Below are 57,671 nucleotides of genomic sequence, written 5' to 3' on the forward strand. Positions count from 1 at the left end.
AAGTCACGACATTGCAAAACAACCTGGACAGCTTAATTCCGGGCCTTGCCGCATTGCTTTTGACGCTGTTCTGCATGTGGCTCTTGAAAAAGAAAGTGTCTCCGATCGTTATGATTCTTGGATTGTTTGTTGTTGGTATCGTATTCCATTTAATTCACTTAATGTAAGAGAAAAGGCACATGCCCGGGCTTTCTGGCCTGGGCTTTTTTCAAAGAAACCGAAAGCCCCCGGGTTGTATACGGGTTCTGGGTATGTTTTGCTTCAGGCGGTAAAACTTCGTATAATAAGGGAGAGGCCTTCCCTATTATAAAAGCCGCTTTCGGCATTTTGCCTTGGGAGCCGGCCCCGGTTTAGACGGGACGTACAGCCGTTTCACCGGCCAACCAGGCCCCTTTTTGGAAGCGAAGATCCGGAAATCAAGATCAGCTGTATAGATATCAATTTTTGGAACACAAAAAGAAAAGAACGGGGTGGATCAAATGGTCCAATCAATCAATACAAAAGTGGATTTGGTGATAAAGGCAGCCGCACATATGGGATTGACAGATTACGGCAAGATCATGATCGGCGATAAAGGATTTGAATTTTTCAATGAGCGCGATGTGCGCAAATTCATTCAAATTCCTTGGGAAGAAGTCGATTACGTGATCGCTTCCGTCATGTTCAAGGGAAAATGGATCCCGCGTTATGCAATTAAAACGAAGCGAAACGGGACATACACCTTTTCTTCCAAAGATCCGAAAAGAGTGTTGCGAGCGGTCCGCCAATATGTCGACCCGAACCGGATGGTCCAGTCGCTGAGCTTCTTCGATGTTGTGAAGCGCAGTTTTAAAAGAAAACCGAAAAAGCAATAGTTTAAAAGACAAGGCAGGTTAAACTTGTCTTTTTTTGTTGGCCGTTCCGGGAAATGGCAGGAAGCGTACGGAAAATTCCCCTGAAGCCGGCCTTTTTGCACAGGGCCGTCCGCAGCGCCATCCGGAGCCTGTGGGCGTTGTCATTTTGTAAATATTATGATATGTTTTTTTATGAAAGCATCAGGGATGTTGGCAGCTTTGTTTTTTTACATAAAACTGTAAGTGCTTACAGTTTTGGCAAAATACAGAAATGGAGGATGGATGGAGATGGGAAACACGACACAATTTGTGCCGGGGCTTGAAGGGGTTGTCGCTGTTGAAACGGAGCTTTCTTTTCTTGATACGGCCCAGGGCGAAATCGTTTTAAAGGGGTATGACTTGATTGAGTTGTCGAAAAAGAAAAGCTATCTGGACATCGTGCATTTGCTTCTCGAAGGAACGCTCCCGAACGGTGCCGAGAAAAAAGCGTTGGAAGAAACTTTAAAGAAAAACTACCGGATTCCGGAAGCTGTGCTGGACATTTTGAGGCTGCTGCCGGCATCCACCCACCCGATGGATGCGCTCCGTACGGGGGTTTCGACGCTTTCGGGGTATGATGAAAACCTGCTGGACCGTTCCCGCAAAGCCAATTTAAACCGTGCATACCATTTGCTCGGGAATGTGCCGAACATTGTCGCGAACAGCTACCATCTTTTAAACGGCGAAGACCCGGTTGAACCGCGGCAGGATTTGCCGTACAGCGCCAATTTCCTGTACATGATCACCGGCAAAGTCCCTTCGGAAAGGGAGGAACGCATTTTCGACCGTTCTCTCGTCCTGTACAGCGAACATGAACTGCCGAATTCGACTTTTACGGCAAGGGTCATTGCTTCCACGCTGTCCGACTTATACGGGGCGTTAACGGGCGCGGTGGCATCGCTCAAGGGCCATCTGCACGGGGGCGCCAATGAAGCGGTGATGGAAATGCTGAAAGAAGCCGGCACGGTGGAAAAATTCGAAGAAATGCTTTATACGAAACTGAAAAATAAAGAAAAAGTAATGGGGTTCGGCCACCGCGTCTACATGAAAAAGATGGATCCGCGCGCCCTGATGATGAAAGAAGCGCTGAAGGAACTTTGTGAGGAAAAAGGGGATCATTCGCTGCTTGAAATGTGCGAAGCCGGGGAAAAAATTATGGCGCAGGAAAAAGGGCTCTATCCGAACCTCGATTATTATGCAGCCCCAGTTTACTGGATGCTCGGCATTCCGATTCCGCTTTATACGCCGATCTTTTTCAGCTCAAGAACGGTCGGGCTGTGCGCACACGTTATGGAGCAGCATGAAAACAACCGCCTGTTCCGTCCGCGCGTCCAATACAAAGGCCCGCGCGGTTTGCATCCGCAAGATTAAGTTTTAAAAAGGCTGGACCATTAAGAGATAAAGTGAACAAAAAGCCGGGATTGAAACGCTGTCTCAAATGATCCGGGCTTTGACCTGCAGATAAAGTTTGGAAAGGGGAATGTTTAAATTGGCCGGTACAACCGCTGTAAATGAAAAAACAGGGGAGCGGGACGCCCTGATAGAAGAAATTGCCCGTTATGTGGCAGACAAAGAGATTACGAGTTCCGAAGCTTTTGAGACTGCACGTTACGGGCTTTTGGATACGCTCGGATGCGGCATTCTCGCCCTCCGTTTTCCGGAGTGTGTAAAAATGCTCGGGCCGGTCGTCCCGGGTACGGCCGTGCCGAACGGGACGCATGTGCCAGGCACTTCCTATGTGCTCGATCCGGTTGCGGGGGCGTTTAATATTGGCTGCATGATCCGCTGGCTCGATTACAACGATACGTGGCTCGCGGCGGAGTGGGGGCACCCTTCTGACAATCTCGGCGGCATCCTTGCTGTTGCGGATTTTTTGAGCCGGACGCGCGTTGCCAATGGGAAAGCGCCGCTCAAAGTGCGCGATGTGCTTGAGGCCATGATCAAAGCCCATGAAATCCAAGGTGTGCTTGCTTTGGAAAACAGCTTGAACCGCGTCGGGCTTGACCATGTTTTATTTGTCAAAGTGGCGACGGCTGCTGTTGCGACAAAAATGCTTGGTGGAGGGAAAAACGAAATCATGAACGCCGTTTCCCACGCCTGGATTGATAACGGCCCGTTGCGCACATACCGGCACGCGCCGAATACCGGTTCGCGCAAATCATGGGCGGCCGGCGATGCAACCAGCAGGGGCGTGGCGCTTGCGCTTGTTGCGATGAAAGGGGAAATGGGCTATCAAACGCCGCTTTCCGCACCCGGTTGGGGATTCCAGGACGTGATGTTCAAAGGGAAAGAACTGAAACTGGCCCGCCCGCTCGGCTCCTATGTGATGGAAAATGTTTTATTTAAAGTATCGTATCCGGCAGAATTCCATGCACAGACGGCAGCGGAAGCCGCAGTCAAACTCCATCCGGTTGTAGCTGGGAAACTGGATCAAATCAGCCGGATTACAATTACGACGCATGAGTCCGCCATCCGCATCATTGACAAAAAAGGGCCGCTTCATAACCCTGCTGACCGCGACCATTGCATCCAGTATGTGACGGCAACCGGCCTGATCAAAGGCAATATTACAGCGGACGATTATGAAGATGCAGCCGCCGCTGACCCGCGCATTGATGCATTGAGGGAAAAAATGACGGTTGTTGAAAACAAACAATACAGCATCGATTACCTTGATCCGGAAAAACGTTCCATCGCGAATGCCGTGCAAGTCTTTTTTGAAGACGGCACATCAACTGAAAATGTGGAAGTCGAGTATCCGCTCGGCCACCGCTTCAGAAGGGAAGAAGCGATCCCGAAAATCATTACCAAGTTTTCGGATAATATCGCCGCCCATTATTCCGCGAAGCAGCAGGAAAGGATCAAAGAAGCCTGCCTTACGGGAGAAGCGCTTGAAAAAATGGCCGTTCATGAATTCGTCAATTTATTCACCTTGTAGAAAGGATGTTGCACCATGGTTTGGATTGTCAATCAGCCGTCCTCACAGGAGGCGCTTGCCAAACGGTTTAAGGAACGCATGCAGGCACCAGGCATTTTGCAAATCCCCGGCGCGCATGATGCAATGGCGGCACTCATTGCAAAAAACACAGGGTTTGAGGCGCTTTATTTATCAGGCGCTGCCTATACCGCGAGCAAAGGGATTCCGGATCTTGGCATGATCACATCGACGGAAATGGCGGAGCGTGCACGTGATCTCGTGCGTGCCACCGATTTACCGGTTCTTGTTGACATTGACACCGGCTTTGGCGGCGTGCTGAACGTTGCCCGCACCGCCCGCGAAATGGTCGAAGCAGGTGTTGCGGCTGTTCAGATTGAAGACCAGCAGCTTCCGAAAAAATGCGGGCATTTAAACGGGAAGCAGCTCGTTACTGCATCTGAAATGTGCGAGAAAATCAGGGCGTTGAAAAGTGTGACGCCGTCGCTTGTCGTTGTAGCCCGTACGGATGCGAGAGGCGTGGAAGGCGTGGAAGCGGCGCTGAAGCGGGCCAACGTCTATGTGGAGGCAGGTGCGGACGCCATTTTTCCGGAAGCGCTCGAGTCCCGTGAGGAGTTCCGTTTATTTGCGGAAAAAATAAAAGCGCCGCTCCTTGCCAACATGACCGAATTCGGCAAAACCCCTTATTATACGGCGGAAGAATTCGAAGAAATGGGTTATGCCATGGTTATTTATCCTGTCACTTCGCTGCGCGTTGCCGCAAAGGCTTATGAACGGGTATTTGAAAAGATTAAGAACGAAGGGACGCAAAAAAATGCCCTCTCCGACATGCAGACGAGGAAAGAGCTGTACAGCACGATTTCTTTAGAGGAATTTGAAGCGCTCGACCAGTCGATCGCTAAAACGATTCTTCCTGTTACGCCTGATCCTTCATCATCAACGTAAAGAAAAAGGGCAAACCCGCTTTTTGCGCGCGGGGTTGCCCTATTCAACTTAGCGGCCGGCCTGTTTAGATTTCTCCTGCGTCGTGGAGTAGTTTTCGCCAAATTCGTTTTTCAATCCGGATCCTGTTGTTTGGCCGGAAACTTCTGCGGCAGGATCGGCTGTTCCGGGAGCGGCCGTTTCATTGAGGGCAGAAGCATCATTATCTACGAGCACAAGATAGTGTCCGGCATCAATTTCGGCCGAATAGCGGTCCAGTTCGTCCTGCGGGAGATCGAGATTGGTCAGTTTTCTTGTCGTTTCGTCATAATAGCCCGGCTTGAAGAACCCTTTGATTTTCTCCCAGAGAGAGCTGTTTTGTTCATCCGGGGCAGAAGAGGTGTGGTCCACATTTGCGCCGGTCTGGTTTTTCAATAAAGTCCCATCATTCCCGTTTGAAATAATGGAAATATCGGAAGTGCTGTAGCCTTCTGCGGTCAACCGGTCTACTGCGTTAATCGTTTCCTGCAATGTTGTGTAAATGCCAACTACTTCTTTTGCCATCTCTATCTGCCTCCTAACGGTGATAGTGCACTTTTACCCGGTAGAAAAAGGGTTAAACGGTTTTCGCAGGTTTTGACATATCCATAAAATTCAGTCAATATAAGATTGAATGGAGGGATTGAGATAGAACAATCTGCATATCTATCGTATGATGCAACAGAACTGGCCAGGCTCATAAAGCGAAAAGAAGTGAGTGTGGAAGAAGTGTTGGAGGCGGCAATGGCCCGGATTGAAAAAACAAACAGGCGTTTAAATGCCGTCATCCGGACACGGTTTGAGAAAGCAAAGAAGGAAGCGGCCGCGCTCCGTACAGATGAGCAGCCATTTGCCGGCGTGCCGGTTTTGCTCAAAGACATTTCCCAGGCGGTAAAGGGCGAGCTGCTCACATCCGGATCAAAACTGCTGCAGCAAAACCGTGCCAGAGAAGATGCTTTTTTTACGGCAAAATTGAAGGAAGCGGGGTTTATCATTCTCGGACATACAAACGTACCGGAATTTGGATTAAAAAATATTACGGAACCTGAACTTTACGGTCCGGCGCGCAATCCGTGGAATCCCCATTTTTCACCCGGCGGATCAAGCGGCGGTTCCGCGGCTGCGGTGGCTTCCGGGATGGTACCGGTTGCCGGTGCAAGCGACGGCGGCGGATCGATCCGCATTCCTGCTTCTTTTACAAGTTTAATAGGATTAAAGCCGACAAGGGGAAGGACACCAGTCGGGCCGGGACGTGGACGGCAATGGCAAGGGGCGGCCATTGACTTCGTGCTGGCAAAAACAATCAGAGACAGCGCAGCGCTCCTCGATGTGCTGCAAACTGTGGAACCCGCCGCTGCTTTTCAAACGCCGCTTTTTCCGGGATATGTACAGGAACTAAAGCGGAGCGGAACGAAAAAATATCGGATCGCGTTTTCGGTTGAATCGCCGGTTGGGACGCCTGTCAGCCGCGACGCAAAACAGGCTGTCTATAAAACGGCAAAATGGCTGGAACAGGAGGGCTATGTCGTGGAAGAAGCCAAGAACGGTGTTGACGGCAGGCGGCTGATGGAAAACTATTATTTAATGAACTGCGGGGAAATGGCGGCGGAACTTTCGGATTTGGAAAGCGCACTTGGACGCCCGCTTACGGAAAAAGATATGGAGCCGGTTTCGTGGGTCTTGTATGCTGCCGGGAAAAATGTCACGGCGGCGGAATACGCAAAGAGTCTTGCGGAGTGGGATAAAGCTGCAGCACAAATGGCTGCTTTCCATGAGACTTATGACCTGTATCTCACGCCTTCAACCGCGTTTCCGGCACCGAAAATCGGGGAACTTACCCAGACAGGGAAAGAGCGGGATCGTTTGTTTGGTGTTACCGGGCTCCCGAAAGAAAAGCAGCAGGCACTTGTCTATGATATGTTTGAACCGAGCTTAACGTTTTCCCCGTTTACGCAGCTCGCTAATTTAACCGGGCAGCCGGCGATCAGCCTGCCGGTTCATGTAACAGCGGCCGGGCTTCCTTTAGGGGTACAGCTGGTTGCGCCGAAAGGAAATGAACACTGGCTGCTGGATGTCGCATATGCGCTTGAACAGTCGGAACTTTGGGTTGGCATGCAGGGAAACCCTTGCCTTTAAAGCATGAATAAGAGGCGTTACTTACGCACGGGTCGGAACGTCTACGTTAAGGAAGGCAGTAGTTTTTACGTGCCTATCTTAGCAGTGTCATCTTACGTTAAGGAAGCCCGCCAAAAAGTCATGCTTTCTTAATGTAGAGGCGTCCTACGTTAAGGAAGGCTGCCCAAAAGCCCCGCTATCTTAACGTAGGGGCGTTCTATGTTAAAGAATGCCACTAAAAAAGCCCGCTTTCTTAATGTATAGGTGTTCTATGTTAAGGAAGGCCGTCAAAAAGTTCCGCTATCTTAACGTAGAGCCGCTCTATGTTAAGGAAGTCCGAAAAAAAGACATGCTATCTTAACGTAGAAGCGTTCTATGTTAAGGAAGCCCGCCAAAAAGTCATGCTTTCTTAATGTAGAGGCGTCCTACGTTAAGGAAGGCCGTCAAAAGGTTCCGCTATCTTAACGTAGAGCCGCTCTATGTTAAGGAAGTCCGAAAAAAAGACATGCTATCTTAACGTAGGGGCGTTCTATGTTGAGGAAGTTCGCGCAAAAGTCAGCTTCCTTCACGTAGAGCCATTCTATGTTAAGGAAGGTCGTCCAAAAGTCCCACTTTCTTAACGTAGAACCGTTCTACGTTAAGAAAGTCCGCCAAAAAACCCGTCTACCTTAACATAGAAGCCTTGCCGTCCCAGGGTGATTCTTTACCCAGGCAGACAATGGCTGGCTTGCGCACCGCACCATCGTATTGAAAATTTTTTGCCAAAAAGGATGGTTTTCATGTTACAATAAAATTACAAGAAAAAAAGCAGGGGAGCCGGTTTTGGCTGAGAGGATGCCGTTTTGCATCGACCCTTCACCTGATCTGGATAATGCCAGCGTAGGGAGTCTCATATTGAAGCATGTTTCGGCATGTTTTGGATGGACAGGCTTTCTTGCGCATGCAATGAAAGCTTTTTTATTTGAAAAAAAGGAGGAAAATTTGATGGAAAAATCGAATCAAGTAACGGTTTCTTTTTCAGTTGTTCCGCATATTAAAAGTGATGACTTATACGGTGTCGTCGACCGTGCGATCGAAGTTGTTCAAAACGCCGGCGTACGTTATGAAGTCGGGGCAATGGAAACGACGATGGAAGGCGATCTTGACGAACTGCTTGGGATCATCAAAAAAGCGCAGGATGCTTGCGTCCAAGCCGGTGCGATTGATGTCATCACATCGATCAAAATCCATTACCGGCCAAGCACCGGGGTGACAATGGATGAAAAAATTGCAAAATATCGCGAACAAGCGCCGCAGCCGGTTCGTTAACACGGCGCTCACGGCTGCCTGGCTCATTTTTTTGCTCTTCGTCTGGCAAGGGGTAACGGCCGGCTTTCATATCAGTGAATGGATGCTGCCAAAACCGACGGAAGTATGGCAGGAATTGAAAAATCTGCAATGGATGGTTTGGCCCAATATTTGGCAAACTGCAAAAGAAGTATTGATCGGGCTTGCCTTTTCCATTATGATTGGCGCAGCGATTGCCGTTTTTATGGATATGGTTCCCGTTTTCCGGATGCTGGTCCGGCCGCTACTAGTCGTTTCGCAAACAATTCCGATTGTGGCGATTGCGCCGCTTTTCATCGTCTGGTTCGGATTCGGGCTCCAGTCAAAAGTTATTGTGGTCATTTTAATCTGCTTTTTCCCGCTGGCATTGAGCATTCTGGAAGGGTTTCAAACGGTGGATGATGACTTGGTGAAACTGTTAAAGACCATGCATGCTTCAAAAGGGCAAATTTACATGAAAGTCAAATTTCCGGCTGTGCTCCCTTACTTTTTTTCAGGTTTAAAAATTGCCGTTACATATAGTGTGATGGGTGCCATTATCGGTGAGTGGCTCGGCGCAAGCGAAGGGCTCGGCGTCATGCTGACAAGGGCGACAAAATCTTTTATGACTGCCCGCTTGTTTGCCATCTCCGCTGTCATCATTGGGCTCACATTTCTTTTATACGGCGCTGTTGAATGTTTGCAAAGGCTATCCGCACCATGGGTATATCGAAAGGAAGATCATCAATGAAGAAAATTTTAATCATGTTGCAGGCGGCCATGTTGCTGCTTGCTGCCGGATGTGCCGGCAGCGGGCAGAAGGACAGCAGCAAAAAAGCGTTGCAAAAGGTGACGGTTGTGCTGGACTGGTTTCCGAACACCAATCATACCGGCCTGTATGTGGCTAAAACAAAACATTATTTTCAAAAGCAGGGCCTAGATGTGAAAATTATCCAGCCGGGAGACAATATCACGGCTGAACAGATGGTGGCCTCCGGGAAAGCGGATTTCGGGATCAGCTATCAGGAAAATGTCACCACGGCAAGGACGGAAGGAATCCCGATTGTATCCATTGCCGCGATCATCCAGCACAATACTTCCGGCTTTGCTTCTTTGAAAAAAGACAACATCACTTCTCCGAAAGATTTTGAAGGTAAACGCTACGGCGGCTGGGGTTCGCCGTCTGAAGAAGCTGTCATCAAAACGGTCATGGAAAAATACGGCGCCGACTACAGCAAAGTAAAAAATATCGTGCTCGGCCAGACGGATTTTTTCAAATCAATCGGACGTGAAGCGGATTTTGAATGGATTTATTACGGCTGGGACGGCATCCAGGCAGAGCGGAACGGGAAAAAACTGAATCTTATCATGGTCAAAGATCTCGACCCTGCGCTTGATTATTACAGCCCGGTCATCATTACAAGCGAAAAACTGGCCAAAGGGGATAAAACCCTTGTCAAATCTTTTATGAAGGCTGCGGCGCAAGGTTATACATTTGCGATCAAGCACCCGGAACAGGCTGCCGATATCCTGATTCAGGACGTGCCGGATACAAATAAAGGGCTTGTCCGCGCCAGCCAGAAGTGGCTGAGCACGAAGTACCAGGACGATGCCGCGGAATGGGGGGTACAGAAGGAAGAAGTGTGGCGCCGTTATATGGACTTCCTTTATGACCATAAAGTCATTAAGAAAAAAATTAACATCAAGGCTGCCTACACAAACGAATTTCTTCCAAACCGGCCATGACGTATTTGCAATTGGAAGACATTACGAAAACATTTGGAGGGAAAAAAGTGCTCGACGGCATTTCCGCAACGATCCAAAAAGGTGAGTTCTGCGCTTTTATCGGGCCGAGCGGGTGCGGAAAAAGCACGCTGTTAAATATCATTGCCGGGATTGAAAAGGCGGATGGCGGCAAAGTGATGCTTGGCGGCAAACCGGACGGGGTTCAGGATGCCGCCGGTTTCATGCCGCAGCAGGATTTGCTTCTGCCCTGGCGGACGGCACTGCAAAACATTGTCCTACCGCTTGAAATAAAAGGGGTGCGGAAACGGGAACGAATTTTGCGGGGGATGGAGGTACTCCGGCAGTTTGGCCTTGAAGATTACGCCGGCCACTATCCCGCCTCGCTCTCGGGCGGCATGCGGCAGCGGATCAGCTTTTTGCGCACGTATTTATGTGAAAAGCCGGTTATGCTGCTGGATGAACCGTTCGGAAAACTCGATGCTTTTACAAAAATGGATGTCCACCGCTGGCTGCTTGAATCATGGGAGAAAGGAAATCAGACGATTCTTATGGTTACCCATGATCTTGATGAAGCCGTGCTGCTATCGGACCGTGTTTTTGTCATGTCGCAGCAGCCGTCCGTCATCATCCACGAATTGAAGGTGCATTTGCCGCGCCCGCGGAAATGGGAGATGCTCTCTTCGGATGTGTTGAAAAAAGACAAAGATGAACTGTTAAGAGAGCTTGCCTCATTTTTGGGGAAATAAAAAAGGTTTGGAGAGGCTCCAAACCTTTTTTACAAGTTCAGCATATTGGATGCTGCATATTTTTCGACGGAAAGGCCGGTGCGGTCAACTTTGGCCGGTTCAACCAGCACATGCGGGAAATGGGCGCGGATCGTTTCTGCCATGGCCTCTGCCTCTTCGAACGGTACGAGCGAAATAACCGTCGGGCCGGCGCCGCTAATGACCGTCCCGTATGCGCCGAGTGATTTGGCCAGCCTGCGGATCTCCAAAAATTCGGGGATCAATTTTGTCCGGTATGGCTCGTGAAAACGGTCTTGTTCCATCATCTTTCCAGCCAGTTCGTACTGGCCACTTATGAGCGCCGCAATAAAAAGGTTGCTGGCCGCGCTCCCTTTTACCGCTTCTTTCCGCGCATAAAAATCAGGAAGCACTCTGCGCGCATCTTCCGTTTTCAGCTCATAATCGGGAATAAAAAGGAGCAAATCCGCCATGATGTCAAAAAACGGCATGACTTCAAACCGTCCGTCCCCGCGCTCGGCTGAAACAACGAGCCCGCCGAACAGGGATGCCGCGACATTATCCGGATGCCCCTCGATCCGCGAGGCAATGTCCAGCTTTTCCGCAAGCGAAAGCCCGAGATTTCCGGCAAAGTTGGCAAGTTCAATGCCGGCTACAACGGCTGAGGCGCTGCTGCCAAGCCCGCGGGCAAGCGGAATTTCACTGTCAACAATGACTTTGCACGGGGCCAGCCGGCTGCCATATAAATCCGCAACCTGCCGCGCAATTTTTAAGATAAAAGGGTCGCTGTCTTCCGGAAGCGGCGGCAAAAGGGGCGATACTTGTTCAAAAACCCATTCCTTGCTGCCGCACACTTCAAGCGTTAAGAAACGGTTGAGCGCCATGCCGACTGAATCAAATCCGGGCCCGAGATTTGCCGTGCTTGCGGGTACACGGATAACCAGCCTGTTCATACATGGATCACATTCGAAAGATAATCTGTCACGGCTTCTTCCGTTGCCGGCAGCACGGCAGGCCGGACTTCGACTTGGGACATGGCGGTTTGCGGGTCTTTAAGCCCGTTTCCGGTCAGGACAGCAACCACTTTGCTCCCTTTTTTGATCTGTCCCGTTTTGACCTGCTTGATGACACCGGCGATGGACGCACATGAACCCGGCTCGGCGAACGTCCCTTCATTGCGGGCGAGCAGCCGGAACGCATCAAGAATTTCTGGGTCTGACACCAAGTCGATCACGCCGCCTGATTCATCGCGGGCATTGACGGCCAGTTTCCAGCTTGCCGGGTTGCCGATCCGGATCGCGGTGGCGACCGTTTCAGGGTTTTCGATCACCCGGTCCCGGACGATGGCAGCCGCGCCTTCCGCTTCAAAGCCGTGCATTTCCGGCAGGCCGGTTTCAAATTTCTCATTGAACTCTTTGAATCCTTTCCAATACGCGCTGATGTTTCCGGCATTGCCGACCGGGATGGCAAGGACATCAGGTGCTGAACCCAGCTGCTCACAAATCTCGAAAGCTGCCGTTTTTTGGCCTTCCAGCCGGTAAGGGTTAACTGAGTTTACAAGTGTGACAGGCGAAGTTTTGCTTACTTTCCTGACGATTTTAAGCGCCTGGTCAAAATTGCCGTCAATTTCCACGATTTCAGCACCGTACATAACGGCCTGCGCCAGTTTGCCAAGCGCGATTTTTCCGCTCGGAATCACGATGATCGCCCGGATCCCGGCTTTTGCAGCATAGGCGGCCGCAGAAGCGGATGTGTTGCCGGTAGAGGCGCAGATAACGGACCTGCTGCCGCTTTCGATCGCTTTCGCAACCGCCATCACCATGCCGCGGTCTTTAAAAGAGCCGGTCGGGTTCAACCCTTCAAATTTTCCGTACAATTCCACGCCGAGTTTTTCCGATAAGCGGGCAAACGGGATAAGCGGCGTATTGCCTTCAAATAATGTCAGTTCTGGTGTTTTGTCTGTGACGGGTAAAAATGATTTGTACTGCTTGAGTAATCCTGGCCATTGATTCATGTCTTTACGCCTCTCCTTCAACACGGTAGTAGCTGTTCACTTCTTTGACAACAGGCATGTCATTTAACTGCTCGAGCGCCTTTTGGAAACGGTCGAGCGACACTTTGTGGGTGACAATGATGATTTCTGCAAGCTCATCGCGTTTATCAGGCGTCTGCAAAATCCGTTTAAAGCTGATGTTGAGCGCGCTGAAGGCGGCTGTAATTTTCGAAAATGCGCCGACCTGGTCTTTTAAATGCATACGGATATAAAATTGCCCGTAGCGCTGCTCAGACGGCATGAGTTTCCGTTCAAAGCGCGGGCCCCTGAGGTTCCGGCCGTTCACACCGAGCTGCATGTTTTTAATCGCGGCAATACAATCGCTCACGACCGCGGTCGCAGTCGGCATGCTTCCGGCGCCGGGCCCGTAAAACATCGCCTCGCCGATTGCTTCCCCGTTAATATAAACGGCATTGAATTCATTTTTCACGGAAGCAAGCGGGTGTTTTTGGGCGATAAACGTCGGCTGCACGCTCACTTCAATATGTTCATCCTGGCATTCCGCCATGCCGATCAGCTTCATCGTATACCCAAGCGTTTTCCCGTAATGCAAATCTGCAGATGAAAGATGGGTAATGCCTTCCACTTCCACATCTTCAAGTTTCACATTTGTATAGAATGCGAGCCGTGCCAAAATCGCCATTTTTCTTGCCGCATCCAGGCCTTCCACATCTGACGTCGGGTCGGCTTCGGCAAAACCAAGTTCCTGTGCCTCTTTCAGTGCCTCGTCATAAGAAACGCCTTCATCCATCATTTTGGTTAGAATAAAATTGGTTGTCCCGTTGACGATCCCCATCACTTTTTGGATCCGGTCGGAAACAAGGCCGTCCGTGAGCCCCCTGATAATCGGGATGCCGCCGCCGACGCTTGCCTCATACAGGAGGTCACACTGGTTTTTCCAGGCCAGTTCCTGAAGCTCCGGGCCGTAGAGGGCAATTAAATCTTTGTTCGCGGTTATGACATGTTTTTTATTTTCAATCGCCTTGACAATGTACCTCCGGGCTTCATCAATTCCGCCCATCACTTCGACGACGACATCAATTTCCGGGTCATTTAATATCTCATCGGGATTTGTAGTGACAGAGGCGGGATCAATGTCTACACCGCGGTCTTTTTCGATGTCGCGCACGAGAATGCGTTTCACCTTTACTTCACGCCCAAGCTGGTGGACGAGTTCCTCCTGATGCTGCCGGATCAGTCTGACAACGCCGCAGCCAACGGTTCCGAGTCCGAGCAGTCCGATTGAAACGTCCGATTTCATTTGATCACACCTCTTTATGTATTTTTACATAAAACAAATGTCTTTGTATAATAGACATTAAAGCATGAATACAGAGGAAGATCAAGTCTTTCTTTTTTTAAAAGTAAGAAAAAGAATCAGACGTATAGTGCTGGTTGCGGGTGCCGCTCCAGGCAAACTTCGAGAATTGCGGCATTCATGGCGTCGTTTTTTTGGACCATTTCAAACGCATGCGGGAGAAAGCATTCAGCCGGCGAGACTGCGGCCTCCCCGCATATATCGATGCCAAATACTTGTTTTTGATCGAGAATGGCCGAAATGCAGGACAGCAATTCCTGCCTGCCCATCGCCCCCTGATCCCAGTTTGTCTCGGCAAAAGCCGGGGAAAGGACGTCTTTGTCAATGCTGATATAGACGGTATCTGTTGGAATGGCGGATAAAATCCGTTGCCGGTTTTCAAGATTCCGGCTGTTAAAAGGAAAGATTTGGACGGTTTGCGGCGGGCGGCGATGTGTTATGAAAGAAGTCGGGCCGATGATGGCAACGCTTTTCAGCAGCGGGTTCATTTTTAAGGCGTAGGAAACCCATGACCCGCATGACAGCAGTGTTTGTTCAAAGCTGTCGTCCATGTCCGGATGGTTGTCGAACAGCACAAGGGTGAACGGTTCCGGCGCTTCTTTTAAAAGCAGGGAGGTTACATAATGGTAATTGCCGCTTCCAAGAAAGGTGATGCCTTTTTGCTTGCGGCGGCCCAGTGCCGTTTCAATTTGGAAAAGCGCCTCTTTTTCACAAAAAAGATTGGTATGGCGGATATGTTTCATATTGATTGTTTCATGGGGAAAAGACTGGACCCTTTTTTGTTCATCATACGTTTCGTCAAAAGCCAATATCGTGACACCTTTATGCAATAAACCCATCTCTTTCATCTCCTTTAAGAAATCACAGAACGGGTTGAACAAGGTTCCTTTGAATGGCGGAATATTGAAACGATTTATGATTTATTTTATCACACTTTTTTAAAGCGTGCACCGTTTCCGGCTCAACAGGAAGGGGCGGGAAAGATTACACACGTAAATTCTTGAAATGGCAACCGGCAAACGCCGCGCTCCCGCGTCCTTTTGGGGGGGATTTTCATCCGAATTTTTCATTGCGAGATTGCGGCATGAAAAGCGGAATCGCGCCGGCCGTATTATTTTTTCGCATCAAAATAAGCCTCCCTCATGCAGGAAGGCTTTATGCTCTATTAAACGATGACCGGCGGTTTGCGCACGAGGCTCATAATGCCTGCAATCAGGTAAAGCAGCGCCGGGAGCACCCCGAATCCGACGGTGAAAAAGAACACAAGCACTGCGCCGATAATAAGCAAAATGCCTGACAGCTTCGGACTTTTGTTATTCCTCAGTTGAACAGCGGCGAAAATGCCGACCGCCGTTCCGATGGCAAGCACCACAGCAATTCCCCAGCCGAGTGCCTGGATCGTATGAAGGGCTGTTTGAAAATCGGTTTCCGGGATGGAGGCATCCGTTTTCATCCGGGCTTCCATTTGGTTGATACCTTCGCTTTTCATGGCTACTGTACCGAAGAAGACAAGAATTGCGGCAAGTCCGTTTAGCACCGCGCCAATGACGCTCAGTATAATTTCAGCAGTTCGTTTCATTTATACCACCCCTTTCTTTCTTGTCTATAAAACCCATTCCCTTCCATAAATACGAAAAAAACAAAAAAAGGATTCGGAAATTAGAAATTTTATGTTGCCGCATTCAAGCAGTGTTACAATAAAACTATGAGAACGGGGGTGTTTGGCAATGCAAATTTATACAAGCAAAGAAATTAAGGAAGCCGATGCAACGGCAGCTTCTTTCGGCATGGATACGTTTACGCTGATGGAAAATGCCGGAAGCGGCCTGTACCGGGCACTTGCGCCGCTCCTTTCCAAACGCGACACGATTGCGGTGCTATCCGGCAAGGGGAATAACGGCGGGGACGGAATCGTGCTTGCCCGCTATTTAAAACTGAACGGATACAAAGCGGATTTGATCTTTCCTTTAGGTCCGCCGCAAACGAAAGAGGCCGCGCAGCATTTTTCCTATTTTCAATCGTGCGGCTTTGAAGCAGCCCCTTTTGACCGTGAGAAACAGTATGACTGGATCGCAGACGGGCTACTTGGCGTAGGTACCAGGCTGCCGCTCAGGGATGATCTTGCAGAAATAACCGATTGGATCAATACCCGGAAAGCAAAAGTGGCCGCCATTGACGTACCGACGGGAGTGGCGGGGGATACGGGTGATGCCGATCCGCATACCGTACACGCGGATTATACGTTTTCTCTCCATGGATTGAAACCGTCCAGCCTGTTATTCCCTTCTTCCGCTTATTTTGGCGAAACAAAGGCTGTCGAAATCGGCCTGCCGCATACATCAAAATGGAAAATTTGGTCGGAAGAAGATGTCATCCGTTCGCTTCCCGAAAGAAGCGGAAATGTCCATAAAGGCACGTTCGGGACCGGGCTTTTGGTTGCCGGAAGTGACGATATGCCGGGCAGCGCGGCGTTGGCTGCGATCGGCGCGATGCGGATGGGGATCGGGAAACTCTCCGTTTTTACGGAAAGCGGTGCTCGGAATGTGATTGCCACACTCGTTCCTGAAGCCACTTATTTAAAAAGGGATTTTTCAAAGCGGCTGAACGATTTGGGGCAGAAGTTTGCCGGGGTGGCCATCGGTCCCGGGATTGAACCGGATAAGCAGCTGGAGTCTTTCATTCATGGCGTTTTAAAAGAACCGCTTCCTGTTGTCCTCGATGCGGGTGCATTACATAAAAGGGCATACCCGAAACGCACGGCTCCGGTCGTTTTAACGCCGCATCCGGGGGAATTTTCAAGGATGGCGGGCATTCCGGCCGGGCAAATGGCATCGGACAGGATCAGGCTTGCTTCCGCTTATGCGCAGGAACACGGGGTCACCGTCGTTTTAAAAGGGCAGTACACGGTGATGGCTTTTCCGGATGGCAGCGGCTATGTAAATGCAACCGGCAACAGCAGCCTGGCAAAAGGCGGAAGCGGCGATACATTAACCGGCATGCTCTTGGCAAATATATGCACGTATGCTAATATCAAGGAAGCGGTTGCCAATGCCGTTTATATTCACGGGGCATGCGCCGACTTGTGGATCCGGGAAAACGGGTCCTCTACACTCACTGCCCATGAATTTTCCCGGCTGCTTCCAAAAGTGATGCACCAATTGGAAACGGCCGCGAAAGATGCATGTGAAGCGCCGGGTTTAGGAGAACGGTGACCGTTTTATAAAGAGGTGACAAATGATGCAAAAAATCAAGAAGGCGATTATCCCGGCAGCGGGGCTTGGAACACGTTTCCTGCCGGCGACGAAGGCAATGCCGAAAGAAATGCTTCCGATTGTCGATAAGCCGACAATCCAATATATTGTGGAAGAGGCCATTGATTCCGGCATTGAAGATATCATCATCGTAACCGGGAAAGGGAAACGGGCGATTGAAGACCATTTTGACCATGCATTTGAGCTTGAGGACAATTTGATCGCAAAGAAAAAATTTGATCTGCTTGAAAAAGTGCGCCAGCCTGCAGAAGTGGATATCCATTATATCCGGCAAAAGGAACCAAAAGGATTGGGCCACGCGATTTGGTGTGCGCGCAAATTTATCGGAAATGAACCGTTTGCCGTGCTCCTTGGAGATGACATCATCCAGGCTGAACCGCCTTGCCTGAAACAAATGATCGATGTTTATGAACAGGTCCATTCCAGCGTGATTGCCGTCATGGAAGTCGCGCGTGAGGAAACAAACCGTTACGGGATTATTGACCCGCTCGATCAAAAAGGAAGAATTTATGATGTGAAAGGCTTTGTAGAAAAGCCGAAAGTGGAGGAAGCGCCGTCAAATGTCGCCATTATCGGGCGGTATATTTTAACACCGGAGATTTTTGATTTCCTTTCATTGCAAAAGACCGGTTCAGGCGGAGAAATCCAGCTGACCGATGCCATTGAACAATTGAATGAAATCCAAAAAGTGTATGCCTATGCTTATGAAGGGAAACGCTACGATGTCGGCGAAAAGTTCGGGTTTATCAAATCGACGATTGAAATGGCGCTTTCCCGGGAAGATCTGCGCGATGATTTGCTCCGGTATCTGGAAGATTTGCAATGGAGAATACAAAACGACCGGATCTGAAGCTGCCGGGTCTGCCGGTAAAAACGCCTGTTTCGTGAAATGTGCGAACGCAGGCGTTTTTTATCGGACCTGTGTGAAGGGGGTGCGGGATACAATCTGAAGCTCCGGCTGCTTTGATGCAAAAAACAAACCCTGTCCATTGGCAAAAATCACACGGCCGGATGAAAAAAGATGTAAGATAGTAGCGAAAGCAAGGAAAGGATGGCACATTTTGAAAAAAGATGACCAAAGATTTAAACAGGCGCATAAGGAAGCATGGATCGGCGTCGGGCTTGTGCTGTTCAATTTTCTCTGGTGGTACGGTTTTGCTTACGGCTTAGGTACACGGCCGGCCAAACAGTACCATTATATATTTGGCATGCCGTCATGGTTTTTTTACAGCTGCATTGCCGGCTATATTGTCGTGACGGCGCTTGTCATCTTCATTGTGAAGTTCTTTTTCAAAGATATTCCTTTCGATGATGAAGAGGGGGACAAGCCATGAACTGGCCGGTACTGGCACCACTGCTCATTTTTTTGCTTATTATTTTTGCCGTTGGTTTTTGGGCCAATCAATATGTGATCAAAACGCAATCTTTTGTACATGAATATTTTCTTGGGAAACGGCAGCTCGGCGGCTTTATCCTTGCGATGACAATGGTGGCGACATACGGGAGCGCCAGCAGCTTTATCGGCGGCCCGGGCGTGGCGTACACGCAGGGGCTTGGCTGGGTGCTCCTTTCCATGGCGCAGCTTTCAACCGGTTATTTTGTCCTGATGGTACTCGGGAAAAAATTTGCGATTATGGCACGCAAATATGATGCGGTGACGCTGATTGACTTTTTAAAAGGCCGCTATCAAAGTGATACCGTCGTCATTTTGGCGGCAGCAAGCATTATTATTTTTCTGTTTTCATCCATGACGGCACAGTGGATCGGCGGGGCACGCCTTGTTGAATCGCTGACCGGCCTGCCGTATACGGCGTCGCTCCTGATTTTTGCCGCTTCTGTTACGCTGTTTGTCGTAGTCGGGGGATTTCGCGCAGTGGCGGTGACAGATGCGGTCCAGGGGACGGTCATGTTTCTCGGCACGCTTATTTTACTAGTGGCAACCATTAAAGCGGGCGGCGGGATGGAACATATTATGCACAATCTTGCTGTGCAGGACCCGGACCTGATTACGCCGTTCGGGCATGGGCACAGCCTGGCCCCTGCCTATGTATCGTCGTTTTGGATTTTGGTCGGGATCGGTGTCGTCGGCCTGCCGCAAATTACGGTCCGGGCGATGTCTTATAAAGATTCCCGGGCGATGCACAGGGCGATCATCATCGGTACCATTGTCATTGGTTTTATTATGTTCGGCATGCATTTTATCGGCGTGATGGCACGCGCTGTCATACCAGGTGTGGAAGTGCCGGATACGGTTATGCCGCTATTAACGATGAAAGTGCTGCCGCCAGTGCCGGCCGGTATTGTGCTCGCTGCCCCGATGGCCGCGATTATGTCCACCGTTGATGCGCTGCTTATTCTCGTCGGTTCTGCGCTCGTCAAAGACCTTTATTTGAATTATGTGAAGCCGGACGCATCCGAAAAACAGATGAAAGCAGCGAGTTTCGGCGTGACCGCAGCGGTTGCCGCCGTTGTCGTGCTGTTGTCGCTCAGCCCGCCGAAATTGATTATATGGCTCAACTTGTTTTCCTTTGGCGGCCTGGAATCCGTATTTATATGGCCGGTTATTTTCGGCCTGTACTGGAAAAAAGGAAACAAGTACGGCGCGGTTTGTTCCATGATACTCGGTATGGGCTCGTACATTTTGCTGGACCGCCTGCACCCAAACCCGTTCGGATTGCATACAGTTGTGCTTCCGGTTCTTATTTCATGCGCCGGGTTTATTGCGGCGAGCCTCCTCTTCGGGCGCAAAAGGGCTGCCATTCGGGCCGGGTCCGAGTAATCTGGCGCCCCAAATTGAAATTTTGGCTAAAAATGCGCGGTGCCCGGGGAAAGCCTGCAAAATAAGAATCAATCGGACCGGGACGAGTCATCCTCCCGGCCCCTGATTGAAAGACAGCCTCGAAAATTTTGCCGAAAAAGCGAAGCTGCCCGCAAATCATTTGGTGTAAATCCGCAAAAAATGGCCAAAATTTTCCCCGGGATAAATGCACGGCAGATTGGGAGCGTTTCAAAATGGGGTAGCCAATTATGGTTGGAACCGAAGCTTTCGCTGTTCTTCTGCCTGAAGCAGGTTCATGATGGCTGGAATTTAAGGCTGCGAAAAAATTTTTCGTTGCATCTCTCCCGGAATTGTGGTAATATAATGATTGTCATCTGCGGGACATTAGCTCAGTTGGAAGAGCAGCTGACTCTTAATCAGCGGGTCGTGGGTTCGAGCCCCTCATGTCCCATCACGAAGCAATATGATGCACAAATGTGACATTATATTGCTTTTTTTATTTTTATAAAGTTTTTTAGGCGGATAAATCGGCTAAAAAATAACAAGCGGACATATTCAGGCATACTATATTGTGGTATAATAAAATAGTTGCAAGTTTCGCAGCTATTTATGAATCGAAGAAAAAAGGAGATGATAACTGATGGATTCTGACGCGCATCCGAGGTCGTGCATGAAACATAAGCAAAAGGAAGTCTTCATACTGGCCTCGACCATCCCTACAGGTTATCAGTCTCTGGAAGAGTAAAGTATGCTTGAGCTTCCTCAAAAGTGAAGAGGAGGTGGCCTGCATGTTAAATATGTATTTAACGGACGAAAACGGCAAACTGAAGGAAACAGAAACTTTATCAAAAGGATGCTGGGTGAACCTGGTGAACCCGACAGAGGAAGAAATCAACCAGGTTGTCCAGCAAACGAATATACCGGCCGATTTTATTAAAGACCCGCTGGATGTCGATGAACGCTCCCGTATTGAAAAAGAAGACGATGATATTTTAATCATTGTCGGCCTTCCCGTTAAGGTAAAGGACGATGTGGACTCCGCGCTGTATGATACGATTCCGCTCGGAATTATCGTCACGCCTTTTTATTTCATCACGGTCTGCCTGCAGGATAATCCGATTATCGGAAAGTTTATCCACAGACGGGTGCGCGGGTTTTACACCTACATGAAAACCAGATTTACCCTTCAAATTCTATATGAAGTTGCAAGTTATTATTTAAACTATTTGAAATATATCGACCGCAGATCAAGCCTGATCGAACGCGAATTGCACGAATCGATGCGAAACGAGGAACTGTTCGAACTGCTGAGACTTGAAAAGACACTCGTGTATTTTACGACCTCATTAAAAGCCAATAAAATCGTCATGGAAAAAATGACACGGCAGCATTTCCTAAAAGTATATGAAGATGACATGGACTTACTGGATGACGTCATGATTGAAGTCAAACAGGCAATCGAAATGTGTGAAATCCACAGCAATATTTTAAGTGGTATGATGGATGCCTATGCTTCTGTCATTTCCAATAACGTGAACAGCGTGATGAAATTTTTGACGACGGTCACGATTATCCTTTCCCTGCCAACGGTGGTATCCAGCTTTTTCGGAATGAATCTTCACGGCCTGCCGTGGCAATCAAGCCCCCATGGTTTTTGGCTGGCGTTTTTGGTCTCTCTGGTTCTTTCCAGTGTCACAGCCCTCATTTTTTGGAAAAAAAGATATTTCTAACATACCCGGGAGATGGATTTGCATAAAATTCATCTCCTTTTCTGTTTTTTTCTTGTGAATGTGCAGGTTTCACAAACGAGAAGCGGTTTTTTTACGGCAATTTCTATACTGAATTCTGCATAAATATGCAAATATAAAATGGAAGCACTTACAATGTAAAAAGGCGGGAAAAACTTATTTTAATTGAATCACGGCTGGAAAGCAATATTTGAAAGAAAAAAGTTTATAAATGATTTATTCATTTGTCACCAATCTGACACAGCCATAGCATGTGAAATCGCATATAATAGAGCCATAAAGAAAAGAAATATTGAAAAACAGCAGAAAATCATGTGAAATTATTCACAAACTTTATTTTTTACCCTTTATGTGAAATTCTTCACAAAATCACCAGAATGGGGGCCACGATCATGGCAATTGATGAAAAAGTTGTTGGCAAATCCGCACAAATGACGGAAATGGTAAATTCCCTCGTCGTCAAAGGCCAAAAAGCACTGCGTGAATTTATGGAACTGGATCAGGCGCAAGTGGACAATATCGTAAAACAAATGGCGCTTGCAGGGTTGGAACAGCATATGGTGCTCGCCAAAATGGCCGTGGAAGAAACAGGGCGCGGCGTATATGAAGACAAAATGACAAAAAACTTGTTTGCAACAGAATACATCTATCACAACATTAAATATAACAAAACAGTCGGCATCATTGACGAAAACAATAATGAAGGGATTGTTAAATTTGCGGAACCGGTCGGCGTGATTGCCGGGGTCACTCCTGTAACGAACCCGACATCAACCACGATGTTTAAAGCATTAATTGCCATTAAAACACGCAACCCAATTATTTTCGCGTTCCATCCGTCCGCACAAAAATGCAGCAGTCATGCCGCAAAAGTGATGCTTGACGCTGCTGTGAAAGCCGGCGCCCCGGAAAACTGCATCCAATGGATCGAAAAACCGGCCATTGAAGCGACACAGCAATTGATGAAACATGCGGGTATTTCGCTGATTCTTGCCACGGGCGGTTCCGGCATGGTAAAGTCCGCCTATTCGAGCGGGAAACCTGCGCTTGGCGTCGGGCCGGGAAACGTCCCTTGCTATATTGAAAAATCTGCTGATATCAAACGCGCCGTCAATGACCTGATTTTGTCCAAAACGTTTGACAACGGCATGATCTGTGCGTCGGAACAGGCTGTCATTATCGACAAAGAAATTTATGACAATGTGAAAAACGAATTGATTGCAAATCACTGCTACTTCCTGAATGAAGCGGAAAAGAAAAAAGTTGAGAAAACCGTCATCAATGAAAAGACGCAATCCGTCAACAGCGCCATTGTCGGCAAACCGGCCTATGAAATTGCAAAAATGGCAGGCGTGGACGTCCCGGAAGATACCAAAATTTTAATTGCTGAACTTACAGGCGTCGGCCCGGACTATCCACTTTCCAGAGAAAAATTGAGCCCGGTTTTGGCCTGCTACAAAGCCAGCAGCACAAAACAAGGTTTCGAATTTGCAGAAGCCATGCTCGAATTCGGCGGACTCGGCCACTCGGCTGTGATCCATTCGACAAATGATGAAGTCATTGAACAATACGGCTTAAAAATGAAAGCCGGCCGGATCATTGTCAACTCCCCGTCTTCGCAAGGGGCAATCGGCGACATTTACAATGCCTACATGCCTTCTTTGACGCTCGGTTGCGGCACGTTCGGCGGCAACTCAGTGTCCACAAACGTCGGTGTCATTAATTTGTACAATGTAAAAACAATGGCGAAACGGAGAGTCAATATGCAATGGTTTAAAATTCCACCGCGCGTGTATTTTGAAAAGAACTCGGTCCAATACCTGGAAAAAATGCCGGATATCTCAAGTGCCTTTATTGTCACCGATCCGGATATGGTCCGGCTCGGATTTGTTGAGAAAGTGCTATACTACTTGCGGAAACGCCCGGACTATGTCCACTGTGAAATTTTCTCTGAAGTCGAACCGGATCCGTCCATTGAAACGGTACGGAAAGGCGCCGAAGCAATGGCAAGCTTCCAGCCGGACGTCATTATCGCGCTTGGCGGCGGGTCGGCCATGGACGCTGCAAAGGGCATGTGGCTGTTCTATGAGCATCCGGAAGTTGATTTCAACGAATTGAAGCAAAAATTTATGGATATCCGGAAACGGGTTGCCAAATTCCCGAAACTGGGTGAAAAAGCGCAGCTGGTCTGCATTCCGACCACATCGGGCACCGGTTCTGAAGTGACTTCTTTCGCCGTCATTTCGGATAAAAAGAACAATACAAAATATCCGCTCGCAGACTACGAACTGACGCCGGATGTTGCGATCATTGACCCGCAGTTTGTCATGACCGTCCCGAAATCCGTAACAGCCGATACCGGGATGGACGTTTTGACCCATGCGATTGAAGCCTATGTTTCCAACATGGCCAATGACTATACGGACGGCCTGGCAATTAAGGCCATCCAGCTTGTTCACGAATACTTGCCGAAAGCATACGCAAATGGGAGCGATCAACTGGCACGCGAAAAGATGCACAATGCATCGACTTTGGCAGGGATGGCATTCTCGAATGCATTCCTTGGCATCAACCATTCGCTTGCCCATAAAATCGGCGCTGAATTCCATATTCCGCACGGGCGGGCCAACGCGATTCTCTTGCCGCATGTTATCCGCTATAATGCGCAAAGGCCGAAAAAATTTGCGGCATTCCCGAAATACGAACATTTCGTAGCGGATCAGCGCTACGCGGAAATTGCGCGTATTCTCGGGCTGCCGGCAAGCACGACAGAAGAAGGCGTCGAAAGCCTTTGCCAGGAAATTATCCGGATGTGCAAACTGTTCAATATGCCGCTTAGCCTGAAAGCAGCCGGCGTGAACCGGGCGGACTTTGAAAAACGGGTTGCCGTTATTGCAGACCGCGCATTTGAAGACCAATGCACGCCTGCAAACCCGAAATTGCCGCTTGTCAGCGAATTGGAAGACATTTTACGCAAAGCTTTTGAAGGCGTTGAAGAAAAATAAACGATTTTTTAAGAGCCCGGATGTGAACCGGGCTCTTTTCTTTTCCGGCCGGGGTAGTGTATGATAAAAGGACTGGAAAAGGAAGGTCAGGGAAAAACAATGGAACCTACATTCATTCATCATTTACAGCCTTTTTTACAACAGGCATGGAAAAATTCAACGTTTGAACATTCTGCTTTTGTACAGGAAAAAGTGATTCCTGCTGTGCTGGACGGCCGGGATGTGATTGCTGTGGCACCGACAGGATCGGGAAAGACACTCGCCTACCTGCTGCCTGTGCTCGACCGGATGGATCCCGGAAAACAAGCGGTCCAGGCTGTCATTTTGGCGCCCTCTAAAGAACTGGTCATGCAAATACAAGAGGAAGCCGGAAAATGGTCACAAGGAAGCGGAATACAGAGCATCCCGCTGATCGGCGGCGCAAATGTGAAAAGGCAAATTGAAAAACTGAAAAGACATCCGCACCTTGTGATCGGGACGCCCGGGCGCATCCTCGAATTGATCCGCCAGAAAAAACTGAAAATGCATGAAGTGAAAATGATGGTGCTCGATGAAGGGGACCAGCTGCTCGAAAAGGAATACAGCCTTACAGTCGGACAAATTGTAAAATCCGCCATGCGCGATTGCCAGATCCTTTTGTTTTCAGCCACTCTGCCTGATGCAGCAGCCCAAAAGGCAATAGACCAGATGAAAGAACCCCTATTGATCCGTATTGCAAAAGAGGAGGCGCGGAGCCCGGTTGAACATATTTATATCGTAACGGGCGACCCGCGCGGCAAAATCGAGCAGTTACGAAAAATTGCCCGGATGGGGGTCCGGGGGCTCGTGTTTTTCAATAACAAATGGGATGTTTCGGTTGCAGCGGAAAAGCTCCGGTTCAAAGGGCTGGCCGTCGCCGAACTGCATGGCGATATGCGCAAGGAAGAAAGGGAAAAAAGCATCCGGTTGTTCCAAAATGGCGATGTCCCGCTCCTTTTGGCAACGGATGTTGCTGCCCGCGGCCTGGATATCCCGGTGATTACGCATGTCATTCAATTTGATTTGCCGGAAGATGTATCCGCATATGTCCACCGCTCAGGGCGGACAGGCCGGCTCGGTTCGAACGCCGGCACAGTTGTCTCCCTTGTGACGCCCGGAGAAGAAAAGGTGTTGAAAAAATTCGCAAAAGCGCAGCATGTGGAACTGGGGCGGAAAGACATCAAGCGGGGCGAACTGGTGGATCCCGAATAAGCATGTGGGCAAAACCTGTTTTTTGAAATGCGGAAAATTTGTCGGATGGTGGCTTCATTCCGCGGGCGGATTCCGAAAGCGGGAAAATGATTCTGCTTTTTAGCTTTAGAGAAGAAGAAATGCAAAGTTCTGTACGCTTTATCATGCGGAAGAAAGGCCTGCCGGAAATCGATTTCCGGCAGGCCTTGTGTTTTGAAACTTCTTTTTGAATGAGCATCGGCAATCGCCCGATCGTGTTTTGAACCTTCTTATGAATTAACATCGTCCGGGAGGCTGGCCGGTGACAAGCCGGCTTTCTTAAATACTTTGCCGAGTTCATCGTTGGCTTGTTCCAGCTTTTTGTTCGCAGCATCCAGCGAAGGGTTCGCTTTTTTCAACTCATCCGCTTTCATTTGGTAGGACTGTTGCAAATCTTTTACAGCGGTTTTTATCTCCGATTGATAGTTGTTTAATTTGGATGGGATTTTCGTATTTTTTACTTCCTTTCCCACATTTTCTGCGGATGACTGCGCCGCCTTCTGCATGGTGGCAAGCTCGGTTTTCGGCGGCCTGTCGTCCGTCTTAGCGATCGCCTGTTCATACGTATTTAAATCCCTGTCCTGGGCGTTGATACGATTGGTGAGATCCATGTAAAAATTCATCAAAGCCGTTTTTGTGGCGCTTTTTGCCGGTTTCTTTGCCCCGGACTGGCCCGCATTTCCGGAACATGCGCCAAGTGCGAGCACAAAGGCAAGGCTAAATAGTGCAAACCAAATTTTTTTCATGCTGTAGCCCCTTCCTAAATCTGTAAATTTTTAATAGACTTGCAGTACGATCATAGCATTTTTTGTTTCTTATGGTAAATAGGGGAGGGAAAAATAAGATTTATGGAAAAAGTTTTAATTCGTCTTTTTCGTATCCGCGTTTAAATACCCAGGGAAAGGGTAGGGGCAAAAAAAAAACATCGGGACTCTCCGAAGTTTTTTGTCTCAAAGCCTTTTCGCCCCGACGTACCGCGGTTTCCAATAAGGATTGCTGAGGGTGTCGATCTTGACGCCTTGCGATACGGAGTGGATGACTTGATTATGGCCGATATAAATGGCGATATGTGAAACGCCTTTTGAATAAGTATGGAAGAAAACCAGATCGCCCGGTTTTAAATTTGACTTGCTGACTTTTTTCCCTTTTTTGTAAATGCTTGCTGCTGTTCTCGGCAAGTTTTTTCCGTTCTTTTTAAATGTATAACCTACAAAGCCGGAACAATCAAAACCTGACGGGCTTGTGCCGCCCCATCTGTATGGCGTCCCTATATATTTCTTTGCCGTACTGATGACCTTTGACGGGGAATAGGATGCAGCAGCCGCTTGTTTAGCAGGCAGTAAAAAACCGGTCCCCAGCATAAGCGCAAGCAATATTGGAGCTACTTTCTTCAAACTTCCCACCTCTGTCTATGAATCTCACAATCCCACTATACCAATTTTTGTCTATTCTTTGGTTACGCTCACATTAAATAATATTACAAAAACATTACGTATACGACAAAAGTGTGAAAAGATTGGCAGCATCCGGCATGCGGGGCGCGGCAGCTTTTTTTGTTCGGATGAACCATGGATTTTGATATCTAACGTTATTTCTATATAATGGAGTCATGACTTTAAAGCAGAAGGGAACGTTCAACATGATAGTTAAGTCAGAAGCGGATTTGGAAGGACTGAAAAAAATCGGGAGGCTTGTTGCCAGCATTCGCGATGAGCTGAAGGAAAAAGCCAGGCCCGGCATCACAACAAAAGAGCTGGATGAATGGGCAGGCAAACGGTTTGCAGAAAACGGGGCGGTCTCCGGGCCAAAGGGAGAGTATGATTTCCCTGGGTACACCTGTATCAGTGTAAATGAAGAAGTGGCGCACGGCATTCCGGGAGACCGCGTGTTAAAAGAGGGGGATCTTGTGAATGTGGATGTATCCGGATCGCTGGATGGATATTATGCGGATACAGGCATCTCTTTTGTTGTTGGAAAAGGAGATCCCGAATTATTTGCGCTGTGCGAATGTGCGCAGCGGGCGTTTGACAGCGGCTTGAAGAAGATCAGGGCCGGAAATAAGCAGAATCAAATTGGCCGGGCGGTTGAAAAAGCAGTGTACAGCAGCGGATTTGAAGTGCTCCTGAATTTGACGGGCCACGGTGTCGGGAAGGCCTTGCACGAGGATCCCGAGTATATTTTAAATTACTATGATCCGGACGATACAGGTTTGTTACAGGACGGCATGGTCATTGCGTTTGAACCGTTTGTCTCGACCGGCGCCGATGAAGTGGTCGAATCGGGCGACGGCTGGACGTATGTAACGCCGGACGGGAGCTTTGTATCCCAAGTGGAACATACCGTCATTGTAACAAAAGGGACCCCTATCGTTTTAACGCGATAAGGGGAACCTGCTCCGGAGTATGCCCCGCCCGAAGCATGCACCATTCGGGCAGACATGGAGCAAGTGGAATAAATGGCCCGCTCGTTTTAATCGTAAGCGGGGGCTGAAGTATGCATTTGAAAAGATCCCGCCGTCTTACCGCGTTTTAACGCAGTAAGCGGAGAAATGCCCTCTCCGGAATACCGCCCCGCCCGAAGATTGCACCGTTTCAGGCGGAGCAGTATAAGCGGGCCATTCTACCGTTTTAACGCAATAAGCGGGGAAACGGCTCTGATCCGGTGTGCCAGCCAGCCTGCAACCAAGGATAAAATAATGTCTTTCGGCAGCGGCACCGCCATCCACATCCAGGCGATTTTGTAGCTGAACGCTTGCGGGGCCTGCGCCCATATTTTATAAGCGGCGTACATCCAGTTGGTCCCAATCAAATAGTTTACAATCATGCCGATGATGGAAGCGGTAAAGTACGCTGCCATGTTTTGGCGCTTTTCCACAATCTTGCCCGTGGCCCAGGCTGCGGGGATAAAGCTAAGAATAAATCCGAATGATGGGCTGAATACGGTTTGAAACCCGCCGCTGAATCGCGCAAAAACCGGTGCCCCCAATAAGCCGATCAGCATATAGGCGACCATCGAAATCGCTCCAAGCCTGCTGCCGAGCACTAAACCCGCCAGCACGGCAAAAAAAGTTTGCAATGTGATCGGCACCCCGCCGATGACAAGAAACGGCGCAATAGATGTAATATTTGCCCCGATGGCCATCAGCGCCGCAAACATACCCGCATAACAAAGATCAATGGCACGGAATTTTTTCGCTTCCATTTTTTCACTCCCCTTTTTTCCTTTATCTATTAATAGATTAAAAAACCGCGGCATATATGTCAACTTAGAAATATAATTGGTTTACATATTTTAAAGGATTTTGGGCTTACGATCTTGAAGTTTACATTGAGGGAGAGGGGAAATTAATTGTCACCCACCGGCTTTTGGGCGAATACACTAAACGGAAAAAGCCTGGATAAAGAGGTGGTCCATTTGTATTGGCTCAAGCCAGATATGTATTTTTCCCGGACGGAACCGGGTTACCAAAATTACCGGCAAAAATATGCATTTCCGCCCCAGCACCAGCCGGAACAGCCGGGGATTGAAAAACTGATGCACCCGCGCCCGCTGATCGAAGACCCGTCCTATAAGGGATCTGGAAAGCTTGAAAATAAAGTGGCGATTGTAACCGGCGGGGACAGCGGGATCGGCGCAGCCGCCGCGATTGCGTTTGCGAAAGAAGGCGCGGATGTCGTGATCCCGTATTATTCCAATTATGAAATAGAAGATGCCGGGCGGACAAAGCGAAGGATTGAAGCGTTCGGGCAGCGTTGCCTGCTGATTCCGGGGGACTTAAAAGATCCGGAGCATTGCCAAAACGTTGTGAAGCAAACGGTGGATACATTCGGGCATCTGGATGTGCTTGTGAACAATCACGCCATGCAGTTTGTGCAGCATGATTTGCAAGATATTACGAATGAACAATGGGATTTTACCTTTAAAAACAATATTCACAGCTTTTTCTACCTGGTAAAAGCCGCACTGCCGTATTTGAAAGCCGGCAGCTCGATTATTTTTACCACTTCTGTAACGGCGTATGAAGGAAATCCAAATTTGATCGATTATTCTGCAACAAAAGGGGCAATTGTGGCTTTTACCCGTTCTTTGTCGCAAAATCTGGTTAGAAAGGGGATCCGGGTCAATGCGGTGGCACCGGGGCCGATTTGGACACCGCTGATTCCGGCAAGCTTCTATCCGGAACAGGTTGCCAAATTCGGCCGTAATGTGCCATTGAAGCGGGCCGGCCAGCCTTACGAACTGGCCCCGACTTATGTTTATCTCGCGTCCCGTGATTCCAGCTATGTGACCGGTCAGGTGCTGCATGTAAACGGCGGGACGATTACTGGCTCGTAGGCAGGAGGCAAGACAGGCATGTCCGCCCGATTCCGCCCGGTGCAAACAAAGGCACATGACGGGTTTTCCCGTTTCCGCAAGACGGAACAAAAGGAAGTTTGTGCCATGCCGGGTTTTGCTTTTTTTCCAACAACGAAGCCGGCGGAGGCGTAAAGCAAAGCAACTAAAATTGGTGCGCATGCTTTGCGCCAACTTCCGCAACGGAGGCGGTACAGCTGCAAACAAAATGCGTGAATGATCTGTCCGCCCTATTTAAAAACGAAACCAGTTCCGTGCATGGGGTGCCCGCCCATTTCCGCAGCGGAACCGGCGCCGGCGTACAAAAAGAAAACTAGTGGTGCGCTTTTTCCGCATCTGCATATAAATCATCCAAATATTGCACGGTAAAGTCGACGAGCGCCCGCTGGTTGATAAGCCTTGACGGGGCAGCGCCGACAAAACCGGTTTTTACCTGATGGCTGCGTTCAAAGGCGCGGCCAATTTTATTGAATAAGTCGGAGTTTTCCTCGTAATCTTCGTATGATTGCCAGACTCTTTTTCCGTTTATTTTCATCGCGCAGCTCTGCGTACACCGTTTTGTATGCTTGGCCCTCGATTCGCCGAGATGCATGGATGTATTGACTTGGTAATCGACGCCGAGCAGCAAAATACAGCCATCCCGGTCATAAATCCGGGCGAGCGCGGACTTTTCCCCGAACGGGAAGTCAAGCGAGTGCCCGCTCAAAATCGATTTTGCATCCCGGCCCCAGGCGGTAAACGAGCAGTTCGGATGGTTGCTCCTTAAAACTCCCGGAAACGTCCGGAAAAGTTCGGCAATCCGGCCCATGCCGTAAGTTGGGGTAATGGCAGGGTCAAAAGCAGGCATGGAGCGCCGGATTTCTTCCCACCATGCTTCCGGAACGGGCGGGTTTTCCCAAAAGGCGGGGTCGGTATTATTCGCTGTTTGGGCCGGCATCACAATGGTGCCGCGGTCTGTCACCACTTCCATTAAAGCCCGAATGACGGCAACCTCTCCCCCGCAAACCCAGCCGAGCGCGCTTAAAGACGAGTGGACGATGACCACCATGCCTTCTTTCAGCCCGAGCTTGCGAAAATCGGCTACTAATCTTTCTTTTGTTACGAGCGTTTGTTTTTTTCGAATTACATTTTCTTCTGTCACAGGAGTTCCTCCATCTCTATTGATTTATTTGTAATGATTCTCCAGGCTTGCCTCATATCCTTTATTATTGAAAAAGTTTTTCTTGATAAGGAGAAGAGGAAGAACATGGCAGTGTTTTTTAAAGGGGCATTTATGCTGATTGGCGTTGCTTTCATCGGAGAGTGCATTGAATTTTTAACCAATATGGTACTTGCAAATGAACTCGGGGCGCACGGCATGGGGCTATACATGTCTATTTTGCCGGCCATTTTTCTAATTGTCACCATCGCCAGCATGGAACTGCCCATCTCCATTTCAAAATTTGTTGCGGAACAGGAAGAAAAATATCATCGTGATATGCTGAGGTTTACAATCCGGCTGGCATCTTTGTTTGTCCTGTTGCTCATGGCGGCAGTTGCATTGTTGCTGCCGGTGCTTCCAATTTTCCATCATTACCACCCGTATCTTCGCTGGCTGATCATTGCGCTTATCCCGATGATCGCCTTTTCCTCAATTGCGAGAGGTTATTTTATGGGTGTCCAGCAAATGGGGAAGATTGCTGCTGCCAACTTCCTGAGAAAAATGATGCAGCTTATCCTGCTTGTCTTGCTATTTCATTGGATGGAATTTGACGTGCAAATGTCGATTTTTATCGCGATATGCACGCTTGTCGGTAGTGACTTGATTGTGCTGCTGTATCTTTTTCATATGTTTGTGCTGCAAATGCGGACGCTCAAGAAAAAAGAACATGCTCCAATGGGGGGGAAGGAAATCAGAAGGAGCCTTCTTTCCGTATCATTGCCGACAACGGGCATGCGCGTGTTCCATGCCGTAACAAGTGCGATTGAGCCGTTTTTTATCAAATGGGTATTGCTTAAATCCGGGATGACGGAGGGGATGGCAAACGAACATTTCGGACTGGTGGCCGGCGTCGCTTTTACGATCGGATTTTTTCCGGCCTTTATTGCCCATTCCCTGTCCACCGTATTAATTCCAACTGTTTCTGAAGCTTATGCCAAAAGAGATGGCATAAAGCTGCAGAAACTGCTTCAGCAGGTGATGATGATGACGTTTCTTTACGGGCTTCCGGCTGTCATTGTCATTCAGTTATTTTCCGTACCGCTAACAACCTTGTTTTCCCATTCGTCTGCCGCCGCCGTTTATGTCCGGCTGTTATGGCCGTATTTTCTGTTTCACTATTTTGTCATTCCGATGCAGGCATTTTTAATCGGCCTCGGCCTGGTCAGGGATGCCCTCGCACATTTTATTTGGTCAACGATGGTTACGTACTGCCTCATTTATTATCTTGGCACAAATCCACAGTACCAAATGGCCGGCGTCATCATTGCCATGAATACGGGAACATTGCTTATCATGATGATGCATTATTTAACGATTTGTAAAAAAATTGAAATTTCCTTGGTTCTCCGCAAACCGGCGAAACATACTTTTTAACGGGACATGCGGGTTCCGGCCTGGCATTTTGTATGATTGCCCGGGCTTTTTAAGCGTCCGCAGTATGCTTATGGCGGCTTTTGCCCAATTAAATTAGCCTGTCCGGTATTTCAGGGCAGGCTTCTAAGCAGGGCTATTTTATAATCAGTACCGGGCATTTGGCGAGCTGGGTGACTTTCTGGCTGACGCTGCCAAGCATGAGCCCCTTCAGATTTCCGAGCCCTCTGCTCCCCATAATAATAAGCTGATAGTTTCCTTCTTCCGCCTTTCTCACAATCTGGGCAGCGGGATCGCCCGTTTCATAAAATTTTTCTATCTCAATTTCTTCCTCTTCGGCAAGAGCAGCGGCTTGGTCTAACAAAACATCTCCGTCTCTCTGCTGTTCAGAATAAAGGGTATCTATTGACGCATTTGGCATCCCATCCGGAATAACCGGATTTTTCTCCACATGGATCACACCGATTTTTGTAAACCTTTCTTTTGCAAAATTCAGTGCGGCTTTCAGTGCTTTGTCGCTCATTTTTGAACCGTCTATTGCCACAAGAATGCGATTAAACATAAAATCATCTCCATCGGCTTTCTTCTCATCAACCTTATCATATCATAAAAAATTGCAACAATTAACAGAGAATATGGAAGGAATACAAAAAATTTCCGCCCTTGGGGAAGACAGGCCGGGGTAGGCAGGCGCGGTTTTTTTGCATGTTCGCCGGATATTTTCAGTTCTTTTCGGAAAAATAAAGGGTATTGAACCATACGAGGTGATACGAAATGAGCGAAAACAAAAAGCAGGGAAAAATGGACAACCCTGAACAATTTGCCACAGAAAACGAAGACATGCATGATAAATTTATGAGTGAACAAACAGTTGACCCGATTCCAATGGAAGACTTGCGGGAAGAAAAGCTTGAAGAAAAAACGGATCATGACAAAAAAACGACTTCTTCAAGCGAAAAAAAGTATAAGCCGTAAACTTTGTAAGCACCCGCGGGATGGCCGGTAAAATGGAATCCGAATCCCCGGGTGCTTGTATAAAATGAACTCAAATTACCCGCCAAGCAGCAATGTATCTGTCTTGCCCGGAGCGGGAGTGAAATAAAGCAATGCAGGCATACCCGCCATTAGAAACCGCTGTAAGAATGTTAACGGAACAGGCTGTTTGAGCACCTGTTCCGTTAACTTCTTACAACCAGTTATTGTCATCCGATCCGCTGTCCCATCCGCCGAAGTCATTGTCATCATTGGAAGTGAAATTGGCTAAATCGAAACCGGTACCCTGCTGGCCGTTGTCTCCATTATCCCCATTGTCATGGGCATCATGGCCGCTGTCTTCAAAGTTCCTTAACGAATCCTCAAGATGGTCAATCTCATCCTGTTGTAAAATATTTTGCTCTTCCAGTTCTTGCAACAGATCGTTGCCATCAAGATTTTGAAAATGCTCGAACTGGTCTAAACCGATTCTGCCCTGTTCCAGTAAATACGTCAGCAAAGCGCCTGTTGCCATCCCGCCGGCAAACATGCCAAACCGGCCGATTCCGGAATTGCCCCCCTCGTTCCATCCGGTTTGCTCCGGGTGCGGCTCGTAGGCATCCCCGTTGTAGATGCTTCTTCGCGGTTCAATAATTTGCGGCCGGTTCCGCTCGATCAAAGGACGGATGATTAAAAAATGCACGAGCACGATTATAATGATAATCCCGATCAACCAACCCAATTTCATTCCCTCCTGATCAAAAGTCAATTCGCTGCTTTTATTCATCTTTGCTGCGTATTTTAACGCAAAAGAAGGAAAATAACCAGGATAAAAGTAGTTGAGATTACGAGAAAGCATGGGGCAGGCGCGCCCCATTCGCCTGTTTCTCAGCCCATCCGGGAAGAGGGGCCCTGCATGCCGATGACAGCTTTTCGTTGGGTAAAATCAATATTTTTATAGTAAGCATTTTTGACTAAAATGTTCGGCCCGAGGCATCTGGCTTGCGGGCAATGGCAGTTCAGCGATTTTGCAATTGGCGTTTTGAGCCATTTTTCAAAGACGTCGGGCAGCCTGTCATGGCGGATATTGCCAAGCGGCGGTGTATCGCCGAAATCCGTGACAATCACATCACCGGTAAAAATGTTTACATTCAGGCGGGAGCGGCCGTCCGGGTCATTGCGGATGGTCACATTTTTGCTTTCGTACAATCTTTTCAACAATGCCTGGTCTTCTGGATTGCTGCTGCACGGATAAAATGGCAGCGTGCCAAACAGCATCCACACGCTTTCATCACGGATATCGAGCAAATGGTGGATGGCTTCCCGAATTTCATCCAGGCTGAGCACTTCAAGATCAGCAGCAAAATCGCTTGGGTACATTGGGTGAATTTCGTGCCTTGCACATTTCATTTCTTCGACAATCTGATGATGGATTTGTTCCATATAAGGCAATGTACGCTTGTTTAACATCGTTTCTGCAGAAACCATCACGCCCATCTCTGACAAGGCGCGGCTGTTTTCCACGATACGCCTGAACATTTTTTCACCCTGCTGATCGCTTGGCTTGATCCGCATGTTGGCAAACCCGCCGTCAATATAATCACGGACAGTTCCCCAGTTGTGGGAGATGTGCAGCACATCGAGATAAGGTGCAATTTGCACATATTTTTCGAGTTTCATTGTTAAATTGGAATTGATTTGGGTGCGGATCCCTCTTTCATGCGCATATTGTAACAGTGGCAGAACGTAATTTTCAACAGATTTGGTTGACAGCATCGGTTCGCCGCCGGTAATGCTGATGCAGCGCAGTGTGCTGATTTCATCCAGCCGCCTGAGCAGCAGATCAAGCGGTAGCGCATCCGGATCTTTTGGCTGCAGTGTGTAACCGACTGCACAATGTTCGCAGCGCATATTGCATAAAGTGGTCGTTGTGAATTCAATATTCGACAAAGTCAGTTTGCCGTGTGTCGTAATGTCCATGTATGCTTCCCACGGATCGTATTCAGGTGTAATGCTTCGTGATGTTTCTTCTTTTAACATGTTTGTGCTCCTTTTTTGAAAAATCAACCCGGGCGCCTGCTTTGCCCGTGTCCACCTCCAAATGGCAGGCCCCATCTTTTTTCTGCTTTTTTCCTATATATGCCATGGTTCATTATAACATGCAGCCTGTTTTTTTTTTCGCACATTCCATTTCCTGGGGTCCGGGTGTCGAAAAACAGCCGGCGCAATTATCAGGACAGACGCTCCTACCACAATGCGTGCGGCAACCAAAAATCGGCGAAAACCGGCCAAAGCAATTTATCCGGCTTGTTATTTTTGGGATTGGATTTTGTTCTTTATAAACTGATTGAATTTTTCCGCTTCATCGCGGATGCTGATGCTTTGTTCCCATGACGCAGCAATGGGGCAGGAAGAACGTCATGATGATTTCGGCAGCCCTTTCCCTGATTTCTTATGCCGGCTTACAATTTACAGCATATTCCTCTATTCCGCTGATTTTGTTTATATTGTTTGTTTCCGGGTTTTTTACCACCCCGCTGAACACGCTCGCATGGGGGATGCTTGCGGATTGTGTGGACTATGCAGAGTGGAAAACGGGAATCCGCGCAGACTTTGTGGTGATTTCCAGCATGAGTTTTACCAATAAACTGGGTGTCGCGCTCGCCGGCTCATTTTCAGCATTCTTTTTAAACAAGGCCGGCTATGTTCCAAATGCAGCCCAGTCCGTTTCATCCCTTCAAGCGATTAAGGACATAAATGCAATCATCCCCGGCATTTTTATTCTTCTGTCTGTTTTGCTGATCAGCTTCTATCTATTACAGAAAACAGATACAGGAAGATGATGAAGGAGCTGGAGCAGAAAAGATGAAACCGTTGTACGGGGGTTTTGAACAGAAGACCGAGGGGTCGGTGCTTTTTCCCCGGTAAAACGGGAGGGCTGCAGCCACCAGCCCTTTTTTGCATGTCCCCATCTTTTTTAACAGGCCGGCTTTCTATTTCAGTGCCGAAACAGATTTTGTAAAAATAAAAATTGACATGAAATGCGTTTCATTATTTACACTATAACTACATAAAAATGAGCCTGCCGGCAGGGGCTTGGTTTAAATACCTCCATCCTAAAGCATGGATGCCTGCTGAAAAATCGCAAGTGTTTTAACTAGGTGAGGTTATGACAAATATCAGAGACTTGGCGAAAATGGCCGGCGTGTCTGTGACGACCGTCTCCCGTGTGCTGAACAATCATCCGTATGTAAGTGAAGAAAAAAAGAATGCCGTCTTAAAAGCGGTAAAAGCAACCCGGTACCATAAAAATATCAATGCCGTCCATTTGAGCAAAGGGAAAACAAAATTGATCGGGGTCGTTTTGCCATTTACAGATCATCCTTATTTTTCCCTTTTATTGAAAGGGATCGCAAAACAGGCGCTCGAGTATAACTATAAGCTGCTTTTGTTTCAAACAGACTATATGGAAAGCAGGGAAACGGAAGCCCTGCAAATGTTGCAACAAAAGCAAATTGACGGTTTAATCATTTGTTCGCGCGCCTGCAGTATGCGCAAAATTGAAGAATACCTGCCATTCGGGCCGATTGCGCTTTGTGAATGTGTAAAAGGCGGCGAAATATCGTCAACGTATATTGACCACTATAAAATTTTTATGGATGCACTTGAATTTTTGTACCGGAAAGGCCATACGAAAATCGGGTATTGCATCGGCAGGAAATCCGGCACCAACAGCCGGAACCGCGAAAAAGCCTATTGGGATTTTCATAAAAAATACCATTTGCCGCACCATCCGGAATATATTTTTGACCAATGCTACGATTATGCGGATGGAGAAATGGTTTTAAGCCGGGTAAAAGAAATGGACCCGCCCCCGACGGCACTGCTTGTGACAAGCGACCAGGTTGCAGCAGGGATTGTCATCAGTTGCAACAAACAGCAGATTTCTATTCCGGATGAGCTGGCCATCATCGGATTTGACAATGAACCGATTGCCAGAATGCTGAATATCACAACCATTGATATTCCGCTTGTTGAAATGGGCCGGAACCTTGTCCGCCAGGTTTTGAGGAAGGAAATTAAAAACAAGGAAATTTCTGTAAAACTCATTGAAAGAGGCACGGTATAGGGAAAAGGGAGGCTGGAGAAGTTCCGTTCAGTTCTGCCGCGTGTAAAGCCCGGCCAGCCCCAGCCTGCCAAAACAATCACTGTGCCCGAAACGGCGCCGCAAAATGGATACTTTTGTTTGATCAAACGGGGAGGGAGAAAAGTGAATATACTGGAAGATGCAAAGGCCATGGTTTTAGAACTGTATGCCAGTTTGTGCAGCAAAATAGGCGGTCAGCCATTAGAGAAGGTTGTAGATGTGATCAGCCGGTCGAACCGTTTGTTTTTGGCAGGAACGGGCTGTTCGGAAATGATCCTCCGTGTCTTTGCCAACAGGCTGGTCCATTTGGGGTTCCGGGTTGGGATGATCGGCGACTTAATTTCGCCTGTTCCTAAAAAAGGGGATATCATCCTTTTCAGCTCAAAATCGGGAGAAAATCCCGCTTTATTGAATGCCGCCCGAAAAGCCCGGCTCCACGGCATAAAAATGGTGGTCATAACGGCTTCTCCTGAATCAACCCTTGCAAAAATGGCTGATTTGACAGTCTTGTTGCCGGGTGAACTGCCCGAATTTAAAAATATAAAACAGGCCGGCCTTGCCCCGGAAAGAACGGAAACCTTATTTGAACTGCTGAGTTTTTTGATTTATGATGTCATTACAGCATCTTTAATGAAAAAACGCCAGCCTGAAAAAGTATGCCTGAAATAGAACGGGAAAGGATCAGGAAGAATATGAAACAACAAAGCGTGATTTTTTTTGATATAGACGGGACTTTGCTGACACATGAGAAAAAGCTGCCTGCCACAACCAAAAAAGCGATAGATAAGCTGAAAAGCGATGGTCATGTCACAGCCATTGCAACGGGCAGGGCCCCGTTTATGTTTGAAGATTTGCGGAAGGAACTCGGGATGGATACGTTTGTGAGCTATAACGGGCAATATGTCGTCATGAACGGGGAGGTATTATATAAAAATCCGTTAAACAGGCAATCCCTTGAAGAATTGACTGCATATGCCCTTTCCCACAAGCATCCGCTCGTCTATATGGACCATGAAGACATGAAAGCCAATGTGCCAAACCACGATTATATAGAAAAGAGCATTGCGTCTTTGAAAATTGGCAGTTTTCCTGCGTATGACCCGCATTATTATAAAGGGCGGGAATTGTACCAGGCGCTCCTGTTCTGTTCAGAAGGGGAAGAGAAACAGTATGAACAGGCGTTTCCGGATTTTGAATTTATCCGGTGGCATCCGCTCTCTGTGGATGTTTTGCCAAAAGGCGGGTCAAAAGCGAGGGGAATTGAAAAGATTGTTGAAAAATTGGGCTTTCCTCCAGAACGCCAATATGCGTTTGGCGACGGGTTAAATGATATTAAAATGCTGTCCATGATTAAAAACAGTGTGGCAATGGGGAATGCGGAAGAAAAGGTAAAGGCCGCCGCCAAATACATTACAAAATCTGTGGAAGACAGGGGCATTCCCCACGGCCTGCAGATTGTCGGGCTGTTATAATCCATACAGGGCTTGCTGTATAAGCAATCATCCCGTACCGGGAAAGGCTCTGTCTGTTTTGGCTAAACTTCACTGCAAAGCCTGTCCCAAAAATATGCGCCGGCTAATTTTCATTCTTCTGCGGGCGCCGCGTTCACTAAATGAAAAATGCAGGAAAAGTTTTGCACTCGAAAGCCGGTTTTCAACGTAACGGATACCAGCCAAAACCCGATTCGGAAAAAGCCCTATAATAAAAGCACCGTTTTCAGCGCAAAATGGAAACGGTGCTTTTTTATTTCCACAAGCGCAATTGCCGGCGCCGGTGTACCAAGGAATAGTTAAGGAATAGTTAAGGAATAGTTATAGGGCGTTTTCGGGCATTTAAAAAACACAAAAAAAAGACGCGCCGACAAAACTATTCCCTTCCCGACGCTTCTTTCTCCTGGCTGATTTTGCTGAAGTACTCATATTCTGTTTCAAGTTCCGTCAAAGTCAGGGTGAATAGCTGCTTGTCATCTTCCCGATAGGCGCCAAGGGCAATCAGTTGTTCGATCAAATATTGCCGCTTTTTTTCTATCGCGTGCCGCAGAAAATTTTTCAAATGCGCATCCTCCCATCCTTTGGAGCATGATTTAAAACTCATCATATTTCCGTACGGGATTCGATATGCGCAATTTCTTGAACAAATGATGAACATTGTGCCGCAATCCATTCTTTTTCATGATCCATTGTAGCGACGTGATAAGAGTTGCGGAGCGGAATGATTTTTTTCCGGCTGGCAAGGATATGCGCGGCAATATAATCTGTATTTTCAGGAGGCACGACATGGTCTTCTGTTGATTGGAAAAACAGTGCGGGGCAATGGATGGCGGAGAGGTTTTCCCGCGTTTCCCGCATCACGGACAGAAGCTCACGGATGGAAGCCGCCGGCACTTTTTCATATGCAATTTCATGCACGCCCGCTGCTTTGATATCCGGCGGGCCCTCTTGAATATACCGCCCTTTCGCCAGGCATTTTTCCAGTTCGGGGATGCTTTGGATGGCCGCGTTGATACACACCATTCCCCGGATATCCGGGTGTTTTTCCGCGAGATGCAAAGCCAGCGTGCCGCCCATTGACTGGCCGATAACAAAAATATCGCGGCAATGCCGTTTCAGCAGCTGATAACCCTCTTCAAGGCTGTCAATCCAGTCTTTGTAAGTGCAGCGTTCCATGTCCAAATAGTGCGTCCCGTGCCCCTTTAATCTTGGCGCGCAAACCGTAAACCCGTCCGATGCCATTGCCCTTCCCAAAAAGCGGACACTTTGCGGGGTGCCGTTGAATCCATGCGAGATGAGAATGCCAATTTCATTTCCTTTTATAAAAAAGGAATCTGCACCCGGGAGAACGGGATAGTTTTCATCCATAAAAAAGCTCCTTCCTAACGTTTATACGGTCAGTGAATTTAAAATGTTAATGTAATTTTAAACCAATTAATCCTAGTTGTAAAGTATGTTTTATCGGTAAAATGACGCAGGATAGGTAAAAACCATTGTAAAAAAGGGCTAACTATAGTCCCGGATATGGAGCGGAAAATGCCTTTCAAGAATTTTTTTGAACGCCGGATCCTGGACATGCTGGAGCATATATGCCATGTTCGTAATCGAGTTGACACAGCCCATCGCCAGTTCATTTAAACCATACAGTTCATGTGCGGCTAATTTCATGATTCAACCTCCACTTTTTTTGAACCAACCTTATTTTGTTTTAAACGGGGCAGGATATACAGGAACGTTTTCATTGTTTTTTGCAATGGCCGGTGCTACTGTAAAAATGAAACCGTCCCGCAAATGGGCAGGAGGAGGAGAGGGTTGTGAAGACAGAAACTTTACGTTTAAAGGCGCATCAGGATGCTGAACTGACGGCGTACGTACTGGACGGATCCCCCGAGTTCAGCAATATCGGGGCGCGCCCGGGTGTGCTTATTTTTCCCGGTGGCGCCTACCGGTTTACCTCGGACAGGGAAGCGGAACCGGTTGCGATGGCATATTTGGCGGAAGGATTCAACGCGTTTGTACTGCGCTACTCGGTCGGGGAATCATTCCGTTTTGAAGCGGTTTTACAAGATGCGGAAGAAGCCATGGAGCGGATTCGCGACTATGCGGGGGCATGGCATACAGACCCTGAAAAAATTGCGGTTGCCGGTTTTTCTGCAGGAGGGCATCTTGCCGCCGCACTCGGTACGATCGGGAAAAATAAGCCCAATGCATTGATTTTAGGCTACCCTTGTATTTTGGATTCGATGAGCGGGAGCCTTGCTTTTCCGGTGCCGTCTGTTGACAAGGAAGTGACTGCCGAAACGCCGCCGGTCTTTCTGTTTTCAACGTTTGAAGACCAAACCGTGCCGATTGAAAACTCGATTGCCTTTATGCAGGCGTTGAATGCACACGGCATTCCATTCGAGTCGCATATTTTTCAAAAGGGAAAGCACGGGCTGTCTCTCGCCAAACCCCACACTTCAAACGGATTGAAAGCCAATGTGGATGCAGATGCGGCGCAATGGTTTGGCCTGAGCGTTTCCTGGCTTCATAAAGTGCTCGGCCAGTTTCCGGCTAATGCCTGATTGCGGAGATTTGACCGGCCGGAAAAACGGTTCCAGATTGATAAAATCAGAAAATTTTTCCATGCATAACTGGGGACGAGCGGCGCTGTATGACAAACCATTATGTAAAAATTGGGAGGTTTGCACATGTCATGTTTAAATGAAACCTTTGTATTGGAAAATGGGGTGGCGATTCCGAAAATCGGCCTTGGCACATGGCAAGTCCCGAACGGCGAAACCACTTACCATGCCGTATCCTTCGCTTTGAAAAAAGGCATAACAGGAATAACGCCGGCAGTCTGCTGTAAAGTACGGGAAAGATTGCCCGGCGGCGGCATGCTGTTTGGAAAAAATAGACAAAACATACGGATTGCGGCGAACTTTTTACCGGCATTGAAAAATATACAGCAAAGAACCAGGGGGAGCATAAATGAAGATTGTTGCACTTTCGGGATCGCGCGTCGGCTCGAAAACAAGAACAGCGATGAATTACGCGGTAAACGTGATCCGCGGGAAATATCCGGATGCGTTAGTCACGCTCCTTGATCTGGCGGATTACGATGTGCAGTTCAGCGACGGGCGCCATTATATGGATTACGAAGGGGATACAAAATTTGTGGCGCAAACTGTCATGGAAGCGGATGCGCTTATCATCGGCACGCCGGTTTTCCAGGCATCCATTCCGGCGACATTGAAAAATGTGTTTGACCTGCTGCCGGAAAAATCACTTCGGGATAAGGTGGCAAGCATCATTGTCACGGCCGGCTCGCCGAAACATTATTTGATTGCCGAGCAGCAGATCAAGCCGATTTTGTCTTACATGAGGGCCCAAATTGTCCAGTCTTATGTTTTTATCGAAGAAAAAGATTTTTACCGGAAAGAAATTATCAATGAAGACGTCCTCTTGCGGATCAGCCGGCTTGTGGAGGACACAGTCATGCTTACGGAAACGTATGCAAAAATAAAAGAAGCCAAAAAAGCAGCGTACACCTCCCGCGACTAAAGCCGCACGTGTACCGGACGGATCAGAAAAGGGCGGACAGCTAAAACTGTCCGCCCTTTTCTGGGTGAACGGGAGCATGCCAAGACATGCAGGACGAAAAGCGGGAGTTATGATAAAGTTTCCGGTTAGTTAACTTTTTTTCATCAAAGTCAACAGACAATCTATCGACAGGTGTGGGACGGGGAAATACAATGGAGGTAAGAGGTGAACAGGATGAACGGACTGAATATTGGCAAATGCATTATCTGCAAACGAAAGGAAAAAGGCATTACACAGGAACAGCTTGCAGATTACATGGGCGTTTCAAAAGCCTCTGTATCCAAATGGGAAACAGGGCAAAGTTACCCGGACATTGTGATTCTTCCCAAAATGGCAGCCTATTTTAAACTGCAGCGGCCTGCAAAAAGCATTATCAAAATATAATTTTTTCAGAAAAACAGTTTTTCTCTTGATCATTCCCTCCCCATCCATGTAAAATAAAAATAGCAAATAAATGTTCTCGTTTTTAAATTTGGGAGGGAGTGCCTTGTCTTTTTCATTTATCCATGCGGCTGATATCCATTTGGACAGCCCTTTGGCCGGCCTGGAGCAATACGAGGGAGCACCGGTGGAAAAAATCCGCGGGGCAACCCGTGAAGCATTTAAAAATTTGGTGGATACGGCGATTGAACGGCAAGTCCATTTTCTCATTATTGCCGGCGATTTGTATGACGGCAATTGGAAAGATTATAATACCGGCCTCTTTTTCACAAGCCAGATGGTCCGCCTGCAGAAAGAAGGCATTCCTGTTTTCCTCATCCGCGGCAACCATGATGCGGCCAATTTGATGACGAAATCTCTGAAACTGCCGGAGAATGTCCACGAATTTCCGGTAAAAGCGCCGGAAACGGTTACCCTTGATGCCCTTGGCGTCGCCATTCACGGGCAAGGTTTTGCACAACGGGCAGTGGAAGAAAATCTTGTGAAAAACTATCCGCCGAAAAAAGAAGGCTATTTCAATATCGGCATTTTACATACAAGCGCGACGGGGCGTGAAGGGCATGAAAATTACGCGCCGTGCACGATAGAAGATATGATGGAGAAGCAGTATGATTATTGGGCGCTCGGCCATATCCATATGCGGGAATTGCTCCATCCGCATGACCCGGCGATTTTGTTCCCGGGAAATATCCAGGGGCGGCATATCCGCGAGACGGGGGAAAAGGGCTGCACCTATGTGGAAGTAAAAGACGGTGCGATTGAAAAGATGGAATCCATCCCGCTTGATGTGCTCCGGTGGCAATTGTGCCCGGTTGACATGGGCGGCATCGAAACGGCGGACGAGCTCATGGACGCGGCCCGCAGCGCGCTTGAGAAGGCATATGCGGAAGCGGACGGGCGTTACTTGGCGGTCCGTTTTGAATTGGCCGGCGCAACAAAAATGCACAGGGAGCTGGTTGCAAAAAAAGACCTCTTCTTGAACCAGCTGCGTTCCATTGCGCTTGAGACGGGTTTCGGCGAAATCTGGGTGGAGAAAGTAAAAATCAGGACAACAGGGCTGAACGATGCCGATGCCTTTTCCGATGAACAGTCGCCAATCGGGACGGTGCTAAAATTTATCCGCAGCACGGCCGAAAATGAAGAGATGCTTGAAGCGCTGCTGGATGAGTTCAGTGATATCCGCCAGGCCATTCCGCATGAACTGAAAGAAGGGGAAGACGGGTTTGATTTTTCCAACCCCGGCCTCGTCAAAAAGCGGATAAAAGATGTGGAAGACTTCATTCTTTACTCCTTAACGGAAACGGGGGCGGAAAAGGCATGAGATTTGATTATTTGAACCTGCTTGCTTATGGGCATTTTACAGACCAGATGCTTTCCTTTGATCCGGAGAAAAACTTCCATCTGCTGTTCGGGCCGAACGAAGCCGGAAAAAGCACAACACTCCGCTCGATTACGCATTTTTTATACGGATTTCCGCAAAAAACGAACGACGCTTTCCTCCATGGCAATACGAAATTAAGAATTGAAGGGCTTTTGCGCAACACAAAAGGGGAAGCTCTGCAGTTTACCCGCAGAAAAGGAAAAAAGAATACGGCACTTGGCCCGGACGGCAACCCGGTCCCGGAAAATACGGTCGCCGCTTTTTTAAACCATATGCCTGAATCCCAGTTTTTAAATATGTTTGCCCTTGACCATGTCCGTCTCCGTGAAGGCGGCGAGAGCCTTTTGGAAAGCGGCGGCAATGCCGGGGAAAGTTTTTTCACAGCCGCTTCGGGCATCAATGTGCTGCGCCGGGTTCTCGAGAACTTCGACAAACAGGCAGGCGCACTGTACAAAAAAACCGGTTCCGTCCCTGAATTAAATAAGCTGCTCAAGCGGGAAAAAGAACTTTCGAAAAAAATCAATGAGCAGCAGCTGAAAGTACAGGCATGGAAAGCTTTTGAGGCGCGTTACCGGGAGTTGGAAAAAGAACTCGGCCGCCTCACCGCAAAAATTAAAACGCTGCGCAGCCAAAAAGAACAGCTGCAGCGCGTCAAATGGATTTTGCCGAAGATCGCAAACCGGGAAAATCTTTTGCAAAAATTGGAAGCGCTCGGCGATGTCCCGGATCTTCCGGATAATATTGCAGAAGTCCGTGCCGAAGCGGAAAACAAATGGAACGCTTCCCGGGCAAACTTGGACAAAATTTCCCGGCAACTGGCGGGCACCGAAGCGGAAATGAAAGAAATCAGCATTCCGGAACACATTTTAGAACAGGCTGCCGCGATTACAGCCCTTTACCGCCAAGTGCAACAGTACGAAGACGATGAAAAAATGCTGCCTGAGCTCGAAGGGAAAAAGCAGCAGCTCCAAGCCCAATTGATGTCCGTTATGAAGGAGATCGACCCGGGCCGTGCAGCCGTTGAAAATATAGAACATTACCGGCTGCCTTCCGCCCAAAAAGAAATGATCCGCGAGCTTTGTAAGCAAAAGCCGTTGCTCGACCAGGCTTATGAATCATTGAAACGGGAAGGCGAAAAACTGGAAAAAGAGCTGGCAAAGAAGCTGGAAGAATTGGCTGCCTTGCCTGATCTACCGGACGTGGAAAAACTGGAAGCCGTCCTGACCAAGGTGAACCGTGCGGGAGACGTGGAAGCGGCGATACACGAGCTGGCCGCGGAATGCCGGCAAAAACAGCGGCAAGTGGAAGAAGCCGTCCGTGCTTTGCCGTTATGGGATGGCGGGGTGGAAGAACTTGTCAAACTTCCGGTGCCCGGTTTGGAAGAAACGGTGAAAAAGTTTGAAAAAGAAGCGGAGCAATTGACGCGGCAGCTGGATTCGGTGCAAAGCCGGATTTTCCGGTTGGAAGAGGACATCGAAGCTTCAGAAGAAAGCATCCGCCGGCTTGATTCAATTGCTGAAATCCCGTCCGAAGAAAAGCTGTCGGCGGCCCGCGCCTTAAGGGATGCCGGCTGGCAGTTGATCCGCACCAAACTTGAAACCGGCCATTGGCATGAAACGGCTGAAACGTATACAAAGGGAGAGCCGGTCGTGCCGGTTTATGAGAAACATGTCCTTGAAGCTGACCAAATTGCGGATACGATGCGGCTGGAGGCGGAAAAAGTCGGCGAGAAGAATAAACTTTTAGCCGATATTCAAAAGTTCCGTGGGAAAAAAGAACAGCTTGAAAAGGAAAAATCCGGGCTTGAAGAAGCTTTGCGTGCGTGGGAATCCGGCTGGGAAAAACTTTGGGCGCCGGCGCAAATCCGTCCGCTTACCCCTGCAGAGATGCGGGAATGGCTGCAAAAACACGCGCAAATTAAAAGCTTGATGCAGGATTATGAGAAGGCGCAGGAAAAAATCCGCGCGCTCCAAGAGAGCCGTGCGGACTGTTGCAATGCTCTTTCTGCCGTGCTGAAAACATTTGCCGCCGTTTCAGAAGGGCAGCCGCTTTCGGAACTAGTAAGCCTTGCAGAAAACGAACTGAAACAAATCCGCAGCCTTGCCGCAAAGAAGGACAGCCTTGAAACGGCCATCCGCGATTTAAAAGAAAAGCGGGAAGAAAATGCAGCGGAGAGAGCGGAAATCGGGAAGAAACGCGAAGAATGGCTGGCAAATTGGTCTTCGGCTGTAGCGGGCACGGCAATATTGGAAGAGGTGCCACCGGCGGTTGCTGAATCCTTGCTTGCCCGCTATGAAACCTGTACGCAAATTTATGATGCATACAACCGGACTGAAAAAGAACAGCAAGCCGTCACTGAAAAAATGGCGCGCTTTGAAGAAAAAGTGCAGCATATCCTTGAAACGGCCCAACTTCCATTGAGCGGGGAGAATGCTGCGGTTGCCGTAAGCCAGATGTACCAGCTGTTGCAAAATGCCCAACAGGACGATGCCGCTTTGAAAAAGCTCAAACGCCAGTCAGAAGACTTGGAGAATGAGAGAAAAGAAGAAGCGGAAGCACTGGAAGCAGCCGGTGCGGTTTTAAAAGAACTTTTCCAACAAGCAGGCTGCAGCACAATCGAAGAACTAAAGCAGATTGAAACAGCATTCCTGCTGAAAAAAAGTTTTGAAAAGGAAATCCGGCAAATCGAAGCGGATATGCTGGATGCGGGTGCCGGTAAATCACTGCAGGAACTGCTTGATGAGGCGTCCCGGTTTGATGCAGACTCGATAGACGCCGATTTGGCGGAAACTGGACGTGAACTTGACCGTTTGGAAGCTTCGCGTTCCCGGGTGGAGCAGGAATATGGCGCGGTCAAAAAAGAATACGAAGAACAGATCCGCGGCGCCAACATGGCGGCAATTGAAGCCGGCCAGGAAAGGGAAAGCGTGCATGCGCAAATCGCCAGTTTGACCGAGCAATATATCCAGTTGAAACTCGCTACAGCTTTGCTACAAAAAGGGATTGAATTTTACCGTAGCCAGAATCAGAATCCGATTTTAAACCGCGCGGGTGACATTTTTGCGCGGCTGACACTCCATTCTTTTGACGGGTTGGCGGTTGATTACAACGAGCAGGACGAGCCTGTTTTAATGGGCGTGCGCAGTGGGGAGAATGTGCCGCTGAACGGGATGAGCGATGGGACGACCGATCAGCTGTATCTGTCCTTACGTCTTGCGAGCATTGAAAAATACGCAGCTGAAAACGAGCCGCTGCCGTTCATTGTCGATGACATCCTCGTCCATTTCGATGATGAACGTTCAAAAGAAACATTAAAAATATTACTTGAACTTTCCAGCTGCATGCAAATCATCTTTTTCACGCATCATCAGCGCCTTGTCGACATGATGCAGGAAATCGCCCCGCCGGAAGCCGTCCAATATTTGGCTTTCCACGGGCAGAAAGTTGCCGTGCATTAAACAGGGCTTGCTGAACAAATCCGTTTTGGCTTTTTATCCGGCCCATTCAGCAAGTGCTGCAATGTTTGCCAGATATAGGTTGTTTTCGATCCATGGCTGCGGCTTTTGAATTAAGTTTTTTCGGGATCACTATAAAAATAAGACAAAATAAAAAAGGCCCCGCTTTGTGTGGGCCTTTTTTTCACATCAGGAATTGGTGGAAGGATATTTATAAAAGCCTTCTCCTGTTTCTTTTCCAAGTTTGCCTTTGTCAATGTAATCCGTTTTCAGCAAGTCTGCTATTTTTCTATACAGTTCATCGCCGGTAGCTTCTGCTTTTGCCAAACTAATATTGTAGGCGGTGTTGATGCCGACCACATCCAGAATTTGGAATGGTCCGGCCGGGGCGCCTGTTGCAATGCGCCATGTTTTGTCAATCGTTTCCGGATCGGCAACCCCTTTTACCAGCAGCATTTGCGCTGCTTCCAACAGCGGTACGAGTAATGAGTTCAGAATATAGCCCGGCTGCTCTTTGTGCAAAGGCAGCGCTACCATGCCAATTGCCTCTGCGAATGCGATCACATCCTGAAACGCTTTTTCACCTGTACCAGGATGTTTCATGATTTCCGCTGTATTGTTTTTCCAAATTTCATTGGCAAAATGGAGCGCCAGAAATTTTTCCGGGCGGCCGGTTGCTTCTGCAAACTGGCTTGGCAGCAGGGTCGATGAGTTCGTTGCAAAGACCGTTTTTTCTGGTGCCAATTTTCCGAGTTTTTGGTAAAAGTCCGTTTTAATGGAAACCACTTCCGGAATGGCCTCAATGACCAGATCGGCATTGGCTACAGCTTGTCCCAGATCATCAGAAAAAGAAATTCTATGATAGGCTGCGTCCACTTCTTGCTCTGTTGCACCAAGATCTTTCTGGTATCGGGCCTTCAACCCGGAAATTCTTTCTTTTGCCTGTTCGATTGCCTCGGCAGAAATATCATAAACATATACATGAAAGCCTTTAAAAGCCGTTTGATAGGCGATTTGGCTCCCAAGTACACCGCTCCCTGCTATTGTGATATTTTGAAAGTCCATAACCATACTTCCTTTCCTATTTTATGTAACCCCTTACATATCCATCGTATCACCGTATCAATAGAGCGTCAAAATAAAAGATGCATATAAAATGAAAGAAATTTTGCCGTTTTCCCCCCACTGTAAAAGTAGTTATCGTTCTTCCTGTGGAAAAACGGAAGTATATTTTATATGTAAATTTGGCGTGCTGGCGCTTGTTTTCCGGGTAATTTGCCATTCACAAAATCGTAAATTTCGCCAGGCGAAAAAGCTTTACTCTTTTTATCAAGGTGATATAATATGGGTTGCATTCAAAAGAACGGATGAAAAAGCCCGCAAAATGAAGAAGAGAGGTCTTATGGAAATCAAAGCTGTCAAACTCAAGCAGAAGTCTACTTTTTACCTGAACAGATATTTAACGGGGGATTCTATAGATTATCGGGAAGTCATTGGCATTATTATCCCGGTTTTGGTGGACCAGGCGTTTTTGATCTTAATGAGTTTTCTCAACACGGCGATGATCAGTTCTGCCGGCGTCAGTGCTGTCAGTGCCGTGAACATGGTAGATTCATTGAATATTTTTCTTGTCAACGTATTTATCGCAATTGCAACCGGTGGAACGGTGATTGTTGCCCAGTATAAAGGAATTGGCAATAAAGAAATGGTATCAAAAACAGCGACACAGGCCATTTCTGCCGTTGCCATTTTTTCCGTCGTGCTTGCCGCGTTTGTGATTGTATTCAACACGCCGACCTTAAATTTACTGTTCGGGAAAGCAGATGCAGCCGTTTTTCATAATGCGAGAATTTATTTGATTGGCAGCTGTCTCTCATATCCTTTTATTGCGATTTTCCAGGCGGTACTGGGCGGTTTGCGCGGCGTCGGGGATACAAAGCCATGCCTCTGTTTGTCGCTGTTTATGAACTTAACGAACACCGTGCTCAATGTTGTGTTTATTACCTTTTTTCATATGGGTGTCGCCGGCCTTGTGACATCCATTTTATGCGCAAGAGTTTTCGGCATGATCGCTTCCATTTTTTATGTCATGAAGTACAATGAGTCGGTTCGTTTTAAAATAAAAAATGCGCTTCACCTCGACTTTTCATTATTGAAGAAAGTGATGTTTATCGGGATCCCGTTTGCGGCGGAACAAATCTTTTTTAACGGCGGGAAACTGCTGACGCAGACATTTATTGTGCAGCTCGGGACATTGGCGCTGACGGAAAATGCGATCGCAAGTTCAATCACGCTGCTCTTCCAGATTGGACCGAACGCGCTCAGCATTGCGATTGTCACGATTGTCGGACAATGCATGGGCCGGCGGAATATCGTTGACGCGCGGAAATTTGCAAAGTCGTTTATTGTTATGTCTTCGCTGCTTTATGTCGTAACGTCAGCGGTTCTTTTGCCGTTTTTCCCTGTCATGATGAAGCTGTTTAATCCGCCTGAATCGATTATTCCGACGATCTTTACGATTGTCCTGATTTCTGCAGTCGGGCAGCCGCTGTTATGGCCGCAAAGTTTTATTATGCCGGCCGCGCTCCGGGCAGCAGGCGATTCAACATTTACATCGGTGGCTTCGCTGTTGTCGATGTGGCTTTTGCGGGTCATACTCGGTTATATTTTAGGGATCACATTCGGTTTTGGCATCACTGGCATCTGGGTTGCGATGATTGCCGAATGGGGCGTACGCGGGCTCATTTTCATGAACCGCTTCAAAGGTGCCAAATGGTATGCGCATAAACTGGTTTAACGACGGAAAGTAGTGCGGTCGCCCGCACTGCTTTTATATTTTCAAAATTTGAAAGCGTTAACAATTTCGACACAGCTTTTTCCGGATGCCCGTGCTATACTACAAGTGTAAGGAAGGAAAGCCCTTAAAGTTTGGGATTGCAGGAGACTCAACCATCCCGATTGGTTCCGTCTTCACGCGTATATTTCGAAAAGCCCGGAACGGTGAGCGCAACCGGTTCACGAAAAAGGAATTGGCGAATGTACTCCGCCCGTTCAGGCAGCTGAAAAGCAAACCTTTTGCCGGAACATAAACGATTGCCGAAAAAGTGATTTGAAGAATCATGGAAACTCCAGGCACTTGAGTAACATGAATGAAAGCAATTGGGGAACCTGTTTCCGAAGGTGAAAGTTTTCGAAGAAAGTTTTCAAAAAGGAAAAGGCCGCAAAGCAATTCATTCATGAGAAAAAGTGCTGAACAGTCAAATGAAAGGTCAATGAACTTTCAGGCAAAAGAATATGGAAAGGCAAAGGAAAGCCGGATCAGTAACGGATCTTTTAAGGCACAAGCTTTAAAAGAAGCAAATCTTAACAAAGATTTGCTTCTGTAACGGAGCCGACGACAGGCATCCTGATAACATCACACTCCGGCAGCCGGGAAAAGGCTGAAAACCCAATTCATACATTGGGGAGTGTACCCCCCCGAAGGTGAAAATGTATACAGGATGCGGCATGGTTGGGTCCCCTGTAATACCAAACTAAAGGAAGTGCGATGAAGGACCCGTTCATCGCACTGCCTTTCATTTGGAAAGCATACTGTTTCAAGAACAGGATTGCCGGGGGACAAAAGGGGTGATCCGTGGTTGGAAATGTTTTTTAAAAGCCGCTATTCCATTGGATTCCAGGTTTTTACACTGGATCTCGCCGTTCACTGTTCCTTTTCCATTCACGATGACATCGCCAAAAGTCCCGCCGTTCGAGGATGCGACTCCGTTTATAACAAGATTTCCCACTTTTGCCCGCCTCCTATAGCCATTTTCCTTTTAATTCTGCCGATAACTCCATCAGATCAAGGTTGACAATCACTTTTGCTTCACGATCAAATAAAATGTCTTCCGCTTTTTTTGTCAAAAAGCAGGTGGAAACGCCGAACTTCCGGATCAGCCATACCTTTGTGCCTTCTGTTGCAAAAGATTTTTCCGCATCCTGCAAGAGCCGCACCAGCATTTTCCCTTCCTCAAGGGAAATCTCCCCGCCGTGCAGAAGTTTTTCCAATAAAAAAATGGCGAGCACTTCTTCAAATGGAAAAGCCTGTTCTTGCGCCTGCGTTTGTTCCATGTAAAAATGGAGTACAAAATCGGAAACAATGCCCCGTTTCAGCATGTCTGCCTTGCTGATCCGTTGCCCGCCGCCCGGTGCAAACATTTCGGCAAGCGCATCAAGCGAAAGGTTTTCTTTCATCGCCTGGATTTTTTCAATGCGCTCCAAAATGCGTTCGCGGGGGAAAAAGGTTTCCTGCCCGGTAAACGTGGATTTGCGGATAAACCAGTCTTCCGGAATCAGGTTTTTCCGTTTCCACCGGTATAATTGCCCATAGGAGATGCCGGTTTGTTCGAGCAGATCTTTTTTGGAGATTAAATCTTCATCCATTTTTGCCACTCCTTTTCCGCTTTTAATATAACACAACACTGTTACGATATAAACAAGAAAGCAAATTTAGAAAATTTCATCTTAACGGGGCCAAAATATGGTATAGTTATAACTATACATAGGATTGATGTTCAGGAGGAAGAAAAACATGATTGCGGAAGAATTCAAAAGGATGCTCGGCCAGAAATCGGTCATCCGGGAAATTGCTGAATACGGGGCAGTACGTGCAAAGGAAATTGGGTCTGAAAATGTTTTTGATTATAGCCTTGGCAATCCGAGCGTGCCGGTCCCGCAAGCTTTTACCGAAAAACTTATGGAACTTGCGAAAAACCCGGCGGTGCACGGCTACAGCCCGAGCCTTGGGATTGATTCAGTCCGTGAAAAAATTGCAGATTCCTTAAAACAGCGGTTTGGCATGCCATACCGGAAAGAACATATTTTTATGGCGACAGGAGCAGCCGGCGCCATTGCACACGCGTTAAGGGCGGTAACCGTGCCGGGAGATGAAGTGCTCACGTTTGCACCGTATTTTCCGGAATACGTGCCATACGTCAATCAAACGGGCGCGGTGTTAAAAGTTGTTCCTGCTGATACGGAAAATTTTCAAATTCATTTTGACGCATTCCGCCGGATGATTTCGCCCAAAACGGCAGCCATTTTAATCAACACGCCGAACAATCCTTCAGGCGCTGTCTATTCGGAAGCTACAATCCGGGAATTGGCGCAGATTTTGCAAGAAAAAGAGCAGGAATTCGGGCATGAGATTTATATCATCACAGATGAACCGTACAGGGAAATTGTGTTCAAGGGGGTAGAGGCCCCATACGTTGCAAAATATCATCCGTACACGATTACATGCTACTCTTTCAGCAAGTCGCTGTCACTGCCAGGCGAGCGGATCGGGTATGTAGCCGTGAACCCGGACTGCCCGGATGCGGAATTGATTGTCAATATGTGCGGCCAGATCTCACGCGGCATCGGTCACAACTGCCCGCCGTCGATCATCCAGCTCGCTGTTGCCGAAGTGCTGGACATCACGGCGGATCTTTCAGTCTATGAAACCAACATGAATATTTTGTACGATGCTTTGACCGATATGGGTTTTTCCATCACAAAGCCAGGCGGTACATTCTACATGTTTCCGAAAGCCTTGGAAGAGGATGCTGTGGCATTTTGTAAAAAAGCACTTGAATATGACCTGCTGCTCGTTCCTTCTGATACGTTTGGCGTTCCGGGCTACTTCCGAATTGCCTACTGTATCCCGACAGAGAAAGTGAAACGGTCGCTTGAAGCATTCAGGAAACTGGCAAATGAATATCAGCAATGAAACATTTGCCAGTCCGCCGTATGTCGTGTAAAACAGACTTAAGCTTTTGCACCGGGGCTAAGTCAACAATTTTCATGGTGTTTGCGGCCGGTAGCAAAATAACAATGTTTCGCTCGGTTTATAGAATAAAGTGAACTTAACTTTAAAGCTACTTATCCATCTGCATGGTGTTTGCAGCCGACAGCAAAAAAAACAATGATTCGCCCGGTTTATCGAAGAAGGTGAACTTAACTTCAAAACTACGCATCCATTTTCATGTGTTTGCAGCCGACACAAAACGATAATGATTCGCCCGATTTAATGAAGAAACTGAACTTAACTTCAAAGCCACGCATCCATTTGCATGGTGTTTGCAGCCGACAGCAAAAAAACAATGATTCGCTCGGTTTATCGAAGAAGGTGAACTTAAACTCAAAACTACGCATCCATTTTCATGTGTTTGCAGCCGACAGCGAAACAACAATGATTCGCTCGGTTTAACGAAGAAAGAGAACTTAACTTTAAAGCGACTCATCCATCTGCATAGTGTTTGCAGCTGACAGCAAAAAAACAATGATTCGCCCGGTTTAACGAAGAAAGAGAACTTAACTTTAAAGCCACTTATCCATCCGCATGGTGTTTGCAGCCGACAGCAAAACGATAATGATTCGCCCGATTTAACGAAGAAACTGAACTTAATTTCAAAGCCACGAATGTGTTTGCAGCCGGTGGCAAAATAACAATGTTTCCTTGTTTTATAGAATAAAGTGAATTTAACTTCAAAGCCATGCATCCATTTGTATGGCGGCTGCTTTTTCCGGCAGGGAGCATCTCCTCTGGTTCAACAACCCCAATAGTGCTAGAGACAGGCAGCTTATGATTTTGAGATCATGGAGTCTAAATACTTGATGATCTCTTCTTTGTTTCCGGAGACGGATTCTTCCCTAAGCTGGTCTTTTTTCATTTTTTCCTGTGCTTTTTGCAATATTTTTTCTCCTTTTTCTGCCGGGACCACAACAACTCCGTCCGCATCGCCCACGATAATGTCCCCGGGGTGTACGGCTACTCCCCCGCAGGAAATGGGGACGTTTATTTCGCCAACACCGCTTTTTCCGCTAGCGGCCACCGTTGTGCCTCTGCAAAAAACAGGATAGTTCAGTTTTTTGACGCCCTCGATATCACGAATGACGCCGTCCACAACAATCCCTCTTATGCCTAAAGTTTTTGCCATCCCGACCACAAAGTCGCCAGCAATGGCTCTGTACTCATCTCCTTTTGCATCCACGACAAGAACATCGCCAGGTTGTGCATGTCTGATGGCTTTTAGGACGGCTAAATTGTTACCCACCGGCATTTTTACAGTAAAAGCTTTGCCGCAGAGAAAATAGGAAGATTTCAATGGCTTAATCCTAGGGTGCAAGTTATTCAAGCCATCCATAGCATCTGATATACATGTGGTAGGAATAGAACCGAATGCCTCTACGAATGCATCCATAGCTGAACCCCTCTTTCTTTAAGACTTGTTTTATGTATACTATACTGAAATAGAGAAAAAAATGAAAATAAAAAATTGTTATATTCATTCATAATAAAAATGAATGAGGGGGAAGCGCTGAAAAAATCCAAAAGAAAACGGCAAGACACCGCGCCATTCATAGTGTCTCACCGCTTTTCAATGTCCTCTGCCGGGGTAGAGGGGCGGTGTTTTTACTCGTACACCACCTCAAACTCCATCTTGTAGCTTGCAAAGTCCTGTTTGTTAAACAATGGCAAATACAGCCCGATGTTCATCAGTTCGTCGCCGCCGTAGATTTTGTCCGTTTCAATATGCTGGTAGTTTTTGTCCGGGTCAAGGCCTGCCAGTTTTAATATTTTCAACGGGCCGGCTGCTTCAGACAGTACGTTGAAAAAATAGGCAATGGTATGGTTGCGGTCCGGTGAGACAAATTGCCAGGCGGCGCTGTTGCCTTCAAACGGGTTGATCAGGCGATAAAACCGGCCAAACTGGAACAATTGCCGGTGTGCCTTGTAAAATGCAATCTGGTCCCGGATCACCGCTTTTTCATCTTCCGTGCATTTTGTCAAATCCAACTCATAGCCGAAATTGCCGCCCATTGCCACGTCACCGCGCGTCGATAACGGCGTAACCCGGCCGGTTTGGTGGTTTGGAACGGCCGAAACATGCGCGCCCATCGTAATCGGCGGATAGGCGAGGCTTGTGCCGTACTGGATTTTCAGACGGTCGGCCGCATCGGTATTATCGCTCGTCCACGTTTGCGGCATATAATACAGCATGCCCGGATCAAAACGCCCGCCGCCGCCGGAACAGCTTTCAAACAAAATATCAGGGTAACGCGATGTCAACTTTTCTAAAAAGTCATACAGCCCGAGCATATAGCGGTGGGCGGTTTCTCCCTGGTTTTCCGGCTCCAGCAGGGCGGAATGGACTTCTGTCATATGGCGGTTCATATCCCATTTGATGTAATCGACATGGACATGATCCAGAATATCCGTCATCTGCCGGAAAATGTTTTCGCGCACATCCCTGCGGCTAAAATCGAGCACATATTGGGAGCGCCCTTCAGAAAGCCCGCGGCCCGGAATTTGCAGTGCCCAGTCCGGATGTTCACGGAAAAGGTCGCTGTCCCGCGAAACCATTTCCGGTTCAAACCAGAGCCCGAATTGCATCCCACGTTTATGAATTTCTTCCGCCAGGTTTTTGAGCCCCATCCGGATTTTTCCCGCGTATTCATACCAGTCCCCTAAAGAACTGCGGTCATTGTCCCGGTGGCCGAACCAGCCGTCATCCAGCACAAACAGCTCAATGCCGAGCTTTTGCGCCTCGTCGGCGAGTTCAAGCAATTTTTGATCATGAAACCGGAAATAGGTCGCTTCCCAGTTGTTGATCAACACCGGGCGTTCCGCATCTTTATGTTTGCCGCGCAAAAGATGGCGGCGGTAGAGCGTGTGAAACGTTTGCGACATCCCGTTCAGCCCGTCTCTGCTGTATGCCATCACTGCTTCAGGGGAATAAAAAGTGTCACCCGGCTGCAACGCCCAGCTGAACCCGAAATCATTCAGCCCGATCCCGAGACGCACCTGGCCGAACTGGTCCTGCTGCACCATTCCGGCAAAATTGCCGCTGTAAACGAGGTTCACCGCATATGCTTCACCTTGGAATTCCGTTGTTTCAGGCCGGACAAGCGCCAAAAAAGGATTTTCCTGGTGGCTGCTGGCGCCGCGTTTGCTGTCTACACGCCTGATCCCGTCCGTTACCGTTTCTCTTTTGATTTGCCGTTCGCGTTTATGGGCGCCGGGGAGATGCAACAGCTCAAAACGTCCGGCCGGGAAATCGACATTCAGGCTCATCAAACGTTCAATCCGAACAGGCTTGTTTCCGCCGTTTGTCAGCACAGCCGCGCGGGAAATCGCCGGCAAGTCGCGA

At 48.1% G+C, this 57,671-nt stretch carries 50 protein-coding genes, 1 tRNA gene, 2 pseudogenes and 1 riboswitch (2 of these 54 running past the window's edge); of the genes and pseudogenes, 33 read left to right on the top strand and 20 right to left on the bottom strand.

The features are described 5' to 3' along the window. The 5 genes from NSU00_RS03185 to prpB form a co-directional block, all read left to right on the top strand. Positions 1-167 carry the end of a PTS system mannose/fructose/sorbose family transporter subunit IID gene (locus NSU00_RS03185; RefSeq protein ID WP_285957807.1) on the top strand. The gene continues 745 nt to the left of window position 1, outside the view, so 167 of the gene's 912 nt are visible here — the last part of the coding sequence; the start codon falls outside the window, past its left edge; it ends in the stop codon at positions 165-167. Positions 168-479: 312 nt separating this feature from the next. After that, positions 480-854 (top strand): DUF956 family protein, encoded by a 375-nt coding sequence (locus tag NSU00_RS03190; RefSeq protein ID WP_013858501.1) that lies wholly within the window; start codon positions 480-482, stop codon positions 852-854. 267 nt (positions 855-1,121) lie between these two features. Further along, a complete protein-coding gene (mmgD, locus tag NSU00_RS03195; RefSeq protein WP_029142008.1) occupies positions 1,122-2,243 on the top strand; it encodes a citrate synthase in 1,122 nt (373 codons plus the stop codon). A gap of 109 nt (positions 2,244-2,352) precedes the next feature. Continuing rightward, entirely contained in the window at positions 2,353-3,810 is a 1,458-nt protein-coding gene (prpD, locus tag NSU00_RS03200) for a 2-methylcitrate dehydratase (protein ID WP_161655136.1), read from the top strand. 15 nt (positions 3,811-3,825) lie between these two features. Next, entirely contained in the window at positions 3,826-4,752 is a 927-nt protein-coding gene (gene prpB, locus NSU00_RS03205) for a methylisocitrate lyase (protein ID WP_237348948.1), read from the top strand. Between the two features lie 48 nt (positions 4,753-4,800). Here prpB and NSU00_RS03210 read toward each other — a convergent pair whose 3' ends face one another. Then, a complete protein-coding gene (locus NSU00_RS03210; protein ID WP_340702328.1) occupies positions 4,801-5,292 on the bottom strand; it encodes a general stress protein in 492 nt (163 codons plus the stop codon). A 123-nt stretch (positions 5,293-5,415) separates the two neighbouring features. Here NSU00_RS03210 and NSU00_RS03215 point away from each other — a divergent pair, with 123 nt between their 5' ends. The 5 genes from NSU00_RS03215 (at position 5,416) to NSU00_RS03235 (ending at position 10,679) form a co-directional block, all read left to right on the top strand. After that, positions 5,416-6,903, top strand: a complete 1,488-nt coding sequence (locus NSU00_RS03215; RefSeq protein ID WP_340703909.1) for an amidase — start codon at positions 5,416-5,418, stop codon at positions 6,901-6,903. A 778-nt stretch (positions 6,904-7,681) separates the two neighbouring features. After that, a riboswitch (TPP riboswitch) is annotated at positions 7,682-7,785 on the top strand. An 81-nt stretch (positions 7,786-7,866) separates the two neighbouring features. Next, positions 7,867-8,190 (top strand): MTH1187 family thiamine-binding protein, encoded by a 324-nt coding sequence (locus tag NSU00_RS03220; RefSeq protein ID WP_029141401.1) that lies wholly within the window; start codon positions 7,867-7,869, stop codon positions 8,188-8,190. Beyond that, positions 8,141-8,938 carry an ABC transporter permease gene (locus NSU00_RS03225; protein WP_017553401.1) on the top strand — a complete coding sequence of 266 codons (798 nt, stop codon included), beginning with the start codon at positions 8,141-8,143 and terminating at the stop codon, positions 8,936-8,938. Before NSU00_RS03220 ends, NSU00_RS03225 begins: the two co-directional genes overlap by 50 nt. Continuing rightward, positions 8,935-9,933 (top strand): ABC transporter substrate-binding protein, encoded by a 999-nt coding sequence (locus NSU00_RS03230; RefSeq protein ID WP_017553400.1) that lies wholly within the window; start codon positions 8,935-8,937, stop codon positions 9,931-9,933. The genes NSU00_RS03225 and NSU00_RS03230 overlap by 4 nt, the downstream gene beginning before the upstream one ends. Next, on the top strand, positions 9,930-10,679 hold the full coding sequence (locus NSU00_RS03235) for an ABC transporter ATP-binding protein (protein WP_340702329.1): 750 nt from the start codon (positions 9,930-9,932) through the stop codon (positions 10,677-10,679). The genes NSU00_RS03230 and NSU00_RS03235 overlap by 4 nt, the downstream gene beginning before the upstream one ends. A 29-nt stretch (positions 10,680-10,708) precedes the next feature. Here NSU00_RS03235 and thrB read toward each other — a convergent pair whose 3' ends face one another. From thrB to NSU00_RS03260, 5 genes are all read right to left on the bottom strand, one after another. Beyond that, positions 10,709-11,629: a homoserine kinase gene (gene thrB / locus NSU00_RS03240; RefSeq protein ID WP_029142013.1), complete on the bottom strand. Its 921-nt coding sequence runs from the start codon at positions 11,627-11,629 to the stop codon at positions 10,709-10,711. Beyond that, complete coding sequence (gene thrC / locus NSU00_RS03245; RefSeq protein ID WP_237348952.1) at positions 11,626-12,690, bottom strand: threonine synthase; 1,065 nt, start codon at positions 12,688-12,690, stop codon at positions 11,626-11,628. Before thrC ends, thrB begins: the two co-directional genes overlap by 4 nt. A 4-nt stretch (positions 12,691-12,694) precedes the next feature. Next, positions 12,695-13,990 (bottom strand): homoserine dehydrogenase, encoded by a 1,296-nt coding sequence (locus NSU00_RS03250; protein ID WP_340702330.1) that lies wholly within the window; start codon positions 13,988-13,990, stop codon positions 12,695-12,697. Between the two features lie 116 nt (positions 13,991-14,106). Then, on the bottom strand, positions 14,107-14,886 hold the full coding sequence (locus NSU00_RS03255; RefSeq protein WP_340702331.1) for an arginase family protein: 780 nt from the start codon (positions 14,884-14,886) through the stop codon (positions 14,107-14,109). A 326-nt stretch (positions 14,887-15,212) separates the two neighbouring features. Then, positions 15,213-15,626 carry a DUF4064 domain-containing protein gene (locus NSU00_RS03260; protein ID WP_340702332.1) on the bottom strand — a complete coding sequence of 138 codons (414 nt, stop codon included), beginning with the start codon at positions 15,624-15,626 and terminating at the stop codon, positions 15,213-15,215. 148 nt (positions 15,627-15,774) lie between these two features. On the opposite strand from NSU00_RS03260, the gene NSU00_RS03265 reads away from it, so the two are divergent. From NSU00_RS03265 to NSU00_RS03300, 8 genes are all read left to right on the top strand, one after another. After that, positions 15,775-17,259 carry a bifunctional ADP-dependent NAD(P)H-hydrate dehydratase/NAD(P)H-hydrate epimerase gene (locus NSU00_RS03265; protein WP_013858518.1) on the top strand — a complete coding sequence of 495 codons (1,485 nt, stop codon included), beginning with the start codon at positions 15,775-15,777 and terminating at the stop codon, positions 17,257-17,259. 22 nt (positions 17,260-17,281) lie between these two features. Then, the gene (gene galU / locus NSU00_RS03270; protein WP_081105606.1) at positions 17,282-18,169 is read left to right on the top strand and encodes a UTP--glucose-1-phosphate uridylyltransferase GalU; all 888 of its coding nucleotides are present in this window, start codon (positions 17,282-17,284) and stop codon (positions 18,167-18,169) included. 211 nt (positions 18,170-18,380) lie between these two features. After that, on the top strand, positions 18,381-18,653 hold the full coding sequence (locus NSU00_RS03275) for a YhdT family protein (protein WP_013858520.1): 273 nt from the start codon (positions 18,381-18,383) through the stop codon (positions 18,651-18,653). After that, a complete protein-coding gene (gene panF / locus NSU00_RS03280; protein WP_340702333.1) occupies positions 18,650-20,098 on the top strand; it encodes a sodium/pantothenate symporter in 1,449 nt (482 codons plus the stop codon). The genes NSU00_RS03275 and panF overlap by 4 nt, the downstream gene beginning before the upstream one ends. Before the next feature lie 378 nt (positions 20,099-20,476). Beyond that, a tRNA-Lys gene (locus NSU00_RS03285) sits at positions 20,477-20,549 on the top strand. Between the two features lie 337 nt (positions 20,550-20,886). Further along, the gene (locus NSU00_RS03290; protein ID WP_340702334.1) at positions 20,887-21,828 is read left to right on the top strand and encodes a magnesium transporter CorA family protein; all 942 of its coding nucleotides are present in this window, start codon (positions 20,887-20,889) and stop codon (positions 21,826-21,828) included. A 410-nt stretch (positions 21,829-22,238) separates the two neighbouring features. Further along, positions 22,239-24,851, top strand: coding sequence for a bifunctional acetaldehyde-CoA/alcohol dehydrogenase (gene adhE, locus NSU00_RS03295; RefSeq protein WP_340702335.1), 2,613 nt, complete (start codon positions 22,239-22,241; stop codon positions 24,849-24,851). A gap of 99 nt (positions 24,852-24,950) precedes the next feature. After that, positions 24,951-26,081: a DEAD/DEAH box helicase gene (locus tag NSU00_RS03300; RefSeq protein WP_340703163.1), complete on the top strand. Its 1,131-nt coding sequence runs from the start codon at positions 24,951-24,953 to the stop codon at positions 26,079-26,081. A gap of 248 nt (positions 26,082-26,329) precedes the next feature. On the opposite strand, the gene NSU00_RS03305 is transcribed toward NSU00_RS03300, so the two are convergent. Together NSU00_RS03305 and NSU00_RS03310 are read right to left on the bottom strand one after the other, a co-directional pair. Next, positions 26,330-26,845, bottom strand: coding sequence for a hypothetical protein (locus NSU00_RS03305; protein WP_237348959.1), 516 nt, complete (start codon positions 26,843-26,845; stop codon positions 26,330-26,332). A gap of 204 nt (positions 26,846-27,049) precedes the next feature. After that, positions 27,050-27,493, bottom strand: coding sequence for a C40 family peptidase (locus tag NSU00_RS03310; RefSeq protein WP_061574980.1), 444 nt, complete (start codon positions 27,491-27,493; stop codon positions 27,050-27,052). 245 nt (positions 27,494-27,738) lie between these two features. On the opposite strand from NSU00_RS03310, the gene map reads away from it, so the two are divergent. Beyond that, a complete protein-coding gene (gene map / locus NSU00_RS03315; RefSeq protein ID WP_029142023.1) occupies positions 27,739-28,482 on the top strand; it encodes a type I methionyl aminopeptidase in 744 nt (247 codons plus the stop codon). 236 nt (positions 28,483-28,718) lie between these two features. On the opposite strand, the gene NSU00_RS03320 is transcribed toward map, so the two are convergent. Then, a complete protein-coding gene (locus NSU00_RS03320) occupies positions 28,719-29,300 on the bottom strand; it encodes a biotin transporter BioY (protein ID WP_340702336.1) in 582 nt (193 codons plus the stop codon). A 147-nt stretch (positions 29,301-29,447) separates the two neighbouring features. On the opposite strand from NSU00_RS03320, the gene NSU00_RS03325 reads away from it, so the two are divergent. Then, positions 29,448-30,434, top strand: a complete 987-nt coding sequence (locus NSU00_RS03325; RefSeq protein WP_340702337.1) for an SDR family oxidoreductase — start codon at positions 29,448-29,450, stop codon at positions 30,432-30,434. 331 nt (positions 30,435-30,765) lie between these two features. Here NSU00_RS03325 and NSU00_RS03330 read toward each other — a convergent pair whose 3' ends face one another. Beyond that, positions 30,766-31,593: an aminoglycoside N(3)-acetyltransferase gene (locus tag NSU00_RS03330; RefSeq protein WP_272907865.1), complete on the bottom strand. Its 828-nt coding sequence runs from the start codon at positions 31,591-31,593 to the stop codon at positions 30,766-30,768. Positions 31,594-31,698: 105 nt separating this feature from the next. Here NSU00_RS03330 and NSU00_RS03335 point away from each other — a divergent pair, with 105 nt between their 5' ends. After that, the gene (locus NSU00_RS03335; protein WP_340702338.1) at positions 31,699-33,027 is read left to right on the top strand and encodes a polysaccharide biosynthesis protein; all 1,329 of its coding nucleotides are present in this window, start codon (positions 31,699-31,701) and stop codon (positions 33,025-33,027) included. Between the two features lie 133 nt (positions 33,028-33,160). Here NSU00_RS03335 and NSU00_RS03340 read toward each other — a convergent pair whose 3' ends face one another. Continuing rightward, on the bottom strand, positions 33,161-33,586 hold the full coding sequence (locus NSU00_RS03340; RefSeq protein ID WP_013858534.1) for a universal stress protein: 426 nt from the start codon (positions 33,584-33,586) through the stop codon (positions 33,161-33,163). A 212-nt stretch (positions 33,587-33,798) separates the two neighbouring features. On the opposite strand from NSU00_RS03340, the gene NSU00_RS03345 reads away from it, so the two are divergent. After that, positions 33,799-33,999: a hypothetical protein gene (locus NSU00_RS03345; RefSeq protein ID WP_013858535.1), complete on the top strand. Its 201-nt coding sequence runs from the start codon at positions 33,799-33,801 to the stop codon at positions 33,997-33,999. 211 nt (positions 34,000-34,210) lie between these two features. Here NSU00_RS03345 and NSU00_RS03350 read toward each other — a convergent pair whose 3' ends face one another. Together NSU00_RS03350 and yfkAB are read right to left on the bottom strand one after the other, a co-directional pair. Continuing rightward, positions 34,211-34,744 (bottom strand): hypothetical protein, encoded by a 534-nt coding sequence (locus NSU00_RS03350; protein WP_340702339.1) that lies wholly within the window; start codon positions 34,742-34,744, stop codon positions 34,211-34,213. A 140-nt stretch (positions 34,745-34,884) separates the two neighbouring features. Beyond that, positions 34,885-36,036 (bottom strand): radical SAM/CxCxxxxC motif protein YfkAB, encoded by a 1,152-nt coding sequence (yfkAB, locus tag NSU00_RS03355; RefSeq protein ID WP_013858537.1) that lies wholly within the window; start codon positions 36,034-36,036, stop codon positions 34,885-34,887. 341 nt (positions 36,037-36,377) lie between these two features. On the opposite strand from yfkAB, the pseudogene NSU00_RS03360 reads away from it, so the two are divergent. The 4 genes and pseudogenes from NSU00_RS03360 to NSU00_RS03375 form a co-directional block, all read left to right on the top strand. Then, a pseudogene (locus tag NSU00_RS03360) lies at positions 36,378-36,865 on the top strand (MFS transporter); the annotation flags it as partial. 300 nt (positions 36,866-37,165) lie between these two features. Then, on the top strand, positions 37,166-38,125 hold the full coding sequence (locus NSU00_RS03365) for a LacI family DNA-binding transcriptional regulator (protein WP_340702340.1): 960 nt from the start codon (positions 37,166-37,168) through the stop codon (positions 38,123-38,125). A gap of 141 nt (positions 38,126-38,266) precedes the next feature. Next, entirely contained in the window at positions 38,267-38,812 is a 546-nt protein-coding gene (locus NSU00_RS03370) for an SIS domain-containing protein (RefSeq protein ID WP_237348964.1), read from the top strand. Positions 38,813-38,835: 23 nt separating this feature from the next. Further along, positions 38,836-39,615: a Cof-type HAD-IIB family hydrolase gene (locus NSU00_RS03375; RefSeq protein ID WP_340702341.1), complete on the top strand. Its 780-nt coding sequence runs from the start codon at positions 38,836-38,838 to the stop codon at positions 39,613-39,615. Positions 39,616-40,009: 394 nt separating this feature from the next. On the opposite strand, the gene fbpA is transcribed toward NSU00_RS03375, so the two are convergent. The 3 genes from fbpA to NSU00_RS03390 form a co-directional block, all read right to left on the bottom strand. After that, positions 40,010-40,195: a Fur-regulated basic protein FbpA gene (fbpA, locus tag NSU00_RS03380; RefSeq protein ID WP_013858542.1), complete on the bottom strand. Its 186-nt coding sequence runs from the start codon at positions 40,193-40,195 to the stop codon at positions 40,010-40,012. 41 nt (positions 40,196-40,236) lie between these two features. After that, the gene (locus NSU00_RS03385) at positions 40,237-41,001 is read right to left on the bottom strand and encodes an alpha/beta hydrolase (protein ID WP_013858543.1); all 765 of its coding nucleotides are present in this window, start codon (positions 40,999-41,001) and stop codon (positions 40,237-40,239) included. Positions 41,002-41,139: 138 nt separating this feature from the next. After that, complete coding sequence (locus NSU00_RS03390) at positions 41,140-41,301, bottom strand: hypothetical protein (protein ID WP_235430878.1); 162 nt, start codon at positions 41,299-41,301, stop codon at positions 41,140-41,142. A 146-nt stretch (positions 41,302-41,447) separates the two neighbouring features. On the opposite strand from NSU00_RS03390, the gene NSU00_RS03395 reads away from it, so the two are divergent. The 5 genes and pseudogenes from NSU00_RS03395 to NSU00_RS03415 all read left to right on the top strand — a co-directional run bounded on the left by NSU00_RS03395 (position 41,448) and on the right by NSU00_RS03415 (position 48,498). Continuing rightward, complete coding sequence (locus NSU00_RS03395) at positions 41,448-42,197, top strand: alpha/beta hydrolase (RefSeq protein ID WP_013858544.1); 750 nt, start codon at positions 41,448-41,450, stop codon at positions 42,195-42,197. Between the two features lie 409 nt (positions 42,198-42,606). Next, the gene (locus tag NSU00_RS03400; protein WP_017554788.1) at positions 42,607-43,179 is read left to right on the top strand and encodes an NADPH-dependent FMN reductase; all 573 of its coding nucleotides are present in this window, start codon (positions 42,607-42,609) and stop codon (positions 43,177-43,179) included. A 213-nt stretch (positions 43,180-43,392) separates the two neighbouring features. Next, positions 43,393-43,569, top strand: a pseudogene (locus NSU00_RS03405) (helix-turn-helix domain-containing protein); the annotation flags it as partial. A 136-nt stretch (positions 43,570-43,705) separates the two neighbouring features. Beyond that, a complete protein-coding gene (locus tag NSU00_RS03410) occupies positions 43,706-44,980 on the top strand; it encodes a metallophosphoesterase family protein (protein ID WP_340703408.1) in 1,275 nt (424 codons plus the stop codon). Further along, positions 44,977-48,498 carry an AAA family ATPase gene (locus NSU00_RS03415; protein WP_340703409.1) on the top strand — a complete coding sequence of 1,174 codons (3,522 nt, stop codon included), beginning with the start codon at positions 44,977-44,979 and terminating at the stop codon, positions 48,496-48,498. The genes NSU00_RS03410 and NSU00_RS03415 overlap by 4 nt, the downstream gene beginning before the upstream one ends. A 186-nt stretch (positions 48,499-48,684) precedes the next feature. Here the strand turns inward: NSU00_RS03415 and NSU00_RS03420 are convergent, their stop codons facing one another. After that, complete coding sequence (locus NSU00_RS03420; RefSeq protein ID WP_017551025.1) at positions 48,685-49,560, bottom strand: 3-hydroxyacyl-CoA dehydrogenase; 876 nt, start codon at positions 49,558-49,560, stop codon at positions 48,685-48,687. A 337-nt stretch (positions 49,561-49,897) separates the two neighbouring features. Between NSU00_RS03420 and NSU00_RS03425 the strand changes: the two genes are divergently transcribed. Beyond that, complete coding sequence (locus tag NSU00_RS03425; protein WP_340703410.1) at positions 49,898-51,292, top strand: MATE family efflux transporter; 1,395 nt, start codon at positions 49,898-49,900, stop codon at positions 51,290-51,292. Positions 51,293-52,296: 1,004 nt separating this feature from the next. On the opposite strand, the gene NSU00_RS03430 is transcribed toward NSU00_RS03425, so the two are convergent. Further along, positions 52,297-52,920 (bottom strand): YhbD family protein, encoded by a 624-nt coding sequence (locus NSU00_RS03430; RefSeq protein ID WP_340703411.1) that lies wholly within the window; start codon positions 52,918-52,920, stop codon positions 52,297-52,299. Positions 52,921-53,068: 148 nt separating this feature from the next. Between NSU00_RS03430 and NSU00_RS03435 the strand changes: the two genes are divergently transcribed. Continuing rightward, positions 53,069-54,247, top strand: a complete 1,179-nt coding sequence (locus tag NSU00_RS03435; protein ID WP_340703412.1) for a pyridoxal phosphate-dependent aminotransferase — start codon at positions 53,069-53,071, stop codon at positions 54,245-54,247. Positions 54,248-55,100: 853 nt separating this feature from the next. On the opposite strand, the gene NSU00_RS03440 is transcribed toward NSU00_RS03435, so the two are convergent. Both NSU00_RS03440 and NSU00_RS03445 read right to left on the bottom strand, forming a co-directional pair. Beyond that, entirely contained in the window at positions 55,101-55,721 is a 621-nt protein-coding gene (locus NSU00_RS03440; RefSeq protein WP_340703413.1) for an RraA family protein, read from the bottom strand. Positions 55,722-55,933: 212 nt separating this feature from the next. Further along, a protein-coding gene (locus NSU00_RS03445) for an alpha-galactosidase (RefSeq protein ID WP_340703414.1) crosses the window boundary here: on the bottom strand, positions 55,934-57,671 show its 3' portion. It continues 455 nt past the right edge of the window; the window shows 1,738 of its 2,193 coding nt (coding positions 456-2,193); its start codon lies off the right edge, out of view; the stop codon is at positions 55,934-55,936.

This window comes from Weizmannia sp. FSL W8-0401 (genome assembly GCF_038009125.1).
Classification (GTDB): Bacteria; Bacillota; Bacilli; order Bacillales; family Bacillaceae_C; genus Weizmannia; species Weizmannia coagulans.

Excerpts from the sequence above, each read along its gene's own strand:
- NSU00_RS03190 (WP_013858501.1), top strand. The coding sequence starts at position 480 with ATGGTCCAATCAATCAATACAAAAGTGGATTTGGTGATAAAGGCAGCC.
- mmgD (WP_029142008.1), top strand. The coding sequence starts at position 1,122 with ATGGGAAACACGACACAATTTGTGCCGGGGCTTGAAGGGGTTGTCGCT.
- prpD (WP_161655136.1), top strand. The coding sequence starts at position 2,353 with ATGTTTAAATTGGCCGGTACAACCGCTGTAAATGAAAAAACAGGGGAG.
- prpB (WP_237348948.1), top strand. The coding sequence starts at position 3,826 with ATGGTTTGGATTGTCAATCAGCCGTCCTCACAGGAGGCGCTTGCCAAA.
- NSU00_RS03210 (WP_340702328.1), bottom strand. The coding sequence starts at position 5,292 with ATGGCAAAAGAAGTAGTTGGCATTTACACAACATTGCAGGAAACGATT.
- NSU00_RS03220 (WP_029141401.1), top strand. The coding sequence starts at position 7,867 with ATGGAAAAATCGAATCAAGTAACGGTTTCTTTTTCAGTTGTTCCGCAT.
- NSU00_RS03225 (WP_017553401.1), top strand. The coding sequence starts at position 8,141 with ATGAAAAAATTGCAAAATATCGCGAACAAGCGCCGCAGCCGGTTCGTT.
- NSU00_RS03230 (WP_017553400.1), top strand. The coding sequence starts at position 8,935 with ATGAAGAAAATTTTAATCATGTTGCAGGCGGCCATGTTGCTGCTTGCT.
- NSU00_RS03235 (WP_340702329.1), top strand. The coding sequence starts at position 9,930 with ATGACGTATTTGCAATTGGAAGACATTACGAAAACATTTGGAGGGAAA.
- thrB (WP_029142013.1), bottom strand. The coding sequence starts at position 11,629 with ATGAACAGGCTGGTTATCCGTGTACCCGCAAGCACGGCAAATCTCGGG.
- thrC (WP_237348952.1), bottom strand. The coding sequence starts at position 12,690 with ATGAATCAATGGCCAGGATTACTCAAGCAGTACAAATCATTTTTACCC.
- NSU00_RS03250 (WP_340702330.1), bottom strand. The coding sequence starts at position 13,990 with ATGAAATCGGACGTTTCAATCGGACTGCTCGGACTCGGAACCGTTGGC.
- NSU00_RS03255 (WP_340702331.1), bottom strand. The coding sequence starts at position 14,886 with ATGGGTTTATTGCATAAAGGTGTCACGATATTGGCTTTTGACGAAACG.
- NSU00_RS03260 (WP_340702332.1), bottom strand. The coding sequence starts at position 15,626 with ATGAAACGAACTGCTGAAATTATACTGAGCGTCATTGGCGCGGTGCTA.
- NSU00_RS03265 (WP_013858518.1), top strand. The coding sequence starts at position 15,775 with ATGCAAATTTATACAAGCAAAGAAATTAAGGAAGCCGATGCAACGGCA.
- galU (WP_081105606.1), top strand. The coding sequence starts at position 17,282 with ATGATGCAAAAAATCAAGAAGGCGATTATCCCGGCAGCGGGGCTTGGA.
- panF (WP_340702333.1), top strand. The coding sequence starts at position 18,650 with ATGAACTGGCCGGTACTGGCACCACTGCTCATTTTTTTGCTTATTATT.
- NSU00_RS03290 (WP_340702334.1), top strand. The coding sequence starts at position 20,887 with ATGTTAAATATGTATTTAACGGACGAAAACGGCAAACTGAAGGAAACA.
- adhE (WP_340702335.1), top strand. The coding sequence starts at position 22,239 with ATGGCAATTGATGAAAAAGTTGTTGGCAAATCCGCACAAATGACGGAA.
- NSU00_RS03300 (WP_340703163.1), top strand. The coding sequence starts at position 24,951 with ATGGAACCTACATTCATTCATCATTTACAGCCTTTTTTACAACAGGCA.
- NSU00_RS03305 (WP_237348959.1), bottom strand. The coding sequence starts at position 26,845 with ATGAAAAAAATTTGGTTTGCACTATTTAGCCTTGCCTTTGTGCTCGCA.
- map (WP_029142023.1), top strand. The coding sequence starts at position 27,739 with ATGATAGTTAAGTCAGAAGCGGATTTGGAAGGACTGAAAAAAATCGGG.
- NSU00_RS03320 (WP_340702336.1), bottom strand. The coding sequence starts at position 29,300 with ATGGAAGCGAAAAAATTCCGTGCCATTGATCTTTGTTATGCGGGTATG.
- NSU00_RS03335 (WP_340702338.1), top strand. The coding sequence starts at position 31,699 with ATGGCAGTGTTTTTTAAAGGGGCATTTATGCTGATTGGCGTTGCTTTC.
- NSU00_RS03340 (WP_013858534.1), bottom strand. The coding sequence starts at position 33,586 with ATGTTTAATCGCATTCTTGTGGCAATAGACGGTTCAAAAATGAGCGAC.
- NSU00_RS03345 (WP_013858535.1), top strand. The coding sequence starts at position 33,799 with ATGAGCGAAAACAAAAAGCAGGGAAAAATGGACAACCCTGAACAATTT.
- NSU00_RS03350 (WP_340702339.1), bottom strand. The coding sequence starts at position 34,744 with ATGAAATTGGGTTGGTTGATCGGGATTATCATTATAATCGTGCTCGTG.
- yfkAB (WP_013858537.1), bottom strand. The coding sequence starts at position 36,036 with ATGTTAAAAGAAGAAACATCACGAAGCATTACACCTGAATACGATCCG.
- NSU00_RS03365 (WP_340702340.1), top strand. The coding sequence starts at position 37,166 with ATGACAAATATCAGAGACTTGGCGAAAATGGCCGGCGTGTCTGTGACG.
- NSU00_RS03375 (WP_340702341.1), top strand. The coding sequence starts at position 38,836 with ATGAAACAACAAAGCGTGATTTTTTTTGATATAGACGGGACTTTGCTG.
- NSU00_RS03385 (WP_013858543.1), bottom strand. The coding sequence starts at position 41,001 with ATGGATGAAAACTATCCCGTTCTCCCGGGTGCAGATTCCTTTTTTATA.
- NSU00_RS03390 (WP_235430878.1), bottom strand. The coding sequence starts at position 41,301 with ATGAAATTAGCCGCACATGAACTGTATGGTTTAAATGAACTGGCGATG.
- NSU00_RS03400 (WP_017554788.1), top strand. The coding sequence starts at position 42,607 with ATGAAGATTGTTGCACTTTCGGGATCGCGCGTCGGCTCGAAAACAAGA.
- NSU00_RS03415 (WP_340703409.1), top strand. The coding sequence starts at position 44,977 with ATGAGATTTGATTATTTGAACCTGCTTGCTTATGGGCATTTTACAGAC.
- NSU00_RS03420 (WP_017551025.1), bottom strand. The coding sequence starts at position 49,560 with ATGGACTTTCAAAATATCACAATAGCAGGGAGCGGTGTACTTGGGAGC.
- NSU00_RS03425 (WP_340703410.1), top strand. The coding sequence starts at position 49,898 with ATGGAAATCAAAGCTGTCAAACTCAAGCAGAAGTCTACTTTTTACCTG.
- NSU00_RS03430 (WP_340703411.1), bottom strand. The coding sequence starts at position 52,920 with ATGGATGAAGATTTAATCTCCAAAAAAGATCTGCTCGAACAAACCGGC.
- NSU00_RS03435 (WP_340703412.1), top strand. The coding sequence starts at position 53,069 with ATGATTGCGGAAGAATTCAAAAGGATGCTCGGCCAGAAATCGGTCATC.
- NSU00_RS03440 (WP_340703413.1), bottom strand. The coding sequence starts at position 55,721 with ATGGATGCATTCGTAGAGGCATTCGGTTCTATTCCTACCACATGTATA.